Here is a 57,671-nt window from a genome sequence, read left to right on the forward strand (position 1 = left end):
TCTGCTCCGCAACGGCGAAACGGTATGGGTCGAGGCCAGCGGCTGCGTTTCTGAGGCAGAGGGCCGCCGCCTTGTGCTTGGCATTCTTCGGGACATCAGAGGCCAGCGCAGCGCAAGAGATGAATTGCGGCGCCTGAACAAGATTCTCCTTGCGACAAGCGCTTGCGACGAAGCCATCATGCAGGCGGCAGATCAAACACAGCTCCACGCGCATGTTACGCAGTTGCTTGTGGAGGCGAACATCTGTCGTCTCGCTGCGCTGGTGTGTTTTCATAAGGGCGCCTCTGAGATCGTGGCTCAAAGCAGCGTGGACGGTCTTGCGCTGGAAGAGGCCGACCTGCCGGTTCTGGGGAAGGCGTTGGACTGGCCCGGGCCCGGGGCCCCCGTGGCACTGTCTGCCCGTATGGTGCGGTATCCCGGGGACGCTTTGCCTGCCTGGCCCTCCTGGACCCGCATTCACGGAGCGGAACCCGGGAGTCTGGTGTCGCTGCCCATCGAATGCACCAGTGGGGAACGAGGCACCCTGCTCTTGGTGACTTCCGGGTCCGAAGCATTTCAACCGGGAGAACTCGGGGTGTTGGGAAGGCTGGCCGAACATCTGCGGAATGGGTTGGACATGATTCGGGCGCGCCTTGAGCGCACCAAGGCTCTCGATACGATACGGTACCGCCTGTCATTCGAAGCCATTCTGACCTCGGCTATCCAGGAGTTCTTCCATATTGCCGGACATGATGTGGATGCGCTGGTTCAAGGAGTATGGGAGAAGATCAGCCGTTTCCTGGAGGTCGAGCACAGCTTCTGCATCCTCCTTTCGGGCGGGGGCTTGCCAGAAAGGCGCTTTGAATGGCACGGGGAGTCCGCTGCAACCATGACTGGCGCGGTAATTGATATGTTGACCTCCGCGTCGTTTTCCTGGAGCCAGAATAACCTGCGTAATGGCACGGCTGTTCTAGTAGGGCCCGATGATCCCGGCTTCGCGGGGCCGCGAAGCGAATTGGAGCTTTGCCGCGGGTTGGGCATTCGAAGCATGCTTCTGGTTCCTATCGTTGATGAGGGCCAACTTGCAGGTGTGGAGGGATTTTACGCCAGGTCGCAGTCTTGTTCGTGGGCCGAGGAAGACGTGGACATGCTGAAACTGGCCGGTCAGATCATCTTGGGCACGGTACGGCGGGCAAACAGCGCCCGCTTGCTGGAGGAGAGCGAAAACCGCTTGCGCATGGTGCTTGATGCCGCATCGAACGGGGTGTTCGACCTGGATTTTTCGACGGACCGCATATTCTACGGTGAAAACTGGGCGCGCATGCTCGGCTATGAACCGCGTGAAATCGTTTCGACTCGCGAAGCTTCTCTTGCGCTTGTGCACCCGGACGACGTCGCGGGCATCGACCGGGCGTTCCAGGAACATCTTTCGGGAGGTAAGCCGCAGTTCGAGGCCGAATTCCGTCTGCGTAACAGGGAAGGCGAGTGGCAGTGGGTCCTGAGCAGGGGCAAGGTTGTCGAATGGGACAAAGCGGGCCAGCCGCTCCGCTTGTTGGGCATCCATATCGACATTGCCGATCGGAAACGGGCTGAGAGCGCGCTTCAATGGCGCGATGCCCGCCACCGCGCCCTGCTGGAGGCGATGCCAGACACGCTGTTGCGGGTCCGGCGAGACGGCGAGGTGCTTGATGCGCATGTGTCTGACCAAGCGCCTCTCGCGGACATGTTGCGCACAGCCCTTGGGCAGCGGCTCTTCGAAGTGTTCCCCGACGTGGTGGCGGAACAAGCCATGCACAATATTCGCCGTGCTCTGGACCAGAATCAGACCCAGGTCTTCGAGTTTCGTATGGATGTCGCGGGAAGAGAGGACGCATTTGAGGCGCGTACTGTGCTCACGGATCATTCCGAGGCAATATTGATTATTCGCGATGTCTCCGAGCGCCACCGCCTGGAACGGGAGATCCTGGAGGTGAGCGAGCGGGAGCGGGGCCGGATCGGTCAGGATCTGCACGATGGGTTGGGGCAGGAGTTGGTGGGTGTCGGTTTTCTGGTAAACGCGCTGAGCACCGAGCTGGAGCGCGGCAAGTCGCCCCTGGCGAACAGCGCACGAAGCATTGCGGGGCTGGTCGCCGAAGCGCTCGAGCACAGCCGGTTGCTGGCGCGGGGGTTGCATGTTGTTGGACTTGAAGATGACGGGCTGGGCGTTGCGCTGGAGGAATTGGTGAGCCGTACGCGCTCCGTTTACGAGGTTGACGGGAAGTTCTCCTCCCGAGGCGTTATTTGGTTGCCGGCCGAAGAAGCCAACCAGATGTATCGAATTGCTCAGGAAGCGGTGACCAACGCCGTGCGTCACGCGAACCCCAGCTGTATATTTGTGAGCTTGTTGCAGAATGAGCGCCGCGTTCGGTTGGCCATCGAAGATGACGGTGTCGGTTTTGACCATCGTGCAATCACGCACGAGGGGATGGGGCTTAACATCATGCGCTATCGCGCGCGGGTGGTCTCAGCGAGTCTTCAAATCGACTCGGAGCCCGGCCATGGAACGCGGGTCGTAGTGACGCTTCCGCTTTCGAGAAACGTGTGATGCCAGCGACCGGAATCTGGCACAGTATTGCGCGCCGCAGGGAATCCTCGAAGCCACGGTTTTGGGAAAGCAGGAGTGAGCGAGAGAAGCGGTGGGTAACGATGTGTCCGCGCGGCGTTTGAGCCGCCTGATGACGAGACAGGAACAATGAAGAAAGCCGCCGTAGTGATAGTCGACGATCATCCCATAGTCCGGCAGGGTCTCAAAATGCTTATCAACCAGGCCGATGACCTCGAGGTCCGGGGCGAAGCCGAAGACATGTCCGGCGCTCTCGCGGCGATAGGGGAGGTACATCCCGATATTGTCATCATTGACATCTCGCTCAAGGGGGCGAACGGAATAGAATTGTTGAAGGCGATGCGTCAACGGTACCCTGGGATTCCGGCGCTGGTATTGTCGATGCATGAGGAATGGCTCTATGCGCAACGCGCCTTGCGGGCGGGCGCACGGGGCTATGTCATGAAGCAAGAAGCGATCGAGCATGTGGTGATGGCCATTCACCGCGTGTTGCGGGGAGAGGTGTATATCAGCGAGAAGATTGCTAACAGGCTCTTGAGTTGCATGGTGACGGGCGGCAAGAGCGAGTCGGGATTCTCTGTAGACCAGCTGACGAACCGCGAACTGCAAACTCTGCAGATGATTGGGCAGGGGCTGAGTACGCGCGAGATTGCCGCGCAACTCAATTTGAGTGTCAAGACCATCGAATCGTACCGCGAGAATCTCAAGAGAAAACTTAATCTTAATAACAGCAATGAACTAGTTCGTTATGCCATTTACAGGTCTCAAGACACTTCTTCGCCGTGACCCGGCGGCCTCCTTCCCGGTCACCTCACGACAAAGCCAGAACCGGTTCAATATCGAGCAGAAATCTCTGTCAGTTATTCCACTACATTATTATCAGGAAGTCGCTGAAGGCAAAAATAGGGCCGTCCTGATTACAGACCCCATTGTAATGTGGTTTCATTATATTAGACTGAGTCGTGAGGCAGCTGTATAGCTAAAGCTCCAGACAGTCCGCGTGAGTATTGAGAGTTGAAGAGTTGATATCTGCCGCGCGCGAGTTCCTCATTCGCGATAGTCAGCGGCAGTCCTAAACGCCCCCGCAGCGTGGCGTCCGGGTAATGAGCAGTCTGCAGGCCCCTACCACTGGACATTGTCTCTGCCGGACGCCACGCCTCCCATATATCCGATATCTTTCCAGGAACCGTTTCTCGCTTCTTACCGTGGTTTCAGTCTCCATGCGAGCCGCATCTCTCCATGGCAGAACTCTTGACCATTCGATTCCGCCCAGCTTTCGCGGGTCTGGCTGAATGGTCTGACATGGCGTGGATTCTCTCTGCCGATATCTAGTGCCCTTGTTAAGAGATTTCCCTGTTTACATACAATATGTTGTGGTATCGATGCCGCAAAACCTCTAACGCCTTGATTTGAAAGGGGAAAAGTGGTTGAAAAGGGTTGACAATGGAGCAAATTGGTGGTAAATTCGGGTTGCTTGTGGTGGGGTATTGCGGAAGGCTCCGTAGTTGGGGAATGCGTTCATGTACTTCGGCGAATACGCGGTCAAGGTGGACGACAAGGGCCGCCTTACTGTACCCAGCCGTCTGCGTCAATGCATGGACGTGGAAGGGGACGCGGTGTGGTACCTGACGCGGGGCTTTGATGGGTGCATTTCCGTTTACCCGCGCGACGAGTGGCGCAGGATTCGTGCTCAAGTGAGCCGGTACTCCTCCATGAATGCCAAGGCGCTCGTTTTTCGGCGGTTATTCTTCAGCAGCATGGGAGAGGCGAGAATCGACGGCCAGGGACGCATGGCCATCCCCCCGCACCTTCGTGAGATGGGGAAGATCGGCACCGAGGAGGAGGCCGTGCTGATCGGTATCGCCGACCACCTCGAGATCTGGAACAGAGAACGCTGGCGCAGTTTTCAGAATACCAATGAAGCGGCATACAAGGAGATGGCGACCCTCATTTCCATGGCTGATGGAATGCAGGGCGTTGGGCAGGCAGTGACGATGCCTCCGAGACCCGGAGGAGGCGAAGCCACGATGGAGAAAGGTGGGACGACGGATGCGTATTGAACGCGTAGACCTCGGCGCAGTAACGGTCTTGCGGCTTTCTGGGGACCTGGATGAGCGGGGGGTGGATGCCCTGCGCACGGCCCTGTATGAATGTCTGACGGAAGGCCGGTTCAAAGTTGTGCTGAGCCTGGGGGAAGTTGGATTCATCAGTTACCTGGGCGTCGGCGTCATGGTGGAGCGTCTTCGCAAGCTGAGGGACTTGGGCGGCGACGTCAAGTTGGTGCGCATTAATCTCTATACCGAGCGCCTCTTCCGCATGTCCGGCGTCACGTCTTTGTTTGAGACGTACGACACCGAGACCCAGGCGATAGGGGTGTTTCAGGAAGCGGCGTGACTTGCACGAGCCGGTTCTCGCGGGCCCGGCGGTTGCGTGGCTCGATATTCGTGAAGACGGCTGCTACGTTGATTGCACTGCCGGTGCTGGCGGACACTCCGAGCGGATCGCGGCAAGACTTCGAGGCGGCCGGCTATTAGCGATTGACCGGGATCCTCTTGCGGTGGAGATCACGCGCCGCCGGCTGGAAGGATACGCGCAAGCGGAGGTTGTGCACGGCAACTACGCTGAACTCTGTGAATTGCTTCGGGGTTACGGGCTCGAGACGGTAGACGGCGTGTTGATAGATGCAGGGGTTTCCAGCATGCAGCTTGACAGGCCTGAGCGCGGATTCTCATTTCAGGAGGACGGGCCGCTGGACATGCGCATGGATACGAGTGGGGGAATCAGCGCGGCCGGCCTCTTGGCGGAACACACGGCGGAGACGCTCGCCAAGCTTCTGCGCGCATACGGTGATGTGAGGTTTCCGGGGAGGATTGCCCGGAGTGTGGTCGAGCGGCGTGACCACGGAAAGTTGAATTCAACGCGCGAACTCGCGGATGCCGTACGCGATGCGGTGCCGAGGAAGGCGCTCGCGAATGACGAAGTGCGGCAGGTCTTCCAGGCAGTTCGCATTGCGGTAAACGATGAATTGGGTTCGCTCGACCGGGGGCTGCATGCGGCCATGCGGGTTCTGGGCGAGGGCGGAAGACTCGTGGTGATTGCGTTTCATTCGGGCGAGGACCGCATCGTGAAACGGTTTCTTCAGGATCAGTCGCGGGCCCATCGTGTGCTTCATGTTGACGGGCGCGTGAAAGAAGTTGTGCCGCCGTTGCTTCGTGTCCTTACGAAGAAGCCGGTTGTGCCGGATGTTGATGAGGTGCGGGCGAATCCCCGCGCGCACAGTGCGCGGTTACGGGCGGCGGAACGCCTGGGGTAATTGAAAATGGCGAACCGAAGACGACACTACAAACCGGCGAACGTTTTCCGGACATTTATTGCGGCGTGTCCGATCATCCTGATTCCCGCAGCGGCGCTTCTGTTCGAAACGTGGCTCAATCTTGGAATTCTTACGCTTGATTATGAAAGCGGCGCCCTGTCGAAGGAGTTGGACCGCGCCCAAGTTCATATTGAGGAACTGCGCGCGCGGGTAGCCGAACTTGAGCGGATAGATCGCATTGATTCCGCGGCCATTGAGCTGGGTCTTGTCAAGCGTGAGCACAACCAGCTTGTGATTGTAAACGATTGGTCGCCCGAGGGCGTGTGGGATCCCGCTCAAGGTTTCGATGTCGCTAACGGGAGAGCGGCCTTTATTGAATCCCTGCAGACCACGGGCTTGCAGCAGCCGGAGTAACGAGGACAGCCATGATCAGACCAGGAGCGAGAGTCAACGGATCCGGCGCTGCCACGTCCTCGGTGCGGCGCCACCGCATCCGTCTGCGATTGGTGTATTGGGGGCTCCTGGCGTCTTTTGCCGCCGTGACGGCGCGGCTGGTTCAGCTTCAAGCGTTTCCGGACGACGTCTATACGCGGGAAGAAGGTTTTCATGAGGGTACGGTGCCCCTGCTGATTCCGCGCGGCGATATCTACGATCGCAATGGCCGTCTGCTTGCCACCGACCGGCAGGCGGTCTCACTCGTGAGCGATCCTTTCCGCGTGGAAGCTCCGGAAGAGTTGGCGCGTGGATTGTCTGAACTGCTCGAATCGCCAGAGGATGAAGTTCTTGTTCGACTCACCAAACGCGATGAAAAGGGACACCCACTGCGGTATTCCCGCATCAAACGCCGTCTGAGTACGGAGCTTCTCGACCGTCTGAATCATTTTCCGGGCATGAACAACCCGAGTCTGTGGCTTGAAAACGAACCGGTTCGCGTTTATCCGGACGACACCCTCGCGGCGCATGTTCTGGGCTTTGTGAACGGGGAACGGACAGGTTCGGGCGGCATTGAGATGATCTACGATCACGAGCTGGGCGTGACGCCAGGCAAGATGGTTGCGCGTGTGGACTGTGAACGTACGCTGCTCGGGTCGCGAATCACGGAATATGTTCCCCCTCAGGGTGGGGCGGATCTGACGCTGACGCTCGATCGCGGGATCCAGCACAAGCTCGAGCAGGAGTTGGCGAAGGCCCTGGAAAAGAGCAAGGCCATTAGAGGCATGGGCATCGTGATGGACCCTCACACGGGCGCGATTCTCGCGCTTGCCTGTTTCCCCACCTTCGACCCGAACCGGTACAACGAGTTTTCAGACGAGGAGCGCAAGAACAGTGCGATCACGGATGTATTCGAACCCGGTTCGTCTTTCAAGATTGTCACGGCTTCCGCGGCTATTGAACTTGGCCTTGTGACCCCCGAAACCATGATTAATTGCGAAAATGGGGCCTTTAACCCTTACGGGCACCGCATCCGCGACTACCACAGTCTCGGGGTGGAGCCGTTCCGAACCTGCTTTGCGGAATCCAGCAACATCGCCATGATCAAGGTAGCGGCCATGCTCGGCCGTGAACGGCTCGAGGAATGGATTCGCCGCTTCGGATTCGGACAGACGACGGGCCCGGATTTTGGAGGGGCGGAAAGCGCGGGCATATTCCGCGGCCGGGAATCCTGGTCGAAGCTCTCGATGGGGTCTCTTCCCATGGGGCAGGAAATCTCCGTGACTCTGCCACAATTGGCCCGGGCGTTCGCGGCCATCGCCAACGGCGGCTACCTGGTCGAGCCCTATCTGGTGTCGCGTGTAACTTCCCCCGACGGCACTGTCGTAGAGAAGCGCCCGCAGTCCTCTCGGAAACGGATTATCTCCGAACAGACGGCCCAGACAATGAAAGAACTCTGCCATGGGGTAGTCCTGCACGGAACGGGTGACAGGGCCAACATCGAGGAATATCGCGTCGGAGGGAAAACGGGTACTGCCCAGGTGGCGCGGACGGACGGACGCGGCTATGCCCCGGGCAAGTACAACACCATCTTTGCCGGATTCGCTCCGGTGGCTTACCCGCGCGTTGTTGCGGTAATCGTGGTGCGCGAGCCGGAGATCCGGGAGCATTGGGGCGGGTATGTCTGCGGTCCTGTCTTCCGCGAGGTCGTGAGGGACGCGTTGATAGGAATGCATTGTCCGGAGGACCCCGTCAAACACGATATCGAGCGCCTGGCCGCTCAGGACGACGATCCGGACACCGTGATGGCGCAGGAAGAAATGGCCATCATCGAGCCGGATATGGACAGTGTTCTTACCAAGCTGGACGGCTTGGAACTTATCGAACCGCCAGCGGATTTTGTTAGTGAAGGTCCGATACTGCCGGATTTTGTGGGTATGACGAAGCGGGAAGCCCGGCAACGGATTGCGGAACTCGGGGTGGCCTGGGACATCCAGGGCAGCGGCTGGGTGGCGGAACAAGAGCCGCCTCCCGGCACACCGTTGTCCGAGGTGGTGCTGTGCCGCCTTCGGTTTTCAAATGAACGCAAGAAAGCAGACGATGAGACTTCGGGAGTTGTCACAGTGGCTAGACGCTGACCGGAATCTCGACGCGGACGTCGAGGTGGTGTCGGCTGTCGAAGATTCGCGCCGGGTAGCTCCCGGCGCGGTTTTCGTCGCGGTTCAGGGCGAACACAGCGACGGGCACCTGCACGCGGCGGAGGCGGTGGTCCGCGGGGCCGTAGCGGTGATTGGAGACCGGGCGGGCGTGGAGGAGTTGGCCGGTCTCCCCTATTTTTGTGTGCCGAATCCCCGGCGGACTCTTGGGGTGCTGGCTCACCTGCTCGCGGGGGACCCTTCGAAATCCATGACGGTTATCGGGATCACGGGCACGAACGGGAAATCCAGCACGGCGCTCCTGACGCAGCATGTACTGAACGCCTGCGGGCGTTCCGCGGCCTGCTTTGGCACTCTGGGATACTCGATAGGGGGAAGAACCCTGCCCGCCAAACACACCACGCCTTTTGGAGACGAGCTTGCGGACATGTTTCGCCGCGCGCGCCAGGCGCAACATACGCACGTGGTCATGGAGGTCAGTTCTCATTCATTGGCCCAGGAACGCGTGGCGGGCATCGACTTCGATGTTGCCGCATTCACCAACCTTACCCAGGACCACCTGGATTTTCATCGCGATATGGAGGCCTACGGCGCGGCCAAGCGTTTGTTGTTCGAGCAGATCGAGGGTCCTGGACGATTCACGGTGGTGAATCTTGAGGACCCGGCAGCGGAATCGTTCATCCATGCTTCCAAGGCGCCTTGCTTCACCTATGGCAAAGGCGGCGACGTGAGGGCGGTTGGCGTGCGGGCAGCCGGGCCCGGTACGGTGTTTCGCCTGGATTCGCCCTGGGGGCAGGCGGAGGTCTCCGTCGGACTGGTAGGCAAGCACAATGTGCTCAACGTCTTGTGCACGATTGCGCTCTGTGGGGGGCTGGAATTGCCCATTCCCGAGGTAGTCAACGGCCTTGCGAGCGCCCCCCGCATCCCCGGCCGCTTCGAACGTGTTGTCGCGGGGCAAGCCTTTGAAGTGATCGTCGATTATGCGCACACCGAAGACGGTTTGCGGAACGTGTTGGAAGCTGCCCGGGCCATTTGCAGGGGACGCCTGATAGTGGTGTTTGGGTGTGGCGGCGACCGCGACCGGGGAAAGCGTCCCAAGATGGGCGCTGCGGCGGGCGAATTGTCCAATTACAGCATCATCACCTCGGACAATCCCAGAACCGAGGATCCGGAAAAGATCCTTCTTGACATCGAGGTGGGCATTCGGCGCGCGGGGAAGAACAAACCGGATGACTACCGTATCGTGCTGGACCGGGCCGAGGCGATTCGGGAGGGCATTGCGCTGGCGCGGGCCGGCGACGTTGTGCTCATAGCGGGCAAAGGTCACGAGGACTACCAGATCATCGGCACTGATAGGATTCATTTCGACGATCGCGAAGTTGCGCGCGCAATACTTGAAGGGAGCTGATCTGAATGCCGTGGACATACTCGCTGGCGAATCTTGCGTCGGCGATCGGGGCCGCTTCTCCGCGCGTAGAAGGCGGTTTTTCATCCATTTCGACCGATACCCGGACGCTCAAACCCGGCGATGTCTTTTTTGCTCTTGCCGGCGCACGTTTCGACGCCAACGAGTTCCTTGACCAGGCATTTGACAAGGGAGCATGTGCGGCGGTTGCCCTGCGCACACACGAAAAGGGCCCGTGTCTGGTTGTGGACGACACCCTGCGCGCCCTTCAACGGTTCGCGCAGTGGCACCGGCAGCATTTCACCCTGCCGCTGATTGCCATTACCGGGTCCTGCGGGAAGACGACCGCGAAAGATCTGGCGGCGGGGGTTCTGGGCTCGCGCTACAGAGTGGTCAAGACCCAGGGCAATCTGAACAATGACATCGGCGTGCCTCTTTCACTGGCGCAGATTGACAGCGGGACCGAGTGCGGGGTGATCGAGATGGGCGCCAATCATCCCGGCGAGATCGCGGCGTTGTGCGCCATGGCGCAACCCACGGAGGCGGCGATCACCATGATTGCGCCGGCCCACCTCGAAGGGTTTGGCGCCATCGAGCAGGTGGCTGCGGCGAAAGCGGAAATTCTCAGCGGTCTCGGACGCAAGGGAATCTTCTATGTCAACAACGACGATCCCCGTTGTGTCCGTATTGCGGAAACATTTGACGGGGAAGTCGTTCGATTCGGCCTCTCGGGAGATGTTAGACTACGTGGGAGAGAAATCCTGCCATCGGGAGAGACCCGCCTGGCAATCGATCCTGTGGGCCGCATCACGCTTCCTCTCCCATGTCCTGCCCATGCGGTGAACGTGTTGCTTGCCGTGGCGGTGGGCATGCGCCATGGCGTCGAGGAATTTGAAGGCGCGCTCCGGCAGGCCCTCGAGACGACAGCCCGGTTTCGCGTGGTTCGGATTGGCCCCTGGGAGGTCCTGGACGACACCTACAATGCGAATCCCGCCAGTATGAAGGCGGCGCTCGAAGCGCTGGAGGCCCGCACAATAGCCGGTTTTCGGGTTGCGGCGCTGGGGGACATGCTCGAGCTGGGGGCGGCGTCCCGGGAACTTCATCGTGAGCTTGGACGGCAGGCCGCCGGATATGGCGTGAGCCACGTGTTTGCGTACGGGACCTTTGCGGGGGAGGTTGTCGCGGGGGCGCTTGAAGGCGGGTGCCCGCATGCGGAGGCCGCCGATGCGCCCGAGTCGATTGCAGGAGCCATCCGCGCTCTCGAGCCGGAAGGGGGCGCTCTGTTGGCGAAGGGCTCGCGCGGGATGCGTATGGAGCGAGTAATCAAGGCTTTGCAGGCGTTGCACGGATAGAAGGAACCATATGTTTTATTATCTGGCAGAGAGTCTGGTTGAGCACGTGCGCGCGTTCAACGTTCTCACGTACATCACGGTGCGCGCAGGCGGCGCGGCCATTACCGCGTTCCTGGTCACGCTGCTGATTGGTCCCGCCCTGATTCGCCGGTTGCGTCAACTGAAGATTGGCCAGTTTATCCGGGAAGACCACGTCAAGGACCTTCATGCGCTGCACAAATCCAAGGCAGGCACTCCGACCATGGGGGGGACGCTTATCGTAGCGTCGACCATGGCATCGCTGGCGCTATGGGGGCGCTTCACCAACCGGTTGCTTGTGCTCGCCACGATTGTGCTGTGCGTTCTGAGCGCGCTCGGATTCCTGGACGATTACATCAAGATCCGCCGCAAGCACAACCTCGGCTTGACCGCCAAGGCCAAGTTTGTGGGACAGATCCTCGTGGGGTTGCTGGTAGGCTTCTATTTGCTCCGCAACCCGATTACAACGAGCGCAACGCACTTATCCGACCGGGATATTATCAACTGGCGCGAACTAATGAGTGGACTGGCTCAGCAGGGTCTTGCCGGCGGTTCCTCTTCCGGGGAGCGGATTTGGCAACTGCTGCCCGCCGGTTTGCGCGAGCGTGCGGAGCGGAATCCCTGGGATTTCGCATGGAGCGATGGGGCCCGCGAGGAGCTCCGGCAAGCACTCAACACGATTCTTGCCATGCCTGACCTCTACGACCCATCAACTATGGGGCCGCTGCCGCTCACTCCTGAAGCGCATGAATTGCTCGAGGCCAAACGTGTCAAGGGCGCACTCAGCGAGCCGGAAGTGCTCCGTCTGAACCGTCTGGTCCTTGAAGCCACGTTCCCCAACTGCCTTCTGTCCACCCAGCCGGATTTGCAGACCAAGGTGGAGGTGCCCGGTTTTCGGTGGCTGCTGATTCCTCTTGGGGCGGCATATGTCTTGTTCGTTGTGGTAATCCTGGTTTCATCCTCGAATGCCGTGAACTTGACGGACGGCCTCGACGGGCTTGCCGCGGGGGCGTCCATCATGTCTTTACTGGCGTACACGGCGATTGCGTATGTCGTGAGCCGCTCGGACTGGTCTCATTACCTTTTCCTGATCTATGTGCCTGAGGCGGCCGAATTGACGGTGTTCGGGGCCGCGCTGCTGGGGGCGGGGCTGGGATTCCTGTGGTTCAATTGCCACCCAGCGGAGGTATTCATGGGGGACACGGGCAGCCTTGCCCTGGGTGGGGCGATAGGTACGATGGCTGTCTTGACGAAGCAGGAACTGCTTCTGATAGCGGTGGGCGGCCTTTTCGTGCTCGAGGCGCTGAGCGTGGTGATTCAGGTGGCCTCGTTCAAGCTGCGAGGCAAACGCGTGTTTCGGATGGCCCCCATACATCACCACTTTGAACTGGCTGGCTGGTCCGAGACCAAAGTCACTGTTCGTTTTTGGATCATAGCTCTCATTTTTGCGCTGATGAGTCTGGGCGCATTGAAATTGCGGTGATATCGTGGACGTTCGCGGGGAAAAAGTGACCATTGCGGGGATGGGCCGGACGGCGCTTGCCCTGGCCCGTCTGCTGCTTCGCGAGGGGGCGGAACCCTTTGTCTCGGAGATTAAGGGCAAGGAGGAGCGGGAAGCCTTGACGGCGGGCCTTGACGACCTTGGCATTTCGTGGGAATGCGGGGGGCACAGCCTCCGCGCCCTCAAGAACGCGGCCCTCGTGATTCCAAGTCCCGGCGTTCCCCCATCGGCGGAGCTCGTGCGGGATGCGCGCTCGCGCGGGATTCCCGTGATGGGTGAAATGGAGTTTGCGCACCGGTTCGCCGGCTCGAAAATTCTGGCCATTTCGGGAACCAACGGCAAGACGACAACGACGGAGCTGGCACGGGCGCTGGTGGATGCTTGTGGCCACACCGTTCTGCTTGCAGGAAACAATGACATGCCGCTTTCGGCGGCGGTCATGGCGGAGCCCGCTCCCGAATACATTGTCCTCGAGGTGAGCAGTTACCAGCTTGAACTTGCGGACACCTTCCGCCCCTGGCTCGCCGCGTTGCTGAACATTACCCCTGATCACTTGGCGTGGCATGGCGGCATGGGCGGTTACATTGCGGCGAAGCGGCGCCTGTTCATGCGTCAAGGGGCGGGGGACGCGGCCGTGCTCAACGACGATGACCCGCTTGTCGCATCGATGGATGTGCCTCCGGAAGCTGGCGTGTGGCGGTTCAGTCTCGATAAACAGCAGGATCGGGGGCTGTGGCTTCGGGGGGATGGGGGAATCTGCCAGGGGCGCGAGCCCATTGCCCAGGCGGCCGATACTCCTCTGCGCGGGAGGCACAATCTGCAGAATGTCCTGGCCGCGTTATGCATGATGCGCGCGGGAGCGTTCGACTGGAACGGGGTACTGGAAGGCCTGCGCGGATTCCAGGGGGTAGAACACCGGATCGAGTTTGTGGCCGAACGCGATGGCGTGTCCTTCTATAACGATTCGAAATCCACGAACATAGACAGCTTGAAAGTGGCTCTCGAGAGTTTTGAACAACCCGTGGTGTTGATCGCGGGAGGACGGGGCAAGGGCGCCGATTACAGAGTGCTGCGGGACCTGGTGGGGCGGCATGTCAGGAGTCTGATTACGCTGGGGGAGGATGCCCCCCTGCTTGAAGAAGCATTTGGCGATATTGTGGCAACGTGCCGCGCGGCGGACATGGCGGACGCTGTTGCGCGAGCCCGGCAGGCGTCATTCGCGGGCGATGTGGTGCTGTTGTCGCCCGCTTGCGCCAGTTTTGATATGTTTGACAATTTTGAACACAGAGGGAGTGTTTTCAAGGCGTGTGTTCGGGAACAGGTGAAAGGGTAGAACGATGAAACGCGAAACGCTGCTCTTGCTCATTGCGGTCATGATGCTGAGCGCCGTGGGGCTTGTGCTGGTATTCAGCGCGAGTCCTGCGTACACGAGCGTTACCGACAAAGACGATCCGCGCGACATGTTTCATTTCTTTTCCCGCCAGGTAGTGTATCTTACGCTTGGATTTGTCGGGATGCTCGCGCTTTCGCGGTTCGACTACCATCGATGGAACAGCCGATGGGCCTATAGAACGTTGCTTGTCTTGACCTTGGCGCTTCTCGTGTTGGTATTGGTCATAGGCGCGGAAATCAACAACGCCCGGCGCTGGCTCAGCCTGCCCATAGTAGGTACGGTTCAGCCCTCGGAATTTGCCAAATTCGCGATTGTCATTCTCCTTGCGGTCAAACTCTCTGAGAACCAGCATGATCTCAAAAGTCTCAAACGCGGGTTTCTGCCGCCCGTGTTGCTCATCATGCTTTTTTCGGGCTTGATAGTGCTTGAACACGAGCTCAGCACGCCGGCGGTCATTGCCTGCGTGGGGATGCTGATGGTGGGCATTGCGGGGGCTCGATGGTGGCACCTCGGCCTCAGCCTGTTTGGCGGCGGAGCGGGTTTCGTGATTCTCTGTCTGGTGTCGCCGGAACGCATCAGACGGCTCCTGGCGTTTCTGGATCCGTGGGAACACCGGTTCGAAGACGGCATGCAGCTCGTGCAGTCTCTAGCCGGCTTTGCCCGCGGCGAGATTTGGGGCACAGGCGTGGGCGCCGGAGAGCAGAAACTGTTCTACCTTCACGCGGCGAACAATGACTTCATCTTCTCGGTGTGGGGGGAAGAGATGGGGCTTGTGGGCACACTTGCCTTGGTCGCGCTTTTCGTGTTTTTCCTGGTAATCGGCACGCGCGTGGCGTTATGCGCTCCCGACCTTCTGGGCGCCCTGTTGGCGTTCGGCGTGGTAATCATGATCGCTATGCAGGGAGCCATCAATATGGGGGTGACCACGGGGCTCCTGCCCACTACAGGTCTTCCGTTGCCGTTTATCAGCGCGGGCGGCAGCGCGCTGATTATGAATCTTGCCATGGTAGGGGTATTGTTAAATGTGGCACAGCAAGCTTCGGAACCGGAGGCTAAGGGCCGTTTGGCCGCTGCGGCGGCCTGACGGGCCCGATAGGGCAGTAGCAGGTCCATGCGAATCATGATTACAGGGGGCGGAACGGGCGGACACACGTCGCCGGCCGTTGCGGTGATTGAAGAGCTGCAGAAGCGCGATCCGATGCTGGCCGTACTGTGGGTGGGACGAAACCATGGTCTCGAACGGCGGATCTGTGAGCGGAACAATATCGCCTATCGCGGAGTGCCGGTCGCGGGATGGCCCAGAAGACGGACGTTACGCCGTTTGTGGGTCGCGGTGAAACTGACGTACAGCGCCGCGCGCTGCTGGCTCTATATCCGGACCTTTCAGCCCCAGGTGGTGTTTGGGGTGGGGGGCTATGTATCGCTGCCTTGCGGTTTGGCGGCGCAACGGCGCGGGGTTCCCACGGTCATACACGAGCAAAACCGTCTACTTGGGATGGCAAACCGGATGCTGGCCTCGAAAGCGTCCCGGGTTCTTTTGAGTTTCGAGGACACCGTGGGGGACTACCCTCGAGATCGCGCGGTTATTGTTGGAAACCCGGTGCGCGAAGGGTTTTTGCATCCTCCCGGCCGCGATGCGGCCTGCGCTGCTCTGAACCTCGACCCATTGATTCCCGTGGTGCTGGTGTGCGGGGGGAGCCAAGGCGCCCAGTCGCTGAACGAGGCGCTTACCGGCGCTTTGCCGCATTTCTCGCCTGGAGAAATCCAGGTGCTCTGGATGGCGGGCCAGGGAGGGATTGCGGAGGCTCGCGGCGTGGCCGGGGAGCAGAAACTTCGAATCGACACGTTCGCGTTCATAGATGATATGGTGACGGCATGCGCGGCAGCAGACCTTATCGTGAGCCGGTCCGGGGCCTCCACGACCGCGGAACTGGCTTGTCTCGGCAAGCCCTCGATTCTGGTGCCGTTCCCTCACGCGACTGATAACCACCAGGAGCAAAACGCCCGCGCCTTCGAGGATGCAGGCGCCGCCACGGTCATTCTTGACAACGAGTTGACAGGTGAGCGGCTGGCGGACGCCATCAAGGCGCTCCTGGCTGATCCCGGTGGTCTTATGCGCATGGGAAACGCCGCACGGTCCCTTGCGCGGCCCGGCGCCGCCGAAGCAATTGTCGACGAGATCTTTGGGCTTGTTTTCGAACGGCCGCAGGACCTGTCAAGCGATTAGGACAGTGCATATTCCAGGGGCCGTTGAAAGAAATCGCCCCCCCTGTTAGCATCGTTGGTGCGCGTTTGGGTTCGCGCAGGCGCTGGCGCAGCTGCTCGACGTGCAAGAACCAAGGGATTCTGGATGCGGACATGCGGATATACTTCGTAAGACATGGGCAATCCGAGGGCGATATGGGCGGCGATTATTCACCCTCCGATCCCCCCTTGACTGAGTTAGGGCATGCCCAATCGGCGCGGGCCGGTCTCGCCCTTTCCGGACAGGCCGTTACCGCCTTGTATACCTCTCCCATGATGCGTGCCATGCAGACGGCGAAAGCTCTCCACGAGGTCCTGGGATTGCCTATGCAGGTTCGCGTCGAACTGGCGGAAACCTACCGGCCCGCGTGGCCCGCGCCGCCGGGCAGCGACGAACCTATTCCGAAACGGGGGCTCACCATTGCCGAGGCACGGACTATGTTCAGTGCCGCCAAGTATCCAGAGGACGTGGGATTGGATGAGGCGTGGTGGGAGGCTCATGTTCGCGAGAGGCGCGAAGGCGCGTATGCACGCGCGGCAACCGCGTTGAAGGCCCTGCGCCAGCAGCACGCGGATGACGCTCGAATCGTGGTTGTTACGCACGGTGGTTTTGGCAGCGTGCTGCTGAGCGTGGCCCTGGAATGCCCGCCGACCGATCAGAATCGATTCAGCCAATACAATTGCGCGGTCAGCCTGCTCGAGACCATGAAGGAGGGGGCGCGTCTCCATTACCAGAACCGGGTTGACCATATTCCGGAGGGCCTGCGCACGGATCCCACGTGAATCAGGCGCGTTATTGGATTGGCCTCAGGGCGTATAGTCCTCCGAAGTTGATATGGCCCCACGGCGCATCCGACTGATCGACGACGCGCACCCGCACCCGCTTGCCGTTGAATTGGGACCATTGCACGTGGACGTTTCCGAAGTGGTTGCTGCCGTTGCCAGTGGTTTTCCAGAGGATGCCGCCCTTTTCGGCGTCCACGAGTGCGACATACGTTCGTTCTTCGTCGAGGCCGCCCGAGGCGATCACGGTATAGAAGTCGTCTTCAATTACGAACTCGGGCGATTCGAGCACCGCCATGAATTCGTCATGGGCGTGGGAATCGCCGGGCGATTCCGCCGTGCCGATGAAATGCTGCATGGGAGGGCAGAAATTACTGCGCGCGGACGTCGTGAACGGCTGGGCCAGATTGCCTTCGAGCACCCGCCACAGGGCGCGGGCTTCCGAACTGTCAAAATCAAATACAGGAACGGCCATTCTCGGCTGAAAAGAGAGTTCCGCGATTTGTATGCCCTGGAGGCCCGGCAAGAGTGCGGCGATGTAGTAGTGACCCTCGTGCAGGATGACCTCGGGGGCGGCCACAGGCAGGGTGCACACGAAGCTGTCGTCGTCGTCGATCCCGAAATTGAATGGATTGTGGGATTGGTAGACGGATGTCTGGGCGTGTTCGCCGTACGCTTGGGTGCGAAAGAGATGATAGAGCCCCGGCGCGGTTTCGACGGCGTGGGGGCACTCGCAGGAAAACGGGTTGTTGCCCGCGCGGCCGCCGTACGCCACAACCATGGAGTCGCTCCAATCGCGGAGATCAGCGGAAGTTCTGCAGAAGACATACCCTTTCCCCCTTGGGAAGGCCGTATAGTAGACGTGCCATTTGGCTTGGGTATGGAGGAGGACGGGATCGCGCGTGTTTTGTCCAGGCCCCTCTGTGAATACGCCCGTTGTGCCATTCGACAGAATCCGGCGCGTGAATTGCTTGCCGTCCTCGCTCGTGGCGAAACACATATGTTCCCAGTCGCCGTAAACCATGTGGTAAAGGCCGTTCCACCGCACCACGTGGGGGGCCTGTAATCCCCCGAGGGGTTCGCCGAGAGCGGGGTCCGCTTCCATGGCGATGCCCTTGGGCGCCCAATCGGTGTCGGTCAAATTCTTGCCCTCCCACCGGTAGAACAGCCGCGTATGGCCGGGTACGTTCGTGAACCGGATGCACGACCACAATTGCCACGTGCCGTCGGCGGCTTGCCAAACTGCGAAATCCACGGGCTGCTGGCCGTCGCGTGTGTACGCGCCTACGTCCGGATTATGCGCCACGGTCCACCAGTCACCTTCGATGCTGGGGATCACCGTAATGTCCTGTGCCGCGGGGACAGCCCGGCACAAAACGCAGCCAGACACGGCTAGGAGAAGAAACAGGGACATCCTGGAGGTCCTCCTGGGTTATCTTGGTTCTCTATGAGTCAGCATACGGCTTGCGGTACATCGAATCCAAAACAGACGCAGCCGCGTCCTTCCCTTGCCTCTGATGGCACTGCCGGGGATTGCGCCAAACCCAGTTTGCGTGTAGTGTCTACAGGAGTGAAGCTGCAAGATGCCGCGAAAGGAGGGGGGAGAAGTGCGGCACATTGTGAAGCTCGACGTCTCGGAGTCGTATGCCGCCATTTCGCCGCTTATCTATGGACTCACTCTCGAGCATGCGGGCTCGTGCGTTTACGGCGGCATCTGGGCGGAGATGCTCGAAGACCGCAAGTTCTTTTATTCGCCCAACGACGCGGAGTCTCCATGGACGGTTCCAAGCGGGAGCGTCGAGATGCTCGCGTCGATGGCCTATGCCGGAGAGCGGTCGCCCACGGTATGGCTCCCGGGGCGCATTGCCCAGGCGGGATTGTGCCTCGAGGCCGGGCGTGAGTACGTTGTTCGGCTGGTCGTGGCCGGTGCATCGTTGCGGGGCAGCGTCGAGGTTGCGCTGTGTTGGGGTAATGCCTCGGAACAGCGTGTTACGGCTGCCCTCGGGCACGTAGGAGAGAACTACGCGCCCGTGACCGTCACCCTTACCCCTTTGGGCGCCTCTGATAATGGCCGTCTCGAGCTTGCGGGCCACGGGAAAGGGGCGATGCGTATCGGCGCGGTTTCTCTCATGCCTGCCAATAATGTGCACGGCATGCGCCGCGATACCCTCGAAGTTCTCAGGCGTTTGAACGCTTCCCTGTATGAGTGGCCCGGAGGCGTCTTTGCCGGCGTTTACGACTGGCGCGACGGCGTGGGCCAGCGCGACCGGCGCCCTCCATGTCTTATTCCGGCGAGTAACAGGGTCGAATCCAACGATTTTGGGTTCGGTGAGTTCATGAGATTCTGCGCTGAGATGGGTGCGGAACCGTTCGTAGTGGTCAACAGCTCTGAGGGAAAGGTTCATCTCGCGGTCGATGAGGTACGTTATGCGAACGGCCCCGGCAACGCCGGGCCCTCCAGACTCCGTGCGGACGCGGGCCGCAAAGAGCCGTACGGGGTCACGTTGTGGGGCATGGGCAAGCAACAGCATCGGACCCTGAATCTGGCCAGCCCCCAATTGGAGGAGCTGACCAAGAGGCACAACGTTCTGGCGGATTCCCTGCGCGCCGCGAGCGGCAATATCAAGCTGGTATGCGTGGGCGGGTCAAAGGAGCACTGGCGCGGGGCAATCCTTGCGGGCTGCGCCTTGAGCGTAGATATGCTCGGCGACCGATGCCGCAACGAGGGGGGGGAAACACTTGGAGACCTCATTGAGCACATGACCGAGGACATACGAGAGTGCGCACTGGCCTTCCGTGACCTCATACAGACGGTCCCGGAGATAGCGGGCCGCGACATCCGCCTGGCCATCGACCAGTGGAGTTATGCGTTCGAGCGCGAACCCTCGGCGGATAAGACCCCGGTGTCTTTGACGTGGGCGCACGGGCTGGCAATCGCGGCAGGGCTTCACCAGCTCATTCGTGACAGCGACGTGATCGATTTGGCTGCCTACGCTCCCGCCTCGGACGCCCTGGGCGCGGTCTGGGCTTCCGGGGACGGGGTTTGCATGACCGCTGCCGGCCACGTGCTTTCACTCTACCGCAACCACTTTGGGACAAACGCGGTGCCCGTGAAAGGCGACACCGCGCCTCTGGATGTTGTGGCCGCATGGACCGAAGACCGTTCCTCACTGACCCTCGGCGTGATCAATCCCCTCGAAGAAGATGCCCTGATCGAGCTGGTCATGAAAGACGCCAGGGGCGTGCGCCCCGAAACATGTTGGGTTGTTGCCGCACCCGGTGCGGGCGCCGTGAACGTCCCCGGGAAGGAAGAAAAGATCGTACTCGAAGAGCGAACCGTGAGCTTTAACGAAGGCGTGTTGACCAGCCCGCCTCTTAGCGCGAGCATTTTCCGGTTGCGCGTGGAGTAATGTTGTGCGGCGCAGACAGGGCGCGGGGCGAGCGAGATCATCGAGTCCTCTGGGTGTTCGGGCTGTTGGGTGTTTTCCCCGTTACCAGACGGGGTAACGGGGCTAGATTTCCTCGAGCTTGACCACCCGGCGTTCGAGGTCGGACCGGATGGCGGCGAACGCCACCCGGGTAGCGAGGACCGCATCGTCGATGCCGCAAACCATGGGCCCTTCGCCGCGGATTTCGTCGACAAACCGGTCGATGGCTTGTCCGTGTCCGCGATCGGGGCATGCAGCAAGAATGAGTAGGGGGTCGGCGCCGCGCGAGATTTCCTCGCACGCCCGGCGCTTCTTGTCCAGCCAGCCCGGAAGACCGCCCTGGACGCCAACATCGGGGAACCGGTCGTCGAGCATGTCGTAACAAATTCGCGGGGGGGCGTCCGCGATGCCTGCCGTGCGCACTTCGACCATGTGGTCAACAACCACAACGCCGCCGTTGCCCATGACCTCGTACAACTCTTTTGGGTAGCCGAAACTCCCGTTCGCGCCCATGAAGATGGTGGCGATCTCCCCGGTCTTGTAGCGGATCACCACGCCATGATTGAGCATGCCGCCCGACAAGGCCGCCGCTTCCTCGGGTTCGGCCGCCAAAAACCAGTTGCACAGGTCGGTGAAATGCGTCATCTCGAACAGCATCGGCCCGAATCGCGCCTGTTCCTTGTCGAAGACCCAGCCTTTCCATGAGTACCAGTCGTCGTTGATACGGACAGACATCCCCGCCACGCCGTCGTCGGGCAGCGCGGGCCGGACGCCGCCTTCGCGGTCGAAGCGCCATGGACACGGCTTGGGATCCTCCATATGACCGCGGAAAATGCGGTGCGCGTCGAGCATGGCGGGCGAGTTGCGCCTGTTATGCCCCGCGCAGAAGGGAATGCCCGCGCTCTTGACGATCTTTTGAATCTCGCGCGCTTCCTCGAGTGTCCCCGCGACGGGTTTCTCGACGTATACCGGCTTGCCTGCCTCCGCGCACGCCGCAATGACCGGGAGCCGCAGTTTCTCGGTGGTGGCCAGTACCACGCCCTCGACCTCGGGGTCGTTGATAGCCTCGAGGTAGTCGGTGGTAATCTTCTGCACGCCGAACTGTTCGCGGCATGCGCGAAGGGCCGTTTCGGAGACATCGCAACACGTGTGCAATTGCGTTTTCGCAGACCGGGCAATATTGGGGATGTGCTGGCTGCGTGCAAGCATCCCGCACCCGATAACCGCGAACCTCATTGGCTGGTGCATGGCCAATTTCTCCAGGTGATCCATTAAGGCAATTGACCGCGTAGAATCTGCGAAAGTTTGAATTATAACACGCCTTATCGAGACCACCCGCGCCCCGGTCACCATTTGTCGCAACCGGCGCCGTGGCCGGTCGTACGAGTGCTGGCTCTGCCGCCCCAGCGGGGCTCCGGACCGCACGCCGGTTCCCATCGCGAGGCCCGCAAGAGCGGAGGACGATAATGATGCGCGACTCTGTCCGCCCGCAATGTGATTAGAACGCCGGTAGGGAAACCGGCTCTCCGTTTGTGCCAGTTTCTACGTGGGAAAACAGTCAGTCCCTCGCTTCAGCCGCGCCTGGGCTGTTGCTCGAATATTCTGTGAACTTTTTATGTTAGTGTCTACGCAGGTACACCAAAGAAACTTGAGGAACAGTTATGCCCGTACGAAACATTATCAGGATTAACGAGGATCTTTGTGACGGATGCGGCAAATGCATCACCGGATGCGCAGAAGGCGCGCTGGCCCTTGTCGACGGCAAAGCGCGGCTGGTCAAGGAGAGTTTCTGCGACGGACTCGGCGCGTGCATCGGCGAATGCCCGAAAGGCGCGCTGACCATCGAGCGCCGCGAAGCCGACGAGTTCGACGAATCCGCGGTAGCCGAGGCCATGCATATAGCCCCCTCGGTTCGTCCTGTCCCTCGCCATTTCCCCGGCTGTCCCGGGGCGGCTCAGCGCGAATTCGGGCAGCGAAAAGCCTCGGTACATGCCGGCGGCGACCTGCCTTCCGCACTGACGCATTGGCCGATTCAGCTTCACCTGATCATGCCCGACGCGCCTGCCTTCCGAAACACCGACATCCTCATCGCGGCGTCGTGCACGGCCTTTGCGTGCGGCAAGTTCCATCCGGAGCTTCTGGACGGCCGTTCTCTCATCATCGCGTGCCCCAAACTCGACAACCTGACGGGCTATGTCGATAAGCTCACGTCACTTTTCGTTGATGCTCAGCCCCGGAGCGTGACCGTAGCCCGCATGGTCGTCCCGTGTTGCCAGGGACTCACCCTCCTGGTGAAACAGGCCCGCGAGATGGCCATGAGCGATGTGCCCGTCGAGGAAATCGTCATTGGCCTTGAGGGGGAAGTCAGAGACTGACGGTGTCACTCATGCCCACCGCTCGGCGGCATCGATGGCGAGGCGGGTCCAATCGTGGAGGCGGCGAGGATGACCCGCGAGGGTCTGGAGTTCGCGCAGAATGAGCTGGTAGCGACATCCCTGCAGGCGCCTTGCGCCGTCTTCGAGGTCGCGGCCGATGGCGTCCAGGTCGTCGGGAAACACCACGCGGCTTGCTTTCTGCCGCCACATGATCACGTAATCCGTGCCGATGCGCTCGATCACTCTGCCAAGATCGGTCCATGCGCTGCAGACAAAAATACGCAGATTGAGCAAACTCAGTACGCCCTCGATCTTGTGCGTCAGGTTCTCACAGCAGCCGTAGGCCGACAAGCCGAACTGCTCGATGATGGGCCGCTGATACTCCATGCAGAACTCGCGCCACATATCCGGTCCAACCGCGTCAAACTCCTGGCTGTTGGCCATCACCCAGCAGTTGCGATAGGTTACCGGACCGTCCTGGGGGCCTACGGGGTCGCTGCAGACCATCGGGCCGGTGTTGTTGGGCGAGAGCGTGCCCGATTCCGCGACGGCCTTCATCCCCGCCAGCGAGGCGTCGCGCAGATAGGCCATAAGGCGGTGCATCAACTCCGGCGCGGCCATCATCGAGACCATCATCTCCTGAAGTCCGATCAGGTCCGCGGCGTACGTTACGAGAGTCGCGTTGAGAGGAGGTGCGGCCGTCACGCGCACCGGCATGATATCGGCGAACAGGTCTCCCGCACGATTGAGTTCACGGTCCGTCGCGCCGGCGTCGAACGTGAACGAGGGCATGCGGAGCCTGTCGAAATCCGCCTCGGCCTTCAGCGGCGGGACGTAGGCCCATGCGCCGCCCTCGGCCCCGGAATCCCGGTGCTGAACGTCTACGCCCCACAGGTTTGGCGGCTCGCACCGGAACGCCGCGCTCACCTCGAAATACGGCTCGAGGGGGGAATCATCACCGATCTCATTCTTGATGAGCGTCTGCCGGAAACCTCGTTCCCAGCCGCGCATCCACGGGTCCGGGCATTTCAGTGTGTTCTCCGGCAGGAGTTCATCCCACGCGCCGACGGGACGGCACCACACGGGCGCGCGGTCGGGTTTGCGCAGGGCATTGACGTCGCACCACCGCTGACGGATCCGTTGATTCGCCCCGCTCAGGGCGATTTGGGCCACTTCCATGGCGAGCGCCCGCACAAGCGCCGCATCCTTACTCGCAGCCATTGCCATGAAATCCCTCTGACCGCGGTTACCCCTTAACCACTCCTACCGGGCGGATGCGCGCGACGCGCCGCGAGATTCCCGCCGTATCCAGTACCGCCGTGACGGCGTCTATGTCTTTGTATGCGCTGGGACTTTCTTCGGTCACGGTTTTCTTGCTGCGTGCCATAACGAAGATGCCCTGCTGCTCGAGTTCGCGCAGCAGCGCCGCCGCGTCTTCGCCTTTTCGGGCGGAGGTGCGGCTTTTCACCCGGCCCGCGCCGTGGCACGCGCTTCCGAAGGTCTCGGTCATCGCCTCGTCCGTGCCCGCACACACCCATGACCCCGTGCCCATGTCGCCCGGTACAAGGACCGGCTGTCCCACGCGGCGGTACGCTTCCGGCACTTCTTCGCGGTTTCCCGGAAACGCGCGGGTCGCGCCCTTGCGATGCACACACAGGCGCCGGCGCTGCCCTTCGACCTCGTGAATCTCGAACTTGGCGATGTTGTGGCAAACGTCATAGACCAGCCGGATGTCGAGGGCCTCGGCCGATGCGCCGAGCGTGCCTTCCAGCGACATCCGCGCCAGGTGCATCATCACCTGCCGGTTGGCCCAGGCGTAGTTGGCCGCGGCAGCCATGGCCGCCAGGTAATCGCGCCCTGCCTGGCTCTTAACGGGCGCACAGCACAGTTGGCGGTCCGGCAGGTCGATTCCGTAACGCGCAGCGGCCCGCACCATGGTCTGGAGTGAATCGTCGCACACCTGGTAACCCAAGCCCCGGCTTCCGCTGTGGATCATGAGCGTGACCTGCCCCTCGCGCAGACCATAGGCCCTGGCGATTTCAGCATTCTCGATGCGGTCAACCACCCCGACTTCGAGGAAATGGTTTCCCGAGCCGAGAGTGCCGAGCTGTTCTTCGCCCCGGCTCTTCGCGCGTTCCGATACCACATCGGGGTCAGCGCCGTTCAGGCGGCCATGCTCCTCCGTGTGAGCGAGGTCTTCCTGGTTGCCGTAGCCTTGCTCCACAACCCATGACGCGCCATCGGACAACACGCGCTTCATGTCCTTGGTGCTCAGCTTCGGAATAGCCCCGCTCGAGCCTACCCCGCATGGGATATCGCGGTACAGTCCGGTCACGATGTCGCGTATCCTGTCCCGCACGCCCTGGTAATCCAGGGCCGTCGTCATCAGGCGCACCCCGCAGTTGATGTCATAGCCCACGCCGCCGGGCGAGATCACGCCGTCATTGTCGGGGTCCGTAGCCGCCACGCCGCCGATGGGAAACCCGTACCCCCAGTGCGCGTCGGGCATGGCCAATGAATACCCCACAATGCCCGGCAGACACGCCACGTTGGCCACTTGGTCCACCGCGTTGTCCGCTTCGATCTTCTTGATAAGCTGGGCGTCGGCGTAGATGCGACCAGGCACGCGCATCTTCCCTCGTTTCGGGATCTCCCAGGTATAATCGTTGATTCGTTTGAGCTCTGTTCGCGCCATACCTCGCATCTCATGGGGTGGTTAGAGGTCGAATATGGCTTCCGCGCGCCACCCCGTTTCCTGCTGCTCCACTTTCATTCCGTGGTACGTGGCGGCCTTGACCTCGTCTTCGCGATCTTCCGCCCGGTATCGGTACCCTTGTACTTCTGCCTCGACGCGATTCGCATCCGCGTGCATGAAGCGGAACCGCGTGACTGCAAAGTGCTCGGCTTCCATGAGGTAAATGAGCTCCTGGAGCCAACGCACCAGCACGTCCTCGGGTTTCTCGGCCGCTATACTGATCAAACGCCGGTCCTCGCTCCTATCTTCCATGCGCCTGAACGCGACCGCGTACAAGGCGAGCGCGGCCGCCTCGAGCAGTTCCGCGAACGTAGCGCCCGTACATTCCACGCGCGCGTCAGCGGTGTGTTCCAGAAACCGGTAGTTCATGATCCCTCGCTGCGCCTGCACCTTGTAATCTAGCATAGAAGATGGGCGCCGCAGGAAAACTGTTCTTCAGAGCGCGTCAACCGGCTGGTCTGCGCGCCCTACGCGTGGGTGATGAAGCTGAACATAAAACGCGCACCCAGCAGCAATTCGACGATTATCAGGCGAGGCAACAGGAGTATGTTGAGCGTGAGGAACCGCCAGGACTTGAAACGGGCGATAACGTCTTTCCGGTAGGCATTGAACTTCCGGCGGCGGGCCACGTAGCTGATCGCCAACTCCTCATATCGCTTCACGAGCGAATCGGCCACGTACCGTTCGGCATCCGCGATGGTGCGCCATGTGGGCATCTGGACGTCAAAGCTCTGCAGGTACTGGCGGATTTCGTCGGCCTGTTTTGCCAGGCGCTTGCTCACGCGGCGGCTTTGCGCGCGGCTGCTTTCGCTCAGTTGTTGCAGGCGTTCGGCGGCGGACGCGAGCGTAACGCGGATCTCTTGTGCTGCCACGTCGTAACGGCCTTTGAGATTGGTTTCCCTGAGGCGGTCCTGCAGGCGGGGCAACTTCGCCCGCAACTCGGCCAGGGTTGCCCATTTGGGATCGTCGGGTTTCCGCGTGAGCATCCAGATTTCCTGGAACTCGAGGAATATCTGCGCATAGGTGCGGAACGTCCAGAGGGTTTCTCTCACGCACCGCCACAGAAAACGCGAAACGCTCTCGCGCGGGAATGTAGCCCGGCGCGCCTTGCGTTCGCGCCGCCTCACGAGGCCGGTGAACATGGGATGGCTGCCCTCCAGCGTGGCATAGCGGTACCACATGCCGATCCACAGCATCTGCCAATACCGTACCCGCGGCGTGCGGAGCAGCACATTGATCAGGTTCTCTTTGCTGTAAAAGGCCTCCCACGCGTCCTGATACGCCTGCGTCCATTCTCCGTGCGCCATCCTGGGATGCCGGAACGTCTCGTGAAGGCTGTCGAAATTGTTGAGGTCCGCGTCGATGGGAATGCGCTGGTCCACCATGCGCTTGTGGTCGGCCGAACCGGGCAGGGGCGTGAACATAAAAAACGACGCCTCGTCGACCTTGACCTCGTTCATCAGTGTTTCGATGTCTCGCCGGACGGACGCACGCGTGTCATCGGGCAAGCCGATGATATAGCCCACGTGGACGAGAGCTTCGGCCTTGTGCCAGACCTCGACCATGTGCGCGTAATCCTCGACGTCGTTCTGGCGCTTGTCCATGGCCTCGATGTTTTTGGGATTGACGCTCTCCATCCCCACGAAGACCATGTAGCACCCCGCTCGCTGGGCCTTTTCGACGAACCGGGGGATGGCGTAGGCGCGGGTATCCACCTGCATCATGAACGTGATGTCCATGCCCTGTTGGCGCATTGCGGCGACACCGTCGAACAGCTCTTCCCACACCGGGCTCCGTGCCAGGTTGTCGTCGGTGAAGAACCACATGTTGATCCCGCGCTCGTAGCTCATGCGGATTGATTTGAGGATGCAGTCCGCGGAACGGCTCCGCAACCGGCGCCCCTGGACGTTGATCACCGTGCAGAACGAACATCCAAAGGGGCATCCCCGGCTCGTATCGAGCGTGCCCATCGTGCTGCATTTGAAATGCTCGAGATACGCCAAATCGGGCTCGGGGGCGCCCGCATGCGTCAATGCGGGAAACTCTGTCTGGCGGTAAATGGGTTTCAATTCGCGCGCCAGCGCGTCGCGCAAGAGGCCGGCCAGCGCGTCCGGGGCTTCCGCTTCGCCTTGGAACAGCGACACGCCCATATCGAGCAGGCGCTGCGGGTCCGGCGTGATTTCGTCGAACATGGCGAGCATGCCGCTGACATGAAAACCGCCCACGACCACGGGCACCCCTGAAGCGCGGAACTGCGCCGCGAGGTCGGTCGCTCGCACGAACTGATTGGACTGCACGCCCACCAGCCCGACGAGGAGCTCCGTGTTGCGATTGCGGCGCTTCCGGGCGATTCTCCGCACGGGTATGGGTTCGACCGTGTCGTCGTAGATGGATACCTGGACGTTCACGCCGGGACCAAGAGCTCCGCTGCGGGCCACGTCCATCGTCAGTGAACGCAGACAATTCAGCGTGTTTGACGGCAGAATCCCGCGGAAAAACCGCAGAGGATAGCCCTCGTTGTCGTAGGTCGAACAAAGAATATATACAACCTGTAAGGTCCGCTTTTTCATACGCGTATAGAACCTTATCCGCGCCGTATGCGCTGGGATTAGTCTAACACATGGAGGTAACGAACATAAATGCGCGTCACATTCCCAATTCCGCTTTCAGCAGGCCCGCCTCAATCATCCAGGCCAGACTGTCTCGAAGTCCCTCGCGGACGGAGACTTGCGGTTCGTAGTGGAGCACGCGGCCGGCTTTGGTAATGTCGATACACATGTGCTCACATATGAACCGGAGGCCTGCCTCGTTCGCCTTGCCCGTTGCCAGGATCTCCTCGATGGTTGCGTAGCGGAAGATCGATTGGGAGCCGAGAAGCTGGGCGGCAAGTTCGGCGTAGTGTGTCAGGGTCACGGCCCGCTGCGACGAGAGATTGAAGATCTGTCCTGCGGCTCGTTCGGGCGCCTCCAGCGCGGCCCTGAATCCGCGCGCGAGGTCCTGAACGTGCACGGGCTGGACCAGGGCAGTCCCGTCTTTCGGAATCCAAATCTCCTGGCCGTTGGCCAGGCGCTGGAAGTATCGGGGATTCCGCGCGCCCCAGATGTCCAAGGGCACGTCTCCCGCACCGAACACGTTGCTCACTCGCAATGAACAGACACGAAAGCCCACGCGCGCATGAAAGGCGAGCAGCGCTTGGTCTTGAGCGAGTTTCTGGCCGAAGCCGCCCAACTCGGGCGCGCACGGCGTGGGGTCGGATTCCCGAACAGGCACCGTCGCCATCGGCGCATACACGCCTGTGGAACCGCAGTGCACCAATTGCCCCACTGTCCGGTGCAGCAGCGGCAGGTACCATTCCAGGTCGGCAGACCCCAGAATCGTGTCCACAACGGTGTCGAAACGCCCGGGCGTGAGAATGGATTCCACGAAGGCGCGATCGCGCGCGTCGCCGAGGATGTGCTGGGCATCCGCGGGCACGTTGCCGGCGGTTTTCCCGCGATGAAGCAGGGAAACTCGGTGGCCCCCCGCGGCAAGCTCGCGTGCGATGGCCGCACCCAGAAACCGCGTTCCGCCGACGATGAGGATATTCATGCCGGCCCTCCTGCCGGGTTGCCCGCGCTACGCACGGTATAGACTGTGACCGATGCCGATGGCCTGGCGCACTGCTTCGACCGTCTCGAGCGCGACAGGCGTTACCCGCTTGGCGTTTTCGCGCAGGAAATCCTCGACCGTCTTCTGCGAATTACCGGGATCGTTGTATTTCTCGATGATAGGGGCGTTGAATGCCGACACATGCTCCGCCAGCGTCGTCTTCAGAGTGCCGTAAAACTTCTCTCCCCGGCGATATTTCCCTACGAAGTCCCGGTACACTTCCTCGGGCGCCAGCAAGTTCAGCAGGCGGTATAATGCGCCCACGCTGTTGGGCATCCTCGGGATGACATCGTCCGGGTCGTCGCTGTCGGTGTTCAGGGGCTCGGGATCGGTTGTCGTCTCCACTGCCTTGATCTTCCGCAGCACGGTTTTCGCGTCATCGAGCAAATCGAGCGTGTTGTTTTCACTCTTTCCCATCTTGGCCGACCCGTCGAGGCCGGGCAGGCGCAGGGCATTGCGCGGCATGCCCTCGGGCACCGTGAGCGTTTCCCCGAACCGGCTATTGAACCGCTGGGCGATATCGATGGCCATCTCGAGATGCTGGCGTTGGTCGTCGCCTACGGGTACCTTGTTGGCCCGTACGATCAGGATGTCCGCCGCCATGAGCACAGGATACCCGAGGAGCCCGTACGACAGAGGGTTGCCCTCAACGCCGCCCGGCGCTTCCTCGAGCTTGACCATCTTGTCCTTGTAGGTTGTGCCGCGCGCAAGAAATCCGATGTTCGTGATCATGCCCAGCAACAGCGTCAATTCGGCCGTGCACGGGAGATCGCTCTGGCGGTAAATGACGGACTTTTCGGGGTCGAGCCCGCACGCCACGTATGTCCGCAGCATATCAATCGTCTGCTGGTAGAAATCCTCCCGCTCCGTAATAGTCGTCAACGCGTGGTAATCCGCAATGAAGTAATAGCAGATGTTGTCCCCTTCCTGGAGCTCGATGAAACTCTTTATCGCGCCAAAGTAATTGCCGTAATGCAACCGTCCCGTCGGACGAATCCCCGACAGGATTATTCCCTTCTTTTCAGCCATGGTTAACCTCATGCCCTTCGCGCTGTGGCCGTCCGCTTTCCCTTTACCTGATAATGGAAAAATGCACATGCATGGTGTGCACGTGGTGAAGACGGACGCGACAGACCGCCTCAGAGCGGTGTGCATAATCGTTCCACGACGAGCCGTGGACCACCCTTCCAACGCCCTCAAGAATACACAAAACCGCCGCCCGATTCCAGAAAACGGCCCTTCCCCAATCGCTGGATAACCCGGCGGCTGGGGCAGTCACCAGGGAACCACCGGAATTGAGCCCCCGCCATTGTTCCCATCCTGCGGTTCCGCCACGCCCGGAATCGGAGGGAAAGCCAACGGTTTCGCCGGTTTGATGCCCGGCCCCGTAAACGGTAGAATCCCTACTCTGCTGAATCGGAAGTCTTGGATAGGCTGAAGCCATAGGGCTGACGCTTCTGGCACACGGTTCCCGCTCGAAGTGTGTGCGGGGCGGGAACGCCTGAACATCGGAAAAGGAATCATGTTTCGTATCGCTAAAAGACTGCTGCTCGCCGAAAGAATCAAAGAGTTCGAGGTCGAAGCTGCGTTCATCGCCCGCAAGGCAAAACCCGGGAACTTCGTGCTCGTCCGCGGCTATGCCCACGGCGAACGGATACCCCTGACCATAGCGGACACCAACCCCGAGAAGGGCACCATTACCCTCGTGATGCAGGAAATGGGCAAGGGGACGACGCAGTTGGGCGCCATGGAAGAGGGCGACAGCTTTCTGGACGTCGTGGGACCCCTCGGGCACGAACGTGAAATCTCCGGCCCGGGAAAGACCATATGCGGCGTCGCCGGGGGAGTCGGCGTCGCCCCGATGTATCCCCAGATGAAGGCCCACCAACAAGCGGGCAACCGGGTCGTCTCGATTGTGGGCGCCCGCAGCAAACCCCTTTTGTTCTGGAAGGACCGCATGGAAGCCGTCAGCGAGAAGGTCTTGTACAGCACCGATGACGGCACGTTCGGGCATCACGGATTCGCAGCACAACTCCTCGAGCAGCTCCTGCGGGAAGGCGAGACATTCGATGAAGTAATTGCCATCGGTCCCGTGCCTCACATGAAGGCCGTGACCGGTGTCTGCAAGCGACATGGGGTCCCCGTTGTGGTGAGCCTGAACCCCATCATGGTCGACGGCACGGGAATGTGCGGCGGATGCCGCGTTACGGTCGGCGGCGAAGTAAAATACGCGTGCGTGGATGGGCCGGAATTCGACGGGGCTGCCGTCGATTTCGACGAGTTGACCCGCCGCCAGGGAACATACCGGAAAAACGAGTCGGCCGCGCTCCAAAACCATGCGGCGCAAGGGCACGACTGCCGCCTGCAACGCCAGCTCGCTTCCATTCGCGCCGAGTTGGAGACGGCCCCGGGCGTGCTCGCGGACCAGTCGTTCAATCGCAGCGCCGTGTTGTTCGTCGCCGAAAACCTGGCGCGGCTGGGTGCGGGCGACGGCCGGTTTGACGAGGTCGCCACAGGGCTCACGTTCGATGCAGCCCGCAAAGAAGCGTCGCGCTGCCGCCTGTGCGCTAACCCGCTCTGCATCAAGGGGTGCCCGGTGGAAGTGGACATCCCCGGGTTCATCGCGGCAATCCAACGGGACGATTTCTCGGAGGCCGCCCGAATTCTCAAAGACAAAAACAACCTTCCGGCCATCTGCGGACGCGTGTGTCCGCAAGAAACACAATGCGAGGCCGTATGCGTGCTGAACGGCTCCGAAAGGCCCGTCGCCATCGGCGCACTCGAGCGGTTCATCGCGGACTGGGAGGCTCGGTTCGAACCAACGACGCCCCGTGCCGCAACGTTCAACGGACAAAGGATCGCGGTCATCGGAAGCGGGCCGGGAGGTCTCACCTGCGCTGCGGACCTGGCGAAAATGGGGTATGGCGTCACGATCTTCGAGGCTTTCCACGACACCGGAGGCGTGTTGCGCTACGGCATTCCGGAATTCCGACTGCCGAAGGATATTGTTGACCGCGAAGTAGGTTATGTGAAGAGCCTTGGCGTTAAAATCGAGTTGAACACGGTGATTGGCAAAATTTTCTCCCTCGAGGACCTGTTCGCGCAGGGCTACGAAGCGATATTCATTGCTGTAGGCGCGGGCGCACCGGCCTTCTTGGGTATTGACGGCGAGAACCTGGTCGGCGTGTACAGCGCAAATGAGTTTCTCACGCGCGTCAACCTGATGAAGGCCAACCGCAGCGACTACGATACCCCTGTATGCGTAGGACGCAAGGTCGCCGTGATCGGGGCCGGAAACGTCTCCATGGATGCCGCGCGCACCGCGAAACGGCTCGGTGCCCAGGAAGTAAGCATCGTATATAGACGCTCCCGAGACGAAATGCCTGCTCGGGCCGCCGAAATCGAGCATGCCGAACACGAGGGGATTATCTTCCAGTTGTTGACCAACCCCAAACGCATCCTCGGCGATGAGTCGGGACGCGTCCGTGGCATCGAATGCATCCGCATGCAGTTGGGCGAGCCGGACGATTCGGGCCGCCGCCGTCCCATTCCAATACCGGGTTCTGAACTCGAGATCGAATGCGACATGGTGATTCCTGCGCTTGGCAACAAGGCTAACCCCCTGCTGACCTCAAACAGTCCGGGGATCAAACTCAATAAATGGGGCAACATTGTCGCCGACAAGGAGACGTGTGCAACCTCGATGCCGGGCGTGTACGCGGGAGGAGACATTGTCATCGGCGCCGCCACCGTAATCGAGGCGATGGGTGCAGGCAAGCGCGCCGCAAGAGCTATCGACGCCTACCTGAAGAACAGACAGGCCGCTACAACGTCCTGACAATACCGAAAAACCTGCATTAGGTTCGTCAATAGTAACCGGTGATGTCATTTTCTGACACTAATGTGTCGTCAAATATATAATATTAAGAGCTTAGAGCGGACTAATATCTGTCGTTACGCCCCAAAAATAAGTCAATCTATTCATAATCAGCGTCGCATCTCAGTGGATAGAACATTCCCGCTTTTCACCCGGCACGGCAACGGCCTTCTCACTCCTATGTTCGGTGCCGGTCAGAGTTGTTAAACATATACGTCCCTCATGCCGCACCAGTCACACCACGTATACGCCCTGTCGCAGCGTTCAGAAAAGCCGTTTGGAGAATTGCGGAGGCTGGAAGCAACCCGGGTACTTCGCCACTTGGCTTGACTTCGGCGGCGCAGTTGCCGGCAGCAGACCTCGGCGAGCTGGCCCTCTACTTGGCGGCAGGGCGAACGCAAACCAGATGGGACGTATCAGGCGCCAAGGTGATGGTGTAATACACATGGCTCTGCTCGACGCGCGTTTCGAGCGCTGTGTCGGCGAGCATGTCGTGGACCTCGACGTTTTCCTGGCCCAGAAAGCCGACGTGGGCCATGTTGACGTCTATTTCGGCAGTTACAGGCTCGTCAAGCTGCTCCCGCACGTCGCGGCCCACTTCCGTGCTGACCTGCCAGCGCTGATCGCCGTACCGCGCGGCTATAAACACCTGGCCCTGCTCACCCCGCCCGTACCGTTCGAGATAGACGCGGTCGGCCTTTGTTTCGGCGCCGGTGATGGGTTCCCAACCCGCCTTGGACAGCTGTTGAATCAGCGGGAGGTATTTTTTGAAGAGTGGCCGCACTTGGTTGTACCACTCAGGGTTCTCAAAAAAAGCCTTCGTGGCGCCGTCTTTACTGAAAAACCCGGGGAACATACCGTAGAAAAGGGCCCGCTGAAAATACCGCTCCGCCATGACCAGCGAGGGTTGACGTTCGATGTTCTCATCGACCTTTTGATCGATGTCGGCCGTGATGGGCTCGCGCAGAAAAGAGTCAAAATCCGTGTTCATGGCCAGGCAAATGGGTTTCTGGCACGCCAAGACGCGTTGCGCCATAAGGTCTTCGTCGGCAGACGGCAGCCACCGTCCCTGGATGCACCAGTTGATGTCCATGCAGACGATATCTACCATGTTCATGGGAAATCCGAAAGCGCCTGAGGCCATGAGAAGTCTCCCCTGGCCATGAAGGGTCTCCGCAAGCTTCTGCTCGTATTCATAGGTTGAGAACATGTTCAGAATGCCCACCTTGCGCGTGTGATTGTCGTATACGAGGGGCATCTCAGCCTGGCTGAAGTGGTCTTGGTTGTAGTTGATGGTTGTTCCCCAGCCGTTCAGGTTTTCGATGTAAGCCCCGGCCATTGCGCCGGACGCCGACGGCTCGCCCTCCATCCCTCCGTCCTGCAGCAGATTTGCATCACTTCCCCCTTCCCCAAAGAAGAAATCGTCGAACCAGGCGGTGGCGCCCTTATCGTCCTGCAACAACAGTTTTATCGTGGCTGTTGCGACGGGCTTCCCGACCTCGATGGTCTTCCTAATCTCGACAAAGTCGGTCGATTCCTGCGCCACGGGGATGCGTTCGGTCGCGGAAGTCCCTTGCGCATCAACCATGGTGACCGATATCGAGCACCCACTCTCCTGGCCGCGCTTCTGGCGCTTCATCTTGACGTATCCCCGCAGTTCAAGGGGTCTAGCCTCGGACTGGCTCACCAACACCCGTTGCCCAACGCCCGCACGCGGAGCGCTGCGCGACGTTTCCAGGCGCAGCGCCTGGCCGTGGCCGCGCCCGCCGCCGGCATCGATAGCACAGTTCCCTTCGGGAGACGGCCAGGCCGGCAGCACCGGAGCCCCACCGCCACTCAAACGCTGCACGACCGAGTCAATTTCATATGTACCCTTATTGACCGCGCCGGGAAGTTGGGGGTCCGGGTTTACGGCAAACGCGGCGCCGTTGCACCATGGCGTGTCTTTCATACTCAGCACCACCCGCCCTGTTATGTCGAGAAGCCCGGAACTGGCGACCTGCTGGCTGCTGGCGGACGTTTGGTTCTGCACGTAGGCGATGGCGTCCTCGGCCGTCCGGGGAATGTTCTCGGGGAGAGGCACCCAGACATTGGTTGGATCCGAGTACACAAAAGACGAGGCGCCTGGTTGAGCCTTTAGCCCGATGTTGTCGCGAACCGTGTGGTATGCGAAGAAGAAATCCTCCGCCTCTTCAATCGAGGAGACATCGGTCTTGGGCAGCCATAGTCCCTCGATGGGCGCCCGCCGCTGAAAATAGTTCGGGTAGAGCTTGTAATACTCGGCGAGCGCACCCCGGAACCCCCATCGGGCAGAAAACGGGAAAATGACGAAATCGAAGGTGGCTTTGCCGGGCGTGGACGTCGCGTTCGGGCTCAACCCGAAGTCGAACGCCACGTAGAACAACCCCGTCCGCGAGTCAAACCCGATCCGGTAATGCCGGGGAATGTCCATCGGGACGCCCAACGCAACACCGCGAACACGGGGGCCCGCATCCGGGGAATCCTTGTAGATAGCGCCCAGCGGGAACTTGGACATGGCCCCCGTGGCCCCCGCGACGGTCGTGCTCGTGTTGGCGTAGATGGTCGCCGTCGCGGGGATAGTGGTACGCGGGTCGTCGCACCACATCCAGCCGGAATCGTCCACCGGTATGCCGAAATAGACTGTGACAGCACGCTGATCGCCGCGCGTATCCTCAACAAGGCCGCTCACATGGATACAGTCGTCACGGGGGGTCATGGCAGCCGTGAGCTTCAGATTCAGGGGCTCGATGTCCCCTTTGATGACCAGCGTACCGCCCTGCTGCTCGAAATCCCAGTTCCACGGCGCCAGGAAGTCTGAGCGGGCCGCTGCGTCACGGGCGAAAAAACCGGGACCGTTCAGGCCGACTTTCTCCTGGCTTACCCAGACGCCGCATACTCGGGCGCGTTTTCGTTCGAGAGCCATCTGCAGCCCGTTTCGGGTCTGCATGTAGGGGATCCAGACCTTTTCGACGGGCGCGCGTACAGGTTGCGGCCGCACGGGCACTCCCTCGAACATATACGTCTCGCCACGCAATTCAAGAACGTTCACGTCGTCGAAATAGGCCGTGCCGGTATGACCGCGGAAGATCAGGTACACGTACGCGGCGCGGATGGGCTTCTTCGGCACAACGATGAACTGCCGCTCCTCCCAGTCGTGCGTGCCTACGCTGAAGTTGGAGGTCTGCGCCCACCAGGTTGTCCCGTCCTGAAAAATGAAGTCCAGATAGATGGAATAGCCGCTGTCAGGACTGCCGCTCACGTCTTGGGCGCGGCTCCACGCGCGGGCAACCACGGGATGCGGCTTCTCCTGGTTCAACTCGACGCGCTGGCCCGCGCCGTATTGCAGGATCTTGTCGGTGAGGGAACACTGGATCGCCCGGCTGCCGTCGCGGCCGGCTCCCGGCACCACGACATACCCTTCCTGCCAGAAATTCCATTCCGGAAGCTGTACTCCCTTTCCATCCTTCTCGGGCACGGTCTCACCCTGGTCAAACGAGGGGTTGCTCAAGAGTTGTGCCTCGTTCGAGAGGTTCACGTCCGTTTGGCGGAAGATCTGATCGAGAGCATCAGCGGAACGCGTTACAAGCAAGCCTGAAAAAGCGTACGAAATCGACGCGACAATGCGCAGTATTCCCCCTCTTCGATGAAGACTTCGTTGGCCCATATGCGAAAAGTCCAATCTTGTCTTAACTCGAAGCGTGCCCACCGCAGCCTCGAGCACTCTCTGACGCACCGCCAGAGAGGACCTCTTGCTTCAGCGAACCGGCGTAAGCCTGCTGCGGGATGCATCGCCCGGCCATCACCGAAAGATGGTCATACGGCGCCGCGAAAAGTCCCGTCTGATTACGCCATCTGCCCCCACCTTACCCCTGATGTCTCTACGAATGCAAGAAGCAGTGTATACGATGGCAACCTCCGGGGCAAACAAAAATCCAATGCCCCTCATCCTGAGCGCCAGTTTTTGCTGCGGAGCTTGTTTCACCATAGGCCGCATGTTTTGCCGCGGACAGTCATGCGTGGACTGGGGGGCCACGAAACGAACAGATCCCAACGATACGACCTCAAAACCGAAGATAAGTGAGCCAATACACCACTCAACGCTGGTTCGTGACTCGACCGGAAGGGCGAAGCCCTAATCTTCCCGTCGCACCAGGAAAAGGCGGTCCCCGACACCTCACACGAGCCGAACCGGCCCAGGCGTTGCTGCTGACGCGAGTCCCCGCCTCCCGAGCCCCGGGCGCGTGCATCCGCATGACGCTTGCGCAACGCGAGGCCCGTTTTTCTTGACTTTGGGTCGGTTCTTGCGCGAACAAGGCCTTGCACAGTTGTTGCATAGGCTTTAGAATGAAGATAAGCTGCGAGCCGTGAGATGACGCGCTCACTCGAAGGAAGCGAGCAACGCTGCTGAAGGAGCGTGCGATGGGCTATCCAGCCCTGCATGTATCGCTTCGCAGCGCGGTTACTTCCCGGGCATCGAGGCTCGAGGTGAATCGGCCGCAAGCCTAGGGCGAAAAAATGGAACGCTCACACCCGCACATAGCGACGGCTTTTGTGTTGGATTGGCACGAGCAAGCGCTGCGCTTTGCGGGGGTGGGCGTCTGCCGGTGCACGGTGAGGGGCGAGATTTGCGATATAGATTCCAAAGCCCTGGAAATCCTGGGGATACCCCTGAGCGAGCAGCCGTCCGGACCGTGGCGAGAAAAGACCTTTGATTCGCTGATATCGGAAACCTTCGAGCCCAAGCCGTTGTTCCAAGTTCTGACCAAAGCGCCCGAGGTTCGCGCTTTTGAGACGGTCCGCGCGGCGCCCCATCTCCCTGCGCAATGGCTGAGATTCGACGCCTACACGTCCGCGGATTGCGCAACGGGCGAATCCATGGTGTACGTATTGGTCCAGGACATTACGTCTCAGCGGCGCACCGAGGAAGCCCTGCGCGCGAGCGAACGCCGTTTCCGTCTGCTGGCCGAGAACATACCCGGGGTTATCTACCTCTGCAAGAACGACGCCCGTTACACGATGCTCTATCTCAACGATCAGGTTGAGGCGGTCACCGGCTACCCCAAACAGCGATTTCTGAGCGACGAGTTGAGCTTCGCGGAACTCTATCACCCGGATGATGCCGAGGGTATCTACAAGCGGGTTGATCAGGCACTGGAGAAGCGTTCCCCGTTTCACCTTGTCTACCGTATTCGCCATCCTTCCGGTGAGTGGCGATGGATCGAAGAACACGGGACCGGGGTGTTTGACGACGAATCGGGAGAACTGCTGTTCCTGGAGGGATTCCTGCACGACATCAGTGAACGCCATCGCGCCCAGACGGCCCTCCAAGAGAGCGAGGAACGCCACCGGTTCCTCGCCCAGAACTCTACCGATATCATTGCGCGATTGAACATCGACGGGCGGTTCGCTTACGTATCGCCTGCCGTAAAGGCCCTCCTGGGACACAGCCCAGAGGAAATGGTGAACCGGTCGGTGTACGAATTCGTCCATCCGGAAGAGGCCGTCAGAATGCGGGCGTTTCATCGCCGGATTCGGGACAAGACTGGCCGCTACAATCTCGAACACCGGTTCCGCCACGCAGACGGGTCGTATCCATGGCTGGAGACAAGCCTCCACGTGATGACCAATGAACTCACGGAAGAACGAGAGGCGATCGCTGTCATGCGCGACGTTAGCGAGCGCCGCCGTATGCGTGAGGAAATCCGGAGGCACGCGGAAACGCTCGAAACAACCGTTGCCCAGCGAACGGCGCAATTGCACACGCTCGAAGCCCAAAGCGCCGAAATGGAAAAACTCGCGGCAACGGGCCGCATGGCGGCGGGCATAGCCCATGAAATCAATAATCCCTTGACGGGTATCCGGAACTGCCTGCTGATTTTGGCTAGGAATGTGCCCGAAGGGCATCCTGACCGCCACTTTGTCGAATTGGCCCAAAGGGAAATTGAACGCATCACCCGAATTGTTCGTCAAATGTACCAGTTGTACCGTCCGGACGGCATCAAGCCGTCTCAACTCCGGATCGAAAACGAAATGCGGGATGTCTGTATGATGCTGGAACGCACGTTTGCCCGAAAGCATCTTGACCTGCGCCTGATGGTATCTCACGATACCCCTGACGTGACCCTGCCGGCAGGATATCTTCGTCAGATTCTCTACAACCTCTTGCTGAACGCGGCGGACGCTTCTCCCGAAAACGGCGTGGTCGAATTCCGCGCGAAGACGGTAAACGCCACTATCGAAATTGAAGTTGCCGACGAAGGCGGAGGCATAGCCGAAGATGTTTTACCTCGAGTATTCGAGCCGTTCTTTACGACCAAAAGCGGCCATGGCGGCGGCGGGATGGGGCTGGGCCTTTCAGTCTCGCGCAGTCTGGCCACGGCCATGAACGGGGAACTCCGCGTGGAAACGTGCGTTGGGCTTGGAACAACCTTCAGATTGGTGTTGCCCGTCGACGCGGAAGTTTCACGAGATGGCGGGATTAGACCATGAGCCAACCTGATGACACCTTGATACCGGACCTGAAGTGGCCGCAGGACGTCTCGCTGAGCTCTGCGACGTTCCAGGAACTCTTCGACCGGCCCTTCCGGGTGCTGCTTGCCGACGACGAGGAGACAATCGTGGTTTCCTCCCTGGAACTGTTTCGGCAAGAGGGCTGGGAAGGCGACGGCGCTCGTTCCGCCGAAGAGGCCCTGGAACGCATCGAGGGACAGGAGTTCGACGTCGCCATAGTGGACTACAAGATGCCAGGGAATGAGAACTTGGCATTGCTTCAGCGGTTGACCGACCGGTATCCCCACCTGCCGGTGATAATCATCACGGGGTTCCCGTCCCTCGAGTCAGCCATTGTCAGTGTGCAGCAGAAAGCGTTCGACTACGTCACGAAACCGCTTGACATGGGCTATCTGCTCAGACGCGCCCGGGAAGCCGGGGAGTATTGCCGGTTGCGAAAAGCCCTGTTTCAAAGCGAACAGCGTTACCAATCCCTCATCGACGACGTCTTGGAGGTGTCTCAGGTCGCCCTGATGATTGTGGACGCGGAGCACCGCGTAGCCTGGATGAACCGCGCCATGGAACGGTTCTTCAGTTTCCAACGCCAGAATACCGTTGGCAAACCCGTGAAAACGTTCATTGTTGAGGAGTTCAAACATGTATTCGAGAACCCTGAAGAGTTTGAGCGGGTGATGCTCGCGGCTTACGAGAACAATGCATATCCCGAACATTTTGAATGCCAGGTCGTGGAAACGGACGAACGCAAAGCCCGGTGGCTGGAACATTGGAGCCAGCCCATCGTGTCCGGTCTATATGCAGGCGGACGGATCGAGCAATATGTGGACATTTCGACCCGCAAACGCGCCGAGGATGATTTGCGGGAGAGCAAAGAGCGGTTCCGCCTGGTTGCCGACTTTACCTATGACTGGGAGATATGGCTGGGGCCCAAGGAGGAGATCCTGTACATATCGCCTTCGTGCAGGCGTATCACAGGTTACGAGCCGCAGGATTTCATCAGCGACCCTTCGCTGCTGGTGCATATCGCTCATCCGGAAGATCGGCCCGCCCTCGAAGAACACTACCGGACAGCTCCCCGTGCGACCGAATGTCAGACCATCGAATTCCGGATCGTTACAAAAGACAAGCGGGTTCGGTGGCTGAATCACGTCTGCCAGCCGGTGCATGGAACGGACGGACAAGCCCTGGGCAGACGCGCCAGCTTTCGTGACATCACGGCGAAGCATGAAGCAGAGCAAGAACTCCGAAAGCGCGAAGCCATTCTTGAAGCCATTGGCTTTGCGGCAGGACAGTTCCTTCAGGAAGAACGGTGGGAAGATACGATCGAGATAGTTCTCGAACGATTCGGCGCCGCTTCGGGTGTAAGCCGCATCACGATCTTCCAGAACCTGCTGCGTCAAAGTGGCGAGTATTTCATGCAGGCCCGGTTTGCCTGGTCGGCCCCGGAAATGCGCGGCACCATAGACACTCCTCCGTTGCAGGGTCTTCCTTATCGCGAGTCCGGTTTATCCCGATGGGAATCGCTTCTGGCCCGCGGGGAATGCGTATTGGGAAACGTGCGCGAATTCCCGCCGCAGGAGCGGCGGCTCCTCCTGCAACAGGAAGTGGCTTCGATCCTGGTGATACCCCTTTTTGCCGGCCGGCAATGGTGGGGGTTCATCGGTTTCGAAGAAAGCGTCTGCGAACGCACGTGGACGCGTACTGAGGTCGAGGCCCTTCGCGCGGCCGCGGATACCCTGGGCGCAGCCATTCAGCGTCAGCAGACCGAGGATGCCCTCCGTTCCCAAGAAGCCTTTATGCGCCAGATTCGAGAAGCCACGCTGGATGCGGTGGAAGTAATAGACACGAATGGGGTTATTGTTTGGCGCAACACTGTGGCGGGCGAGCTCTACGGGAATGAGGTGGGCTCAAAGTGTTACGAGAACCTCAAACGGGACAGCCGGTGCCCGGAATGCGCCCACCTTGCAATTCAACAAGACGGGGTACCCCGCGACTACGAATGCACGGTGGTCGATAGGCGCGGGCGGACGCGAACCATGTGGGTTCGGGCTACGCCCCTGCTGGACGCAAAGGGCAATATTACCGCCGTGGTCGAGATCAGCCGCGACATTACCGAGCGCAAACGCATGGAAGAAGCCCTCCGCGAAAGCCAGGAACGGCTGACCCTGTCCCTCGCGGGAAGCGGCTTGGGCCTGTGGGATTACGATCTCAAAACGGGGCAGGTGTACCGCGACGAGCGCTGGACCGCCATTTTAGGGTATTCGAATGAGGAATTGCTGACGCACCGTTTTGACACCCGATGGCTTCTCCATCCAGACGATATTCCTCCCCTTGAAGAGGCATGGTCAGTCCATCTCGCCGGCCAAACTCCTTTCTGCGAAGTCCAGATTCGCATGAAGCGGCAGTCGGGCGCCTGGCGCTGGATGTTGATGCGCGGACAGGTAGTGGAACGGGACGACAGCGGGGCGCCGGTACGTGCTGCGGGCAGCATCCGCGACGTGACGGAAATAGTCAACGCCGAGCGGGAACAAAAACGATTGTCCGACCGGATGCGGCAGACCCACAAGCTTGACAGCCTGGCCGTGCTGGCGGGGGGAGTGGCCCACGATTTCAATAACCTCCTCATGGGAATAATGGGGAATGCCCATCTCGCCCTTTCCGAGGCGGCGCCAGGCTCTCCCGTACGGCGTTACCTCACCGAGATCGAAACCATTGCGCGCCGGGCGGCGTTACTGGCGAACCAGATGCTTGCCTATGCCGGCCAGGGCCAATTCGCCGCGCGGGCGCTGGATGTATCGGAAATGATCCAAGACATGGCGCCGCTCTTGACCGCATGCGTCCCGCGGCGCGTCCATCTCCGCTATGATTTGCGCGATGACCTGCCTGCCGTGATGGCGGATGACCGCCAGTTGCGGCAAATGGTTGTCGCCTTGGTCGACAACGCCCGAGAAGCCATTGGCAGCCGCTCGGGTGAGATCAGGATTCGCACCGATTCCATAGACGCCGATTCGACCTACCTTGCCAACACCTACGTTGATGATGAGCTGCAGCCCGGCGAATACCTCTGTCTCGAGATCGCCGACAATGGCGAGGGAATACCCGAGGATGTCCTTCCGAAAATATTCGACCCCTTCTTTACAACCAGGCTTGCAGGGCGCGGACTCGGCCTCAGCGCCGTGTTGGGAATCGTCCGCGGACATAACGGGGCCATTCGGGTAGACAGCCAGCCCGGCGTTGGCGCCAGATTCACCGTGTTGTTGCCCGGCAGCCGCGTAAAGCCCAAGACCGCCGTCCCTCCGCCTGCTGGGGCCGGCCAATGGCGCGGAAAGGGCATGGTCCTGCTCGTGGACGATGAAGAGTCCGTATTGCGGGTCGGCGAAGGATTGCTGAAACGCTTGGGATTTGGAGTGCTGAAAGCGCACGACGGTGTCGAGGCACTGGAGGTCTTCGATCGCCATGCCGATGTCATTGCGTGCGTCATACTCGACGTGTCCATGCCTAATATGGGCGGCGAGGAGGCTTTCCTGGAACTCCGCGAGCGCAAGCCCGACCTGCCCATTGTTATTTCGAGCGGTTACATGGAGCGAGACGTGGCGGAACGCTTTGCCGGCCAGAAACTCACCGCGTTCCTCCACAAACCTTATACGGGCGACGAACTTCGCGAGACATTGCGCAAAACTCTCGTCGAATGAACTGTTCGGTGTCCCCAGGGAGATTTCAGAGAAGAAATCTTCCCGCCCCATCGGCGGCTGAAGACACAATGCCGTCCCCCCGGAGACCGGTGCGTGCGAAATACTCCTGCAAGAGTGTAGCCGTAAACGCAGAGACTTCGGCTTTGTTGACCAGGCTGACCGTACACCCCCCGAAGCCCGCCCCGGTCATGCGGGAACCGAAACAGCCCTTGATGCCGCGCGCGATCCCGGTCATGGCGTCGAGTTCGGAACAGGTCACTTCGTAGTCAGAGCGCAGGCTCTCATCCGAAGCACTCATGAGGCGTCCGAGTTCCGCCGCGTCGCCCGCGCGCATGGCTTCGCACGCGGCCTTCGTACGTGCGTCCTCGGAAATGACATGGCGGGCACGCCGGTACGCGACATCAGACAGGCGTCCGCGCGAGGATTCCAGGTCGTTCAGGGTGAAATCCCGCAAGTGGGTCCCTTCTTTTCCCAGGCATCTGCGCATACCATCGACGGCGTCGCGGCATTGGGAAACGCGCTCGTTATATTTCGACGCGGTCAGTCCTCGCGATACCCCCGTATTCGCAATGACAAAACATGCATCTTCGAAAGAAACCGAGACGAGCTCGTAACCGAAGGTCCGGCAATCGAGGAACAGCACGTGGCCGGCTTTGCCCATCCGCGAGATGAATTGATCCATGATGCCGGTATTGAGACCCAGAAACTCGTTTTCGACCCGCTGGCCCAGGCGCGGGGCTTCAGGGCCGTCTATGGCGAAGCCGCCCAACGCTTCGAAAAGGCACAAAGCAGCCATCTCGAGGCTTGCGGAACTGCTCAGACCGCACCCAACGGGCACGTCGCCGATTATCATGATGTCGGCGCCTCGAAGCGGCTTGCCCAGACGGTCAAGCTCGCGCGCGACGCCCACAAGATAGTCCATCCAGGGCTCGTCGGGGTTGCGCTCGAAACGCGCCAGGGGCGCCTGCGCCGTGCGCTCGAGGTTGGCGGCAAAGACGCGCATCTCGGGCTGGTCTATGGGTTTCGCAAGAAGGACGGTCTCCCGCTCGATCGCCATGGGCAGGACGAAACCGTGGTTGTAGTCCGTGTGCTCGCCGATGATGTTGACCCGCCCCGGCGCCCGAACGCCTATGATGGGCATCGCCCCATAATGGCCTTTGAATCTCGCGGCCGCTTTCTTGCGATCAATGCTCACGGCAGGGCTCCTCCTTCCGTTTTCCAGAACAGCTACTCGATACGATCAACGGTATATTCCGGCGATTGGTCCATTTCCAACGCAGCGTGGGTGTAGAACGGGTACACGCTCCATTCGACGCACGTGAGCAGATCCGGCAAGCCGTCTCCGTCAAGATCTCCTGGCCACGGATGCGGCCCATGGGCGGTGACGCTGATTGGCCAGCCAAAGCATTTGAGCGTCCGTGGGGCATCGAAGACGGGCGCCGCGGGCGTCCCCACATTGCGCAAGAGATAGATGCTCCCTTTTGCGGGGTCGGTTCCCGCACACGCATAGACAACGTCGAGCAGGCCGTCCCCGTCCCAATCGACGGGGCGAAAGCTCTCGGTCCAATGCGACCCGCGTTCGACAATGGCATCATCGATGAGCCGTCCGTCAGCAAGGCGCAAAGGCCCTTCCTTCTTGAGCCTCAGCGCACCCGTTTCGTCCTTGTACCGTGCGAACAGGGTGAGTTTCCGCGTGAATCCGTCGTGCGTGGCGATATCGGTCAGGCCGTCGCCGTTCCAATCGGCCAGGGCCGCGCCGGTGCGCCAGAAAAAGGGCTGCTCTTCCTCGCGCGGATAGGTGGGGTCGGCGTCACCAAGGGCGCGTTCGGCCGAGAGGCGGCGCAGCTCCGCCGAGTCAGGAAACCCTTCCACCAGGATTTGGCGGCGTTCGCCGAACCGGGGCTCCGCGCGCGACCCGTCATTGCGGTACCAGAACAGCCGGTTGGTTTCGTTGGGAACAACCAGGTCAGGCAGGCCGTCCGTGTCCCAGTCCACAAGAACCGGATACGGATAGCCCATGTTGTGCCAGTGATGCGGCTCGCCAAGAATCTCGTTGCGCAACAGCTTGATTGGCTGCCCCTCCGACAGAACCGGGCGGGGTTCAGCAAAGACCGGACGTTCCTTGGAGCCTTCATTGATAACGACCCGGATCCAGCCATACCCGCCGCCAATGAGAAGATCAGGGTCGCCGTCGCCTTCCCAATCGCAGACGCAGGGCCATGCTTGGTCGCTCAACGACATCACGGCGGAGAGGGAGCGCGCATCGTCCCGGCGCGTGAACCGGGCGGGGTCGTCACCGGCGGGCGTATGTTCCCAGAACGTGATGCGCTGGAACACGTCGTGCAGCACCAACAGCCCTCGGCGCGAACCGTCGTCCACGGCGGCCAGTCCGCCAGGGTAATGAACGCCGATGCACGCGAGCGGCTGCGGTTCGCCGAATGACGGAGCCGAAGCCTCGAGACCCTTGCGCCAGACCACGCGTTTCTCGCCCACGCCGCCGTTTTCGAGGTTCGCGAGACCCACCGCGTCCAGACGGCCGTCCTGGTCAATGTCAAGGAAACAGGCGTGCTCCTCGATGCCAAGAGCTACAGGAGCAGCCGGCTGGAAAGGCCAACGGTCCGTATTGGTGTTGCGAATGAAGAAGACCTGAGCAGACTCCGGCTTGTCGGCGCTGGCCACTTGTCCGGCCACGATGTCCACGACGCCATCCTGGTCCAGGTCCACGGCGCGGCAAGGATTCCAGGCGCCTCCCGGACGCGAGATCGAGCCGTCGGGCACGAAAACGGGCATGCCCCCGGCATCGCGCCGGCCGGTGTTGCGGTAGAATTCGATGTTGTCCCCGCGGCTTGGCGAATATATGAGGTCCACAAGCCCGTCGCCCGTGAAGTCCGAGAAATCGCAGGTCATGTACACCGTCGAGAAGTGTTTGAATTCATCGCCTTGGGCATACCGCACCCGCAGGAGGTCAGCGAACGTGAATGTGGTCTCATCGACCGCGGGGTAACACACGATGCCGTCCCATGGCCAGCCGGGGCGGTAGGCATAGTTCCAGGCCCCAACCAGATCGCGCTGGCCGTCGCCAGTCAGGTCCACCAGCCGTCCTAAATACGCCACGACGACAGGACTCGGCGCCCCCGCGTTGTAACGCAACAGGTCGCCTACGCCAATCAGGGGAGTGTACGCGGCGGGCGCCAGCATTCGTCGTTCGTTCGTGGAGGAAAACCGGATCACGTACGCGATATGCGTGGGGTCGGTGATAACCCACTCGACGCGGCCCTTGTCTGCATACGCGAAATCCTCGTTGATCGCGCAAGGAACCTTCGCCTGACTCACAACATCAATTACCTCGATTGAATTGGGGTCGAGCGCGTTTTCGTCGCCTGCTTGCCGCAGCAACTCGCCCAAATCCAGTACAGGCGCCATGGGCGTTCGGGGAAATGCCAGCGGCGACGTTACCGTGACGCGCACCGAGTGTTCGCCGCCTGCGGCCATCGCCGCCCAGCCCACGGCGATTGCCATTGCCGCCAACACCAGCCTGCCCCGCCTCATAACGGCCGCCCTACCCATGCCTCTGCTCCACGGCGGTCAGCATATCGTACGCCTGCCGCGCAAACCCCAGGCACCCTTGCGTAAGAGTCTCGGCCGCGGCATCCCGGCCGTGGGAGTGGTATACGCTGCGTGCCTGAACCTCAAGCTCCTGACGGTCCGCCTCCATACGGGCTTCAAACGCCCCCACGTCAACGCCCGATGCTCTTGCCCGCGTTTCCAGACCATCCCCGCCGGAGGCGGTTGCCGAAAGGCGCGACAAAGAGCCATTCACGAGCACCGCGGGCGTCGCCGTCACCCCCAGATACAGGGGAACGTACACGGTATCGGCCGCGTGCGATACCGCGACGTAGGCGCACGTGAAAACGTCATTCTGGCTGGCCGGAATCACCGCCGAGAACGAAGAACAGTTGGTTTCGTGCAGGACAGGTTTCTGGCGCGCCAGACGGTTCATTGTCAATGGCGTCAGACGCCCCCGCTCGCGCATGAGTTCGCCGCGCACCAGTTCGCCGCGGGGGTCCGCATCGCGCATGACCAGGCACGAACCTTCGCTCCTCTTCATGTCGAGGCGCTCCACGAACTGGTACACTCGCAAAGATTCGCCCCGCGCGTCGGCGAACATCCAGTTCGTTGCAAGGTGTCCTCCGGCACACACGCCGTCCGACTGCAGTTGCTGCAGAAACGCGAGCGCCTCGTCCACGTCGCCGCATTGCTCGAGCATCAGGCGCATCGTATCCGTGTTCATCATTCCCTGCCAACGCGGATGAGGATCCGCTGCGCCGGTATCGGCGGCGATGGCAAGGCCTCGCTCGTTCACGCCGAACATGGTGCCCATGTCCATCGTATCCCCGCTGGCCAGGAACCGGTATAGGCGCTTGCCGGCGACCTTAACGGCCTTCACGTAGGCGCACTGGGGTCTGCGCTTGTTGTCGCGATTCTTGTGAAACAGGCCCGCGCTGCCGCCGCACCAGTCCGGAGGGGCGTACCATGTAAAACATTGGGGCCGGTTAATCCCGCGGTATTTTCCGCCCTGGTACGTGATGTAGCGGTTCGCGTCAACGCTGGCGGCTTGAGCCAGAGCGTCAGCCTCGTCGAGCCAATGCGGCGCATAACGCTCGATGAGGGCGGCGTACCCCTTGCCCGCTGCCAGAAGCTGTTCTTCGGTGAATCCTTCCGTCTCCCGGGCTTCGGTGAAGAATCGGGCCACGTCCTCGCGAATATCCTCCGCGTTTGCGCGGCCGAACGCCGTCCCAATGTCGCGGGGCGGCCCTTCCAGACTAATCAGGCTGCTGTGACTTTTCATGTCTTCGGCCCTCTGATGCTACGGCGGCAATGTCAGCGGCGACATACCGATCAGGGTCGCGGCAATTCCCGCCAGACCCCATTTACCCAGCCGTTCAGGCCAGATTACCGCGCCCGCCACAAGCACCGGCGCCCGGACCGATACGGCCGTGATCGGAAACACAATGATACCATCAAGACGCGCGTGGCGCGGAACTGCGGCTATGCGTTGGGAAGACATAGGCGGCGGTATCCGGTGGAAATGTGCCGCGCCTTCAGCGCGGGATGTTGGAGGGCGCGAGGTCCCTGGCCCTTCAGGCCAGGCTGGTATGTTTCGCGCCGTTGGCGCTCGGGAGGGCGCATGCCCCGCGTCGGCGCTCCGGAGAACCCATGTTTCGCGCCGTTGGCGCTGGACTGCGCGACGGCGCTTTTCTGCCATGCTCGCGGCGGGGTCTCCTCTCGCTGCGGCGCGGATTCCCATCCCTTCACACCCTTCACACGTTCACACTCTTCACACACATCACTTTCTGCCCCTCCCGTTGTGGCGCGGTTTCCCGACCGCGCCACTCTTGCGACCGCAAGGTATCCAATACTCTCCCGCAACCATGGCAAACCATTCGCAAGATGCTCATGCCACATCGAAGAAGGCCGGCGAGCGGGGACCAGCCTGCGATTCGCGCGGCAAACAGGGGTCCGGCCCAAGCGTCATCGTCTGCCGCCTATTGATGCGCAGCGCGCCTTCGCGTAAGATCATCGTCAGGGCGCAGGAGGGTGTTATGAAAGATGCAAAGCTGGCGCTGCTGGGCGGGAAGCCGGCGGTTCCGGATGGCGCGATCCGGAAATGGCCGCCCATCGATTCGAGCGACGAGAACAGAGTGCTGGCGTCGCTCCGGGGTGAGAATCATGCCTATGGCCCCAATTGCCAGGCGTTCGAGAAAGAGTTCGCGGCTTGGAACGGCAACCGGTTCGCCATCACCACCAACAGCGGCACCGCGGCGCTGCACATGGGCGTGGCCGCCTGCGGATGCGGCGCGGGCGACGAAGTGATCGTGCCCGCATACAGCTGGTCCTCTTCGGCAACCTGCGTTTTGCACCACAACGCCTTGCCCGTCTTTGTCGATATCGATTACGACACGATGAACATCGACCCGGGCAAGATCGAGGCAGCGATCTCCGAACGCACGAAAGCCATCATCGCCGTGCACCTGCACGGGCTTCCTGTCGACATGGAACCTATCCTGGCGAGCGCCCGCAAGTACGGATTGAAGGTGATCGAGGACTGCTGCCAGGCGCATGGCGCCGAATACAAGGGTACCCGCGCCGGGCGTTTCGGCGAATGCGGCGCCTTCAGTTTCAACCAGAACAAATGCCTGTGTTCAGGCGAGGGAGGCATGTTCGTCACGGACGACGAGGAGATCCTGAACCGCGCGCGCATGGTATGGTCGTTCGGAGAAACGCGCACGCCCGCCGAGGACCGCGATTACCACGCCTATGCGCTGGGATGGATGTACCGCAACAACGATCTGACGGCCGCATTCGGCCGCGCCCAGCTGGCCAAGCTCGACGCATATCTCGAGACGGCCGCGTGCAACGCGAAGGTTCTTATGGCTGGCCTGCGCGATATCCCCGGCCTGCAGCCCCCTATCGTGCCCGAAGGACACAAGACCAACTGGTACAATTTCACCTGCCACGTTGACGGGACCGCCTACGGATACCAGGGTCCGCCCGCGCGTTTCCGAAACGCCGTAATGAAAGCCCTCCAGGCGGAAGGTGTGCCTGTGGGGATCTGGCAGGAGTTCATTCTGCCCGAGATGACCGTGTTCCAGGCGCAAAATGCTTATGGCCATGGCTCGCCGTGGAACTACGGGCGGGAATTGTCGTATGAGCCGTCTCTATTCCCCATGGCGCGCAAGCATTGCGATACCCATTTCGGAATGACCGTCCCCCTGCGCGCGCCCAACGATGAATCCGTGGCCAAACTCGTCAGCACGGGCTTCCAGAAAGTGTTCGAGCGTATCGGCGACCTCGATATCGACGCGCATGGGGCATGACGCTGGCGGTTATCGCACCGCTATCAGGCAGTAACCCAGTTTCTTCTCGAGTTCCTGCAGTTTGGCCAGCCGGTCCGCGCCGATCATGTCCGGATTGGTCTCGACGGCCGTCAGTGCCAGGATTTTGAGCCCTTCCTCCCGCTCGAGCCGTTGAATCGCCGCCAATTGCGCACTATCCAGTTTCGCAAACGTGTACAGCATAGCGTGACCTCCCCGCGCAACGCGTCTGTCCCGAACTTAGCTTATCCACGCCTTTTCGCCGCGCAAAACCCTGGACCAGTCCCGCCTCTTCGCTCACCCCAGCCCCTCGATTTGCCAACCTTCGCGATAGGGCGTTCGCAATAGTTCGTTGGCTTCGGCCAGATTGGTCACACGCAGGTTTGCGGCGTCCCACTCGATGGTCTGGCCGGCACAGCGATTCGCCACGTCGCCCAGCAGCACCGTCTCGGCCAGGGGGCCCGCATACGAGAAGTTCGAGGTCGCAGTGTCCGTGCCCAGGCAAGCGTTGACCCATTGGTGATAGTGATTGAGGGTGGGCAACTCTGGTTGTTTGAAGTCCTTGAACTTGTCCGCGGGATACAACAAGGCCGGCTTATCGCAATGGGGCAGCACCATCGCGCCTTCTTCGCCCACGATGACCGAGCCCGCATCAGGCAGGACCGCGTCCGCCGGCAACCCCATTGCCTCGGGTCCGGGCCGCTTGCCGCCGTCGTACCACGTGGCGCGGACGGTGTCGCCAGCGGTCATTGCCGTGCCGGGAAACTCGTAGCGGATGATCTCCCAGTACGGCCATACTTCCTCATTGAATTCCGGCGCCTCGGCCGTGATGCGAAGCGGTGCGCCGATGCCCAGCCCCATGAATACGGGGTCAAAAATGTGGCACGCGAAATCGCCCAGGGCGCCCGTCCCGAAATCGCGCCAGTCGCGCCACCGATGAGGGTGGTAGAGGGCTGTCTTGAAGGGGCGGTACGGGGCCACGCCAATCCAGAGATCCCACTTCAGAGTCTCCGGGATAGGATCCTCCGCGGCGGGACGGGCAAGGTCCTTGCCGCCGTACCCGTTCGATATCCACGAGTGCCATTCCTTCACCTTGCCGAGGACGCCGTCCTGCATCATCTGGGCTGCGTTGCGATAACAGGCGTGCGCGTGGATCTGGTTGCCCATCTGGGTCGCAACTCCCGCGTGTTCAGCGGCAAGCCGCAATTGCCGGGCCTCGTACACCTCCTGGGTCAGGGGCTTCTCGCAGTAACAGTGTTTGCCCAGCGAGATGGCCGAATACGCCATCGGCGCATGCATATGGTCAGGAGTGCCGACACACACCGCGTCGATGTTGCCCGCCTCCTTGTCGAACAGTTCGCGCCAGTCAAAATACTTTCGCGCTTCCTTGTAGGTGGCCGCAGCCCCGTTCAATGTCGTTTCATCCACATCGCAGATGGCGACAACATCGACTTTGCCGCTGGAGAATACGGCGGCCAGGTCGCTGCCTCCCTGTCCTCCCACCCCTATCGCCGCAAGCTGAAGGTTGCTGTTGGGCGATTGGCCAAGGCTCACCCGGGGAAGGATGAGCGGAGCTGTAAAGGCAAGACTCGAACGTTTCAGGAACGTGCGGCGTGATACCGTGGAAGGCATAGGGTTTCTCCTGCGTTGACGAATTGCGTTCCGCGAAGTATAGGACGGCCATGGTCGCCGTTCAAACAGCTTCTCGCCGGGGGGGCGGAGTCCGGTCGGCCTCTCAATTCCCGCATGGGACCCAAAAAATGGTCCCGCAAATCCCACTGGTCTGGAAGGCCAGAAAATCGATTCCAAAACAGCCGACAGGGCTGGAGGCGCGAAACATAGGCACGCTCAGAGGACGTTCGCGACAGGCCCCGGGGTTTTGCTTCGCAAAACGCGTGGTCCGTCTCTGCTCTCGCCCATCTCCGGCAATAGCCGGGCTTCTTCAGGCGCTCTATCGCCTCCCCCGGTGTCCAATCTCCCTTTGGTTTGACAGGGCACTTCGGCTATGGTAGACACGCTTTCGTCACCGAACCGAGGGGGACCCTGATGCCATGACGCGGCGCGAGCGATTGATGAGGACGCTGGAGGGCAAGCCGGTCGACCGGCCGCCCGTTTGTTTCTACGAAATCAACGCTATCGACGAGGACCCGGACGACCCCGATCCGTTCAACGTGTTCAACGACCCCTCCTGGCTGCCGCTGCTGGATCTTGCCCGGGCGCGAACCGACCGCATTGTTCTGCGGGGCGTTCCTTTCGTGAACGCGCCGCCGGATCCCCTCGAACCTCTCCGCGCCTTCGAGAGATGGGAGGAGAACGAGAGCCGGTTCGAGCGCACCACCTTGCGCGCCGGCGACCGGTTGCTCACCACTATGAACCGCCAGGATCGCGCGGTCTATACGATCTGGACGGTCGAGCACCTCTTGAAGACCGTAGACGATTTCAAGGCGTGGCTTGATTTGCCTCAGGAGGAGTTTGGCGGCACGCCAGACACGACCGAGGTTCTCGCGGTCGAGGAACAATTGGGCGACTCGGGGATTGTCTGTATCGACACCCCCGACCCGCTCTGTCACGTCGCCCCCTTGTTCGACATGGGCACGTACCTCATCGTTGCCATGACGGAGAATGCGCTCATGCACCGCGCCCTCGAGAGAGTCGCCTCGCTTTTGTTGCCGCGCGTGGATGCCGTAGCCAAGGCGCTTCCCGGGCGTTTGTGGCGCATATTCGGTCCGGAATACGCCTCACCGCCTTATCTGCCGCCAAGCTTGTTTGAGGAATACGCGGCCCGTTACGTCACGCCCATGGTCGAGGCAATCCAACGGCACGGCGGCTATGCGCGTGTTCATTCGCACGGGAATTTGCGCGACATACTCGACCACATCGCGGCCACGGGATGCCGCGGCCTGGACCCCATCGAACCCCCGCCTCAGGGCGACGTCACCCTGGCCTATGTTCGCGAACGTTATGGCCAGCAGATGGCACTCTTCGGCAACCTGGAGGTTTCCGACATCGAAAACCTGCCTACGGCCCAGTTTGCCGAAAAAGTGGCCACGGCACTGCGCGAGGGAACGCAGGGGCAGGGCCGGGGACTCGTTGTGATGCCGAGTTCCGCCCCTTACGGCCGCGGCATCTCCCCGCTGACGCTGCGGAACTACCAAGAGATCGTGCGGCAGGTGGAGGCGTTTTCAGGCGCGTAGCAGCATGGTTTCAATCTGAAAGGACACGGTATGCCCGAGAACTCGAATGCCGGCCGTGACAAACTCAAAGCTTCGGCGTTGCTGTTGGCGCTCGCGGGCTGTGTCGCACTCGTGGCATGGATGCAGATGCCCCCCCCGGCGTTGCCGGATACCGCGCCGCCTGAGGCGTTCTCCGCGGCCCGGGCCTTCGTCCACATCAAGGCCACAGCACAGGCGCCCCATCCCAACGGTACGCCCGAGAACCGGGCCGTGCGCGACTACCTCCTCAAGACCCTCGAGGAGATGGGCATGCCGGCGGAAGTCCATCATTGCGTGCGCGACTGGGGCCGTCACGGGACCTACGGAGGCGTCGGGCGCGCCGAGAATGTCCTGGCGCGCATACCGGGCACGGGCAGCGGCAAGGCCTTCGCGCTGATGGCGCATTTCGACTCCGTACCGTATGGTCCCGGCGCGGCGGACGACATGTCGGGCGTCGCAACCATGCTCGAAGTTGCGCGCGCGCTCAAAGCCGGTCCGCCTCTCCAAAATGACGTCATCTTCGTGTTTACCAACGGCGAGGAAGGCGGCCTGCACGGCGCCAAAGCGTTCAGGGAACACCCCTGGGCCCAGGAAATCGGAGTGTTGCTGAACATGGAGGCGCGAGGCACGCGCGGACCCTCCTACATGTTCGAGACGAGCGCCGAAAACGGGTGGCTCATCGCCCAGCTTGCGGCGGCGGGCGTGCCGGCGCGCGCAACGTCGCTGATGTTCGATGTGTACCGGCCGCTCCCGTTCTCGACCGACTTTGACCCGCTGAAAAAGACCATCTCTGGCCTCAATATTGCGTATGTCGACAATTTCGTGTACTACCACACGCCCAACGACTCGCCCGAACGGCTCAGCCTGAAAAGCCTGCAGCATCACGGCGAGTATGCCCTCGGGTTGGCGCGCCATTTCGGAAACACGCCGCTGACGGATACCCGCGCCCCCGACGCGGCCTACTTCGACCTGCTGGGCCGGAAACTCGTCCACTATCCCCTCTCATGGAACACGGGACTTACGGTCCTGGCGCTGGGCTCGTTGTTTCTCGCCGTCTTGGTGGGGTTTGCGCGGAAACGCCTCACCGCCAAAGGGCTGATTCCAGGCGTGCTGGCGTTCTTGCTGGCCGCTCTGGCGGCGTGCCTGGTGTCCGCGGCGCTGCTGGGAATCGCGTGGGTGGCGCGCGGCGGATACCCGCGGATTCTATACGACCAGAATCTGTACGGCGCCGCGATGGCCCTCGCGGCAATAGCCGTGTTCGTATTCATCGAGTGTATAGCATTCGGCCGCGTGACCTGGGAGAACCGTCTGGCGGGCGGACTCTTCTGGTGGGGCGCTCTCTGTGTCGTTCTCATCGTGTACTACCCCGGAGGAGCTTACTTCGCCCAATGGAGCCTGTTCTTTGCCGCGGCGGGTTGTGTCGTGGCCTTCTTCATTGCGCCGAAAACCGAAAGCGGGGTGGCCACCGCGGCGCTCCTGGCCGCCATCTTTGGACTGCCCGGGCTTGTTCTGCAGGTCCAGTCTCTGTTCGGGTTCTTCTCAACACTGACACTGTTGTTCTCTCCGGCGCTCATATTCCTGTTGGCATTCCTCCTTGTCTTGGTGCTCCCGGTATGGGATTTCGCAGTCAGGGCAACCCACGGCCGTTGGCTGGCCGCCCTGGCGGCGCTGTCGCTGTTGCTCTTCGGCGCAGCCATTGCCATCAGCGGCCCCTCCCGGGACCGTCCCGAGTGGGTCTGTCTGTCATACGCGCTTGACCTCGACACGTCCACGGCTTGTTGGATCAGCAGCGACCCCGAACCCCACGAGTGGAACAGCGTCTGCTTCCCCGAGCCGCGGACACGCGCAACGATTCAGGAATATACCCCGTGGGACAAGGCCGAATACATGAAAGCGCCGGCGGCGGTTGCCGCTCTCCCCGGCCCCGAGGCCGAACTGTTGAGAGACGAACAGGAGAACGGCGCCCGCGTCATAACGCTCTTCGTGCGGTCACCCCGGCAGGCGCCTGCGGTGACGCTTTCCACCGAAAATACCATCCTCTCGGGCAAGATCATGGGAATCGATGTGGAAGGCAAAGAAGGCGGCTGGTGGCGCACCATCCACATCCTGCCCCCGGAAGGGGCCGAGGTCGTTCTCCGACTACCCTCATCCTCCCCCCTGCGGCTGAAGCTTGTGGAGCGGTCATATGGCCTGCCGCCGGTTGAGGGATTGCCGCCGCGTCCCGACAGCGTCGTCGGCGAACCCAACACCACGCTGGACCACCACCGCCAACTGCGCGGCAACCATGTGTTGATTGCCCGTACCTTCGAGTTTCCGCCAGCAGCAACCGGCGCGGCGGGGCGGTGAGAATATGCCCGAGTGAATGTGTATTGTTGGGGCGTATCCGTCTCGTGGGTTACAATTCGCAGAGGGTGTTCCGCGGCAGCCAAGACGGTCTTGTATCCAAACAGGCCTCTCAGCACGACCTGGGGAGCACTGAGCTGTGCCGGTCTCGTGTTTGCAATGCAACGGGGGCATATGGTAAGATTTTTTCCGCTCAACAAGACTGTCTACCCGTAGCTCAATTGGATAGAGCGCTTGGCTACGGACCAAGAGGTTGGGGGTTCGAGTCCCTCCGGGTAGGCCATGCCGGTTCGCGCGCAACATCTTCGTAGAAAGTTGTTGCGCGCTTATTTAACTGTCTTCACCTTGAATGCTCTTTTGCGTAGTATGGTCGCGTGGCCGGGGTAAAACCAAGGTATCGCGAAGCGGAACGGCGCGGTCTGTCTCCGGCCAGACCCTGAGGTAGGTACGATGGATTGGGCGGAATTGGCGGAGTGGGTGAGCCGGGTGAAGGAGTCTGACCTGCCGGCGCCTCCAATTGCCCTGACCTCAGCGATTCGAATCCATGACGTAAGCCGCTATCTCGCAGCACTGCGCGGCGAGGTGGCCAAGGGCGCCGATACCGCCCGCGCCCGCACGGGCGCACTCGAACGCGAAGTCAGCCGCCTCATGAAGCTCGCCAGCACTCTCCCGAGCGCGCCCATCGGCAAAGCGCCTGCCGAGGCCATCCAAGTCCGAGAGCCTTGCAAGCCCGATGCTGATTCCCCGCCCGGCCCTTCGGGATCGGTGATTGTGGCGTTCGATTTCGAGACCACCGGCTTGTATCCCGACGAAAGCGACATCATCGAGATAGGCGGCGTGAAGTTCACCCCGACAGGCGAGGTCGCCGGACGGTTCGAGCGGTTTGCGAATCCCGGCTGCGCGATCCCGCCCGAAAGCACCGCGGTCTCGGGAATCACGACCGAGATGGTGGCGGGAGCCGAACCGCCGCTCACGGTGCTTGAAGCCTTCATCGAATGGGCGGGACCCAATGCGGTCTACGTGGCGCACAACGCCGCGTTTGATGCAGGGTTTCTCGAGGCCACCTACACAAAAGCGCGGCGGAAATGCCCCCCGCTCAAGGTGGCGGATACGCTCGAGTGGGCGCGGTCTCTCGGCCTGAGAACGCCAAACTACAAGCTCGGCACGTTGTTGGACTACTACGGCAAGAGCACGGAGGGCCTGCACCGCTCGATGGCCGACGCTCACGGCGTGATGGAACTCGTGCTGCAATTTATCGAGGGACACTTGACCCCGCTGGACGAGGTCCTGCGCTGGGCCAAGCCTCTTCCGCTTCCGGCCGCCTGGCGGCGATAGGTCAGGGCACTGTCAGTTGACGCCGTGCCGCGTACGGCAACGCCCCCGAAAGAAGCGCTCAGAACGGCAAAAACCCACGGATGTGAATTCAGAAGCGTTGTCGCATGCGGCGGGCTATGAGGCCGCCAAGTCCCAGACCCAGGAGGCTGAGCGATGTGGGCTCAGGCACGATCGGTTCGCCGCACTCACACCATTGCCAGCCCGCAAGGTCTCCCATGAAGGCGTAGCCTTCGACGTAGGACGAGTCGGCCAGATAATTGTATTCGTCGAGATAGACCTCTTGGGAAGTCTCCATGTTGGCCCAGAAAAACGGGTAATTGCCGAAGTAGGTATCGCCAGACAACTGGGCAAACACAGCCGTGTCGCTGTACGATGCGTAGGCCGGATTGTCGCTTTCCGTTGGACTCGCCGCAAACAGCTCGAAC

At 61.0% G+C, this 57,671-nt stretch carries 39 protein-coding genes and 1 tRNA gene (1 of these 40 cut by a window edge); 24 read left to right on the forward strand and 16 right to left on the reverse strand.

All coding sequences use genetic code 11. From position 1 onward, the window contains the following. From PLJ71_06365 to PLJ71_06430, 14 genes are all read left to right on the forward strand, one after another. A partial coding sequence (locus PLJ71_06365; GenBank protein ID HQM48294.1) for a PAS domain-containing protein occupies positions 1 to 2,563 on the forward strand: 2,563 nt, incomplete at its 5' end. Positions 2,564 to 2,710: 147 nt separating this feature from the next. Beyond that, positions 2,711 to 3,367 carry a response regulator transcription factor gene (locus PLJ71_06370; GenBank protein HQM48295.1) on the forward strand — a complete coding sequence of 219 codons (657 nt, stop codon included), beginning with the start codon at positions 2,711 to 2,713 and terminating at the stop codon, positions 3,365 to 3,367. Positions 3,368 to 4,101: 734 nt separating this feature from the next. Further along, entirely contained in the window at positions 4,102 to 4,641 is a 540-nt protein-coding gene (gene mraZ, locus PLJ71_06375; protein ID HQM48296.1) for a division/cell wall cluster transcriptional repressor MraZ, read from the forward strand. Further along, a complete protein-coding gene (locus PLJ71_06380) occupies positions 4,631 to 4,975 on the forward strand; it encodes an STAS domain-containing protein (protein HQM48297.1) in 345 nt (114 codons plus the stop codon). Before mraZ ends, PLJ71_06380 begins: the two co-directional genes overlap by 11 nt. Position 4,976: 1 nt before the next feature. Continuing rightward, a complete protein-coding gene (gene rsmH, locus PLJ71_06385; GenBank protein HQM48298.1) occupies positions 4,977 to 5,894 on the forward strand; it encodes a 16S rRNA (cytosine(1402)-N(4))-methyltransferase RsmH in 918 nt (305 codons plus the stop codon). Positions 5,895 to 5,900: 6 nt separating this feature from the next. Continuing rightward, positions 5,901 to 6,308, forward strand: coding sequence for a hypothetical protein (locus PLJ71_06390; GenBank protein HQM48299.1), 408 nt, complete (start codon positions 5,901 to 5,903; stop codon positions 6,306 to 6,308). Positions 6,309 to 6,319: 11 nt separating this feature from the next. Next, a complete protein-coding gene (locus PLJ71_06395; protein ID HQM48300.1) occupies positions 6,320 to 8,464 on the forward strand; it encodes a penicillin-binding protein in 2,145 nt (714 codons plus the stop codon). Further along, positions 8,427 to 9,890 carry a UDP-N-acetylmuramoyl-L-alanyl-D-glutamate--2,6-diaminopimelate ligase gene (locus PLJ71_06400; protein ID HQM48301.1) on the forward strand — a complete coding sequence of 488 codons (1,464 nt, stop codon included), beginning with the start codon at positions 8,427 to 8,429 and terminating at the stop codon, positions 9,888 to 9,890. Before PLJ71_06395 ends, PLJ71_06400 begins: the two co-directional genes overlap by 38 nt. A gap of 5 nt (positions 9,891 to 9,895) precedes the next feature. After that, positions 9,896 to 11,239: a UDP-N-acetylmuramoyl-tripeptide--D-alanyl-D-alanine ligase gene (gene murF, locus PLJ71_06405; protein HQM48302.1), complete on the forward strand. Its 1,344-nt coding sequence runs from the start codon at positions 9,896 to 9,898 to the stop codon at positions 11,237 to 11,239. 10 nt (positions 11,240 to 11,249) lie between these two features. Further along, on the forward strand, positions 11,250 to 12,740 hold the full coding sequence (mraY, locus tag PLJ71_06410; GenBank protein ID HQM48303.1) for a phospho-N-acetylmuramoyl-pentapeptide-transferase: 1,491 nt from the start codon (positions 11,250 to 11,252) through the stop codon (positions 12,738 to 12,740). 4 nt (positions 12,741 to 12,744) lie between these two features. Further along, the gene (murD, locus tag PLJ71_06415; protein HQM48304.1) at positions 12,745 to 14,091 is read left to right on the forward strand and encodes a UDP-N-acetylmuramoyl-L-alanine--D-glutamate ligase; all 1,347 of its coding nucleotides are present in this window, start codon (positions 12,745 to 12,747) and stop codon (positions 14,089 to 14,091) included. 4 nt (positions 14,092 to 14,095) lie between these two features. Further along, positions 14,096 to 15,235: a putative lipid II flippase FtsW gene (gene ftsW / locus PLJ71_06420; GenBank protein HQM48305.1), complete on the forward strand. Its 1,140-nt coding sequence runs from the start codon at positions 14,096 to 14,098 to the stop codon at positions 15,233 to 15,235. A gap of 27 nt (positions 15,236 to 15,262) precedes the next feature. Continuing rightward, positions 15,263 to 16,378 (forward strand): undecaprenyldiphospho-muramoylpentapeptide beta-N-acetylglucosaminyltransferase, encoded by a 1,116-nt coding sequence (murG, locus tag PLJ71_06425; protein ID HQM48306.1) that lies wholly within the window; start codon positions 15,263 to 15,265, stop codon positions 16,376 to 16,378. A 131-nt stretch (positions 16,379 to 16,509) separates the two neighbouring features. Then, on the forward strand, positions 16,510 to 17,178 hold the full coding sequence (locus PLJ71_06430; GenBank protein ID HQM48307.1) for a histidine phosphatase family protein: 669 nt from the start codon (positions 16,510 to 16,512) through the stop codon (positions 17,176 to 17,178). A 10-nt stretch (positions 17,179 to 17,188) separates the two neighbouring features. Here PLJ71_06430 and PLJ71_06435 read toward each other — a convergent pair whose 3' ends face one another. Next, the gene (locus PLJ71_06435; GenBank protein HQM48308.1) at positions 17,189 to 18,592 is read right to left on the reverse strand and encodes a hypothetical protein; all 1,404 of its coding nucleotides are present in this window, start codon (positions 18,590 to 18,592) and stop codon (positions 17,189 to 17,191) included. 193 nt (positions 18,593 to 18,785) lie between these two features. On the opposite strand from PLJ71_06435, the gene PLJ71_06440 reads away from it, so the two are divergent. Next, positions 18,786 to 20,588, forward strand: coding sequence for an alpha-L-arabinofuranosidase C-terminal domain-containing protein (locus PLJ71_06440; protein HQM48309.1), 1,803 nt, complete (start codon positions 18,786 to 18,788; stop codon positions 20,586 to 20,588). A gap of 102 nt (positions 20,589 to 20,690) precedes the next feature. Here PLJ71_06440 and PLJ71_06445 read toward each other — a convergent pair whose 3' ends face one another. After that, positions 20,691 to 21,854, reverse strand: a complete 1,164-nt coding sequence (locus tag PLJ71_06445; protein ID HQM48310.1) for a Gfo/Idh/MocA family oxidoreductase — start codon at positions 21,852 to 21,854, stop codon at positions 20,691 to 20,693. Between the two features lie 413 nt (positions 21,855 to 22,267). Between PLJ71_06445 and PLJ71_06450 the strand changes: the two genes are divergently transcribed. Further along, on the forward strand, positions 22,268 to 22,981 hold the full coding sequence (locus PLJ71_06450; protein HQM48311.1) for a 4Fe-4S dicluster domain-containing protein: 714 nt from the start codon (positions 22,268 to 22,270) through the stop codon (positions 22,979 to 22,981). A 9-nt stretch (positions 22,982 to 22,990) separates the two neighbouring features. On the opposite strand, the gene PLJ71_06455 is transcribed toward PLJ71_06450, so the two are convergent. The 6 genes from PLJ71_06455 to trpS form a co-directional block, all read right to left on the reverse strand. Next, positions 22,991 to 24,202, reverse strand: coding sequence for a hypothetical protein (locus tag PLJ71_06455; GenBank protein HQM48312.1), 1,212 nt, complete (start codon positions 24,200 to 24,202; stop codon positions 22,991 to 22,993). A gap of 25 nt (positions 24,203 to 24,227) precedes the next feature. Beyond that, positions 24,228 to 25,676 carry an RtcB family protein gene (locus PLJ71_06460; protein ID HQM48313.1) on the reverse strand — a complete coding sequence of 483 codons (1,449 nt, stop codon included), beginning with the start codon at positions 25,674 to 25,676 and terminating at the stop codon, positions 24,228 to 24,230. Between the two features lie 21 nt (positions 25,677 to 25,697). Further along, complete coding sequence (locus tag PLJ71_06465) at positions 25,698 to 26,141, reverse strand: archease (protein HQM48314.1); 444 nt, start codon at positions 26,139 to 26,141, stop codon at positions 25,698 to 25,700. A 62-nt stretch (positions 26,142 to 26,203) separates the two neighbouring features. Then, positions 26,204 to 28,306 carry a radical SAM protein gene (locus tag PLJ71_06470; protein HQM48315.1) on the reverse strand — a complete coding sequence of 701 codons (2,103 nt, stop codon included), beginning with the start codon at positions 28,304 to 28,306 and terminating at the stop codon, positions 26,204 to 26,206. 76 nt (positions 28,307 to 28,382) lie between these two features. Next, on the reverse strand, positions 28,383 to 29,324 hold the full coding sequence (locus PLJ71_06475; GenBank protein ID HQM48316.1) for an NAD-dependent epimerase/dehydratase family protein: 942 nt from the start codon (positions 29,322 to 29,324) through the stop codon (positions 28,383 to 28,385). Between the two features lie 27 nt (positions 29,325 to 29,351). Continuing rightward, the gene (gene trpS, locus PLJ71_06480; GenBank protein HQM48317.1) at positions 29,352 to 30,413 is read right to left on the reverse strand and encodes a tryptophan--tRNA ligase; all 1,062 of its coding nucleotides are present in this window, start codon (positions 30,411 to 30,413) and stop codon (positions 29,352 to 29,354) included. Between the two features lie 493 nt (positions 30,414 to 30,906). On the opposite strand from trpS, the gene gltA reads away from it, so the two are divergent. Then, positions 30,907 to 33,222 (forward strand): NADPH-dependent glutamate synthase, encoded by a 2,316-nt coding sequence (gene gltA, locus PLJ71_06485; GenBank protein ID HQM48318.1) that lies wholly within the window; start codon positions 30,907 to 30,909, stop codon positions 33,220 to 33,222. Positions 33,223 to 33,637: 415 nt separating this feature from the next. Here gltA and PLJ71_06490 read toward each other — a convergent pair whose 3' ends face one another. After that, positions 33,638 to 36,790, reverse strand: a complete 3,153-nt coding sequence (locus PLJ71_06490; protein ID HQM48319.1) for a hypothetical protein — start codon at positions 36,788 to 36,790, stop codon at positions 33,638 to 33,640. Between the two features lie 1,007 nt (positions 36,791 to 37,797). On the opposite strand from PLJ71_06490, the gene PLJ71_06495 reads away from it, so the two are divergent. Beyond that, positions 37,798 to 39,771 carry a PAS domain S-box protein gene (locus tag PLJ71_06495; protein HQM48320.1) on the forward strand — a complete coding sequence of 658 codons (1,974 nt, stop codon included), beginning with the start codon at positions 37,798 to 37,800 and terminating at the stop codon, positions 39,769 to 39,771. Next, the gene (locus PLJ71_06500; protein ID HQM48321.1) at positions 39,768 to 43,481 is read left to right on the forward strand and encodes a PAS domain S-box protein; all 3,714 of its coding nucleotides are present in this window, start codon (positions 39,768 to 39,770) and stop codon (positions 43,479 to 43,481) included. The genes PLJ71_06495 and PLJ71_06500 overlap by 4 nt, the downstream gene beginning before the upstream one ends. A gap of 25 nt (positions 43,482 to 43,506) precedes the next feature. Here the strand turns inward: PLJ71_06500 and galK are convergent, their stop codons facing one another. From galK to PLJ71_06520, 4 genes are read right to left on the reverse strand one after another with little or no spacing between them, the layout of a single operon-like run. Next, positions 43,507 to 44,676, reverse strand: a complete 1,170-nt coding sequence (gene galK, locus PLJ71_06505) for a galactokinase (GenBank protein ID HQM48322.1) — start codon at positions 44,674 to 44,676, stop codon at positions 43,507 to 43,509. 32 nt (positions 44,677 to 44,708) lie between these two features. Continuing rightward, on the reverse strand, positions 44,709 to 47,048 hold the full coding sequence (locus tag PLJ71_06510) for a VCBS repeat-containing protein (GenBank protein ID HQM48323.1): 2,340 nt from the start codon (positions 47,046 to 47,048) through the stop codon (positions 44,709 to 44,711). Further along, positions 47,041 to 48,330 (reverse strand): carcinine hydrolase/isopenicillin-N N-acyltransferase family protein, encoded by a 1,290-nt coding sequence (locus PLJ71_06515; protein ID HQM48324.1) that lies wholly within the window; start codon positions 48,328 to 48,330, stop codon positions 47,041 to 47,043. The genes PLJ71_06510 and PLJ71_06515 overlap by 8 nt, the downstream gene beginning before the upstream one ends. Before the next feature lie 18 nt (positions 48,331 to 48,348). Further along, the gene (locus PLJ71_06520) at positions 48,349 to 48,549 is read right to left on the reverse strand and encodes a hypothetical protein (protein HQM48325.1); all 201 of its coding nucleotides are present in this window, start codon (positions 48,547 to 48,549) and stop codon (positions 48,349 to 48,351) included. Between the two features lie 535 nt (positions 48,550 to 49,084). On the opposite strand from PLJ71_06520, the gene PLJ71_06525 reads away from it, so the two are divergent. Next, on the forward strand, positions 49,085 to 50,359 hold the full coding sequence (locus PLJ71_06525) for a DegT/DnrJ/EryC1/StrS family aminotransferase (GenBank protein HQM48326.1): 1,275 nt from the start codon (positions 49,085 to 49,087) through the stop codon (positions 50,357 to 50,359). A 9-nt stretch (positions 50,360 to 50,368) separates the two neighbouring features. Here PLJ71_06525 and PLJ71_06530 read toward each other — a convergent pair whose 3' ends face one another. Next, entirely contained in the window at positions 50,369 to 50,560 is a 192-nt protein-coding gene (locus PLJ71_06530; protein HQM48327.1) for a hypothetical protein, read from the reverse strand. A 93-nt stretch (positions 50,561 to 50,653) separates the two neighbouring features. Beyond that, a complete protein-coding gene (locus PLJ71_06535; protein ID HQM48328.1) occupies positions 50,654 to 51,988 on the reverse strand; it encodes a Gfo/Idh/MocA family oxidoreductase in 1,335 nt (444 codons plus the stop codon). Positions 51,989 to 52,407: 419 nt separating this feature from the next. Here PLJ71_06535 and PLJ71_06540 point away from each other — a divergent pair, with 419 nt between their 5' ends. From PLJ71_06540 to PLJ71_06555, 4 genes are all read left to right on the forward strand, one after another. Next, positions 52,408 to 53,550 (forward strand): uroporphyrinogen decarboxylase family protein, encoded by a 1,143-nt coding sequence (locus PLJ71_06540; GenBank protein HQM48329.1) that lies wholly within the window; start codon positions 52,408 to 52,410, stop codon positions 53,548 to 53,550. 30 nt (positions 53,551 to 53,580) lie between these two features. Continuing rightward, entirely contained in the window at positions 53,581 to 55,914 is a 2,334-nt protein-coding gene (locus PLJ71_06545) for a M20/M25/M40 family metallo-hydrolase (GenBank protein ID HQM48330.1), read from the forward strand. A gap of 203 nt (positions 55,915 to 56,117) precedes the next feature. Then, a tRNA-Arg gene (locus PLJ71_06550) sits at positions 56,118 to 56,194 on the forward strand. 167 nt (positions 56,195 to 56,361) lie between these two features. Continuing rightward, on the forward strand, positions 56,362 to 57,246 hold the full coding sequence (locus PLJ71_06555) for a 3'-5' exonuclease (protein ID HQM48331.1): 885 nt from the start codon (positions 56,362 to 56,364) through the stop codon (positions 57,244 to 57,246). Between the two features lie 88 nt (positions 57,247 to 57,334). On the opposite strand, the gene PLJ71_06560 is transcribed toward PLJ71_06555, so the two are convergent. After that, positions 57,335 to 57,671, reverse strand: the 3' portion of a protein-coding gene (locus PLJ71_06560) for a PEP-CTERM sorting domain-containing protein (GenBank protein ID HQM48332.1). 401 nt of this gene lie beyond the right edge of the window; the window shows 337 of its 738 coding nt (coding positions 402–738); its start codon lies off the right edge, out of view — the gene reads right to left on this strand; the stop codon is at positions 57,335 to 57,337.

It is taken from the genome of Candidatus Hydrogenedentota bacterium (assembly GCA_035416745.1).
Lineage (GTDB): Bacteria > Hydrogenedentota > Hydrogenedentia > Hydrogenedentales > SLHB01 > UBA2224.

Bases quoted from the DNA above. Each gene is read 5' to 3' on its own strand.
- PLJ71_06370 (HQM48295.1), top strand. From the start codon at position 2,711: ATGAAGAAAGCCGCCGTAGTGATAGTCGACGATCATCCCATAGTCCGG.
- mraZ (HQM48296.1), top strand. From the start codon at position 4,102: ATGTACTTCGGCGAATACGCGGTCAAGGTGGACGACAAGGGCCGCCTT.
- PLJ71_06380 (HQM48297.1), top strand. From the start codon at position 4,631: ATGCGTATTGAACGCGTAGACCTCGGCGCAGTAACGGTCTTGCGGCTT.
- PLJ71_06390 (HQM48299.1), top strand. From the start codon at position 5,901: ATGGCGAACCGAAGACGACACTACAAACCGGCGAACGTTTTCCGGACA.
- PLJ71_06395 (HQM48300.1), top strand. From the start codon at position 6,320: ATGATCAGACCAGGAGCGAGAGTCAACGGATCCGGCGCTGCCACGTCC.
- PLJ71_06400 (HQM48301.1), top strand. From the start codon at position 8,427: ATGAGACTTCGGGAGTTGTCACAGTGGCTAGACGCTGACCGGAATCTC.
- murF (HQM48302.1), top strand. From the start codon at position 9,896: ATGCCGTGGACATACTCGCTGGCGAATCTTGCGTCGGCGATCGGGGCC.
- mraY (HQM48303.1), top strand. From the start codon at position 11,250: ATGTTTTATTATCTGGCAGAGAGTCTGGTTGAGCACGTGCGCGCGTTC.
- ftsW (HQM48305.1), top strand. From the start codon at position 14,096: ATGAAACGCGAAACGCTGCTCTTGCTCATTGCGGTCATGATGCTGAGC.
- murG (HQM48306.1), top strand. From the start codon at position 15,263: ATGCGAATCATGATTACAGGGGGCGGAACGGGCGGACACACGTCGCCG.
- PLJ71_06430 (HQM48307.1), top strand. From the start codon at position 16,510: ATGCGGATATACTTCGTAAGACATGGGCAATCCGAGGGCGATATGGGC.
- PLJ71_06435 (HQM48308.1), bottom strand. From the start codon at position 18,592: ATGTCCCTGTTTCTTCTCCTAGCCGTGTCTGGCTGCGTTTTGTGCCGG.
- PLJ71_06445 (HQM48310.1), bottom strand. From the start codon at position 21,854: ATGCACCAGCCAATGAGGTTCGCGGTTATCGGGTGCGGGATGCTTGCA.
- PLJ71_06450 (HQM48311.1), top strand. From the start codon at position 22,268: ATGCCCGTACGAAACATTATCAGGATTAACGAGGATCTTTGTGACGGA.
- PLJ71_06455 (HQM48312.1), bottom strand. From the start codon at position 24,202: ATGGCTGCGAGTAAGGATGCGGCGCTTGTGCGGGCGCTCGCCATGGAA.
- PLJ71_06460 (HQM48313.1), bottom strand. From the start codon at position 25,676: ATGGCGCGAACAGAGCTCAAACGAATCAACGATTATACCTGGGAGATC.
- PLJ71_06465 (HQM48314.1), bottom strand. From the start codon at position 26,141: ATGCTAGATTACAAGGTGCAGGCGCAGCGAGGGATCATGAACTACCGG.
- PLJ71_06470 (HQM48315.1), bottom strand. From the start codon at position 28,306: ATGAAAAAGCGGACCTTACAGGTTGTATATATTCTTTGTTCGACCTAC.
- PLJ71_06475 (HQM48316.1), bottom strand. From the start codon at position 29,324: ATGAATATCCTCATCGTCGGCGGAACGCGGTTTCTGGGTGCGGCCATC.
- trpS (HQM48317.1), bottom strand. From the start codon at position 30,413: ATGGCTGAAAAGAAGGGAATAATCCTGTCGGGGATTCGTCCGACGGGA.
- gltA (HQM48318.1), top strand. From the start codon at position 30,907: ATGTTTCGTATCGCTAAAAGACTGCTGCTCGCCGAAAGAATCAAAGAG.
- PLJ71_06495 (HQM48320.1), top strand. From the start codon at position 37,798: ATGGAACGCTCACACCCGCACATAGCGACGGCTTTTGTGTTGGATTGG.
- PLJ71_06500 (HQM48321.1), top strand. From the start codon at position 39,768: ATGAGCCAACCTGATGACACCTTGATACCGGACCTGAAGTGGCCGCAG.
- PLJ71_06510 (HQM48323.1), bottom strand. From the start codon at position 47,048: ATGGGTAGGGCGGCCGTTATGAGGCGGGGCAGGCTGGTGTTGGCGGCA.
- PLJ71_06515 (HQM48324.1), bottom strand. From the start codon at position 48,330: ATGAAAAGTCACAGCAGCCTGATTAGTCTGGAAGGGCCGCCCCGCGAC.
- PLJ71_06520 (HQM48325.1), bottom strand. From the start codon at position 48,549: ATGTCTTCCCAACGCATAGCCGCAGTTCCGCGCCACGCGCGTCTTGAT.
- PLJ71_06525 (HQM48326.1), top strand. From the start codon at position 49,085: ATGAAAGATGCAAAGCTGGCGCTGCTGGGCGGGAAGCCGGCGGTTCCG.
- PLJ71_06530 (HQM48327.1), bottom strand. From the start codon at position 50,560: ATGCTGTACACGTTTGCGAAACTGGATAGTGCGCAATTGGCGGCGATT.
- PLJ71_06535 (HQM48328.1), bottom strand. From the start codon at position 51,988: ATGCCTTCCACGGTATCACGCCGCACGTTCCTGAAACGTTCGAGTCTT.
- PLJ71_06540 (HQM48329.1), top strand. From the start codon at position 52,408: ATGACGCGGCGCGAGCGATTGATGAGGACGCTGGAGGGCAAGCCGGTC.
- PLJ71_06545 (HQM48330.1), top strand. From the start codon at position 53,581: ATGCCCGAGAACTCGAATGCCGGCCGTGACAAACTCAAAGCTTCGGCG.
- PLJ71_06555 (HQM48331.1), top strand. From the start codon at position 56,362: ATGGATTGGGCGGAATTGGCGGAGTGGGTGAGCCGGGTGAAGGAGTCT.